A 57,671-nucleotide genomic window follows, 5' to 3' on the forward strand; every position below is an offset into this window, starting at 1 on the left:
GTCCCTCTCCTCGGTCTCGTGGACGAACGAGAAGCTCATGGCCGCAGACCCGGCGGTGACGAACCTCCGCCGCGCCGTCGAGACCTGGCCGGGCGCGTCGGAGGCCGTCGCCATGTCGTGGACGCAGAAGGTCGGCGAGGGTGTCGACGCGTCGACGCTCGACGCGGTGATGATGTGGGTGCGTGCCGAGTCCGGCGACGCCTTCCGTGTGGCGGCCTACGTCCCGACGGGCACGCTCGACGGCTCGGACGCGCTCGCGACCGTCCTCACGACCGAGCTCGGTTCCCCGGTCGCGGGCTAAGCGGCGGCAAGTCCGGCACGCCTCGTCGGCTCAGAGTTCGAGCGTCCCCGCGTCCGTGTCGACGTCGACGCCCGTCACGCGCCCGACGACGTCGAGCACGCCCGTCCCGAACTTCTCGAGCTTGCTCGCGCCGACGCCGCCGACGGTCGCGAGCTCCGGGAGCGAGGTCGGTCGTCGCTGGGCGATCTCGCGGAGCGTCGCGTCGTGGAAGACGACGTACGCGGGGACGCCGAGCTCCTTCGACGTCGCGCCGCGCCATGCACGCAGTTCCTCGAAGAGCTCGGTCGCGGCGGCGTCGAGCCCCTCGGTCACGGCGGCGGCACGAGCTGCACGGCCGCCGCCCGACGCCGAGCGTCGGGAGGCGCGCGGCTCCTCGTGCCGCATGAGGACGGTCCGCTCGCCCGTGAGCACGGCGGCGGACAAGGGCGTGAGCTCGAGCGTCGAGTAGCCGCGCGCATCCACGCCGACGAGCCCCTGCGCAAGCAGCTGGCGCACGACGCCCCGCCACTCGGCCTCCGACACGTCCTCCCCGATGCCGTACGTCGAGAGGGTGCCGTGCCCGAGCTCGCGGACGCGCGGCGTCTCCTTGCCGCGGAGGATGTCGATGATGTGCCCGGCGCCGAAGTGCTGCCCGCGCTCACGCTCGAGCCGCACGACCGTCGAGAGCAGCTTCTGCGCCGCGACGGTGCCATCCCACGTGCGGGGCGGGGTGAGGCACGTGTCGCAGTTGCCGCACGGCTCGGATTCCTCGCCGAAGTACCCGAGGAGCTGGACGCGGCGGCAGCCGACGGTCTCGCACAGCGCGAGCATCGCGTCGAGATGCGCGGAGAGCTGGCGGCGGTGCGTGGCGTCGCCCTCGGAGGAGTCGATCATGCGGCGCTGCTGGACGACGTCCGCGAGGCCGTAGGCGAGCCACGCGGTCGCCGGTGCGCCGTCGCGGCCCGCGCGGCCCGTCTCCTGGTAGTAGCCCTCGACGGACTTCGGCAGGTCGAGGTGCGCGACGAACCTGACGTCGGGCTTGTCGATGCCCATGCCGAATGCGATCGTCGCGACCATGACGAGCCCGTCCTCACGGAGGAACCGCGACTGGTGGCGCGCACGCACCGAGGCGTCGAGACCCGCGTGGTACGGCAGGGCGGGGATGCCACGCTCGACGAGGTGCGCGGCCGTCTGCTCGACGGAGGCCCGCGAGAGGCAGTAGACGATGCCGGCGTCGCCGTCGTGCTCGTTCGTGAGCAGGTCGACAAGCTGGGCGCGCGGGTTGTCCTTGCCGACGATCCGGTAGCGGATGTTCGGCCGGTCGAAGCTCGCGACGAAGTGGCGGGCGCCCGTGAGCTCGAGCCGCTCGGCGATCTCGGTGCGCGTCGCGGACGTCGCCGTCGCGGTGAGCGCGATGCGCGGCACGTCCGGCCAGCGCTCGTGGAGGACGAACAGCCGCAGGTAGTCGGGGCGGAAGTCGTGGCCCCACTGCGAGACGCAGTGGGCCTCGTCGATCGCGAAGAGTGCGATGCGGGCGCGGTCGAGCAGGTCGAGCGTCGAGGGCACGCCGAGCCGCTCGGGGGCGAGGTAGAGAAGGTCGAGCGTGCCGTCGAGCAAGGCGGCCTCGACCTGGCGACGTTCGTCGGGCGTCTGCGTCGAGTTGAGGAACCCGGCGCGGACGCCGAGCGCGGCGAGCGCGTCAACCTGGTCCTGCATGAGCGCGATGAGCGGGGACACGACGACGCCGACGCCGTCCCGCACGAGCGCAGGCACCTGGTAGCAGAGGGACTTGCCGCCGCCCGTCGGCATGAGGACGAGCGCGTCCTCACCGCGCACGAGAGTGTCGATGATCTCCGCCTGGTCACCACGGAACGCGTCGTAGCCCCAGACGCGGCGCAGGACGTCGAGCGGACGAGGATCGAAGGGCGAGGTTGTCGGGGTCACGTCGCCCACCCTAGGCGTGGCGAGGCCGACGCGTGCGTCGTGCACAGGTGAGGACGACAACGCCCCCGTCACGGACCGTGAGGTCCGGGACGGGGGCGCTGCCCGCAACGTGCTCAGACGCGGCGTCGACCGCCACGCAGCCCGAGGTAGATGCTGATGAAGAGGATCGAGAGGACGATCGAGATGATCCAGCGGATCCAGTCGATGCCCCTCGTCTCCTTGACGCCGAGGAGGTCCGACAGCCAGTAGCCTGCGAGCGCTCCGAGCACCCCGAGGATGATCGTCCACAGGACGCCGATGGGCTGCTCGCCCTTCATGAAGAGCCGTGCGAGGGCGCCAATGACCGCGCCGAAGATGATGAGACCGATGAGCTCACCCATGGTGATTCCCCTTCCGTTCCCGTCGCGCACCGTGCGGTGCGAGCTGTCACCACACTGCCACTCCTTGCCGCGGTGCGCATCACGACCGTGGGTGAGGAGACAGCCCGTGCCAAGGTGGACGACACCCGACGTCGTGCGGGACCATGCGAGGGTGCGGTAGCGGTGCCGCGACGACAGGGGTGAGCATGACGCAGGGCACGGAACCCGCACGACGGGACCTGTGGGAGGAGCAGGGGCTCCGACCCGCTCGTCGTCCGGCCCCCCAGGCCGCGGGAGCGTCCCCGCACGACGCGGCCGCTCCCGCGCAGATGCCGCCGCGCGCACCCGTGGCTCCCTCGGCACCGGTCGCCGCTCCAGGCCCGGTTGACGTGCCCGACGACGTCACGACCCGCATCGACGGCGACGTCCTCGACCGCGCGCGCGAGCGCCGTGACCGCCCCGGTCGGCGTGCCGCACGCTGGATCGGCGCCGTGGCTGCCCTCACGCTCGTCGGCGGCGGCGCTTGGACGATCCTCCACGACCGCGACCCGGCCGTCCCTCCCCCGCCCGCGCCGACGTTCGCAGCCGAGGACCTCGCGACGCTCCTCGCGTCCCTCGAGCGCGCGACGACCGACGACGGGCTGCCCGTGCTCGGCGCGATCCCGGACGTCCACGTGAGCGACCCCCGCCGGGCGGACCTCCTGCAGCCCGCTCCCGCGGTCGACGTGTCGCTGGGTTCCGCGCAGGTGCGGTGGACGCTCGGGCCTGCGGAGCTCCTCGGTGACGTCGCGAAGGACGCGGGGGTCAAGGGCTCGGACCTCGACGGGCTCTCGGTCGTGCCCGCGCGCATGTCGGCGAGCGTCGCCGACGCCTCCGCGCCCGAGGCCGTCGTCGTCGTCACGCGAGGTTCCGCTGGCGCCAAGGCGTGGCGGGCGCTGCTCGACGCAGCGGATGCGACGAGCAAGGCCAACCGAGCGGCACTCGTCGTCGGGGTCGACACCGCTCGGGGACGTGCGGCGTGGGTCGCACCGCTCGAGGCCCAGTCGGCCTCCCCGTGCCAGGTCCTCGACGCCGGCACGTTCGTCGCGTGCGAGACGGTGACCGAGGACGGCGAGGGGCTGCAGGAGATCGTCGTGCTCGACGCCGCGACGGGTGCCGTCGACGTTCGCGTCCCGGTGCCCGCCGCGTGCCGGATCACGTCGCTCCTCCAGCACACGGGCGTTCTCTACTGGGCGGGGCTGGCGGACGACCTCGCGTGCCTCGGCTCGGGCTCGACACTTCTCTCCCAATGGTTCGGCCCGGACGCTCCGACGCTCGCGCTCACGCACGACGGCCGCATCCTCGCACGCAACTCGACCCAGTCGCTCGTGCGCAGCACCGATGGCACGTGGCGTTCGTTCTCGGGCGCGGTCGAGCCCGGCCCCGACGGGACCCTCCTGCGGTCCTTCCTCCGCGAGGAGCTCACCGCCCTCGGTCCGCTCGCGCTCCGCGACACACCGCCCGGCGGCAGCACCGCTGTCGCGACGCGCTGGGTGACGTTCGTCTCCGCCGAGGACGGCACGACGATCTCCGCGCTTCCCGGCGCCGCGTGGCGCCGCGACGACCTGCTCACGAGCACGGGCGTGTCGACGCCCGCGATGCTCGAGGGCCGCACGGGCGTCGGCGACTGGGTCGTCTCCGCGTCCGGTGCGCGCGAGCGCCTCGTCCACGCGGGAGCCGCCCGGTTCGGGGAGCAGGTGACGCCCTGGGTCGCCGAGGCCGGGATCGCCGGGACGCCCGCGACGGAGGAGTCTGCTGAGGGCATGTCGCTGCTCATCGTCGGACCGGACGGGCAGCCTGTGGCTGACGTCGCCGATCTCTCGCTGGTCGCCAGGCCGTACGGCGGTGGCCGTGTCGGGCCCGCCCTGGACGACGCAGACACGGAGCCCGTCCCGGGCGTCGACGCGCCGACGCCCGGGCAGAGCGACGGCATGGAGTTCCTCGACCAGGCTGTCTCGGTCGTCGGTGTCGACGGCGCACGACGCACGACCCGCGCCGTCGTGCCGATGGCGTTCAACGACGACGTTCGCGTCTTCCTGCCGCCGGACACGTGGGTCGCGACAGGCGGCGTCGTCGTCCTGCCAGTAGGTCCGACGCTCGTCGGCATCGGCTGACGCTCGACGCGATAGTGAGTGCGCCGCGGCTCAGCCGTCGAGCGCGGCCCGCAGCGTCGCGACGAGCCCGGGGTCGCGCGTCCACCCGCGTGCGCCCGCATGCTGCACGGACGCAGTCGCGACCCGCGTCGCGACCGTGAGGGCGGAGAGCGCCCCGACGAGCACGAGACCCGGGTCGGCAGGTGCACCGGGCAGCGCGAGGGACGTGCGCGGCAGGCGGGCGAGGCCCGCGAGCGCGGCCCCGTGGAGGACGTCGCCCGCACCGAGCGTGTCGACGACCGTGTCGTCGTCGATCTGCTGCACCTCGACCCGTCCCCGCTTGCTGCGACCTCCCGTGCGGACGAGGACGTCGACGGGGCCCGGCCCGCTCGAGCGGGCGACGACAGCAGGACCCAGCGCACCAACGCCCGCGAGGAGCGCGTCGACGTCGTCGTCGTCGAGCGCACCCTGCGGACCGTCGGGCAAGCGCAGGTCCGCGGAGAGCACCGCGACGTCGACGAGCGCGAGCAGCTCGTCGAGGCCGGCCTTCCACGAACCGCCGTCGAGGAGGACGGGCACGCCCGCAGCACGCGCGGCCGCGGCCGCCCCGAGGGCAAGGTCGAGATGGTGGCCGTCGACGAGCACCGCGGCGGTGCCGTCGGGCAGCGTGACGTCCGCCGGGGCCGACGGCGCACGCCCAGCAGCGTTCGTCGAGACGACAGCCCGCTCCCCCGTCCCCTGCGTGACGAGCACCGTCGAGACGGGCAGCGTCCACGCGTCGTCGGCCGCGTCGACGAGCGCGACGCCCTCCGCGGCGAGCTCGGCCCGCACGGGAGCCGCAGGGCCGCCGTCCCCGACGCGCGTGAGCAGCGTCGCGGCGCAGCCGAGGCGCGCCGCGGTGATCGCCGCGTTGAGCGCGGGCCCGCCCGCCGCGACCGCGAGCGAACGTGCCACGACCTTCTCGTCGGGGCCGGGCACGCGGTCGACGACCTGCGTGACGTCGAGCGTCGCGAGACCGCACGCGAGGACCGTCGGGAGTTGCGTCATGCGTCCTTCTCTACCAGAGGTGCACACTGCAGGGGTGGCACCGACGCACTCCGACCCTGGCCTCGCCCGGACCGCGACGACCCTCCCGGAGGTCGACGCGCTCGTCGCGGGCTGCTTCGCGTGCCCACGCCTCGTCGCGTGGCGAGAACGCGTCGCGCGCGACAAGCGCGCCTCGTTCGCCGCCCAGACGTACTGGGGCCGCGGCGTGCCCGGCTTCGGCGACGCACACGCCCGCACCGTCGTCGTCGGGCTCGCGCCCTCCGCCCACGGCGGCAACCGCACCGGACGCATGTTCACGGGCGACCCGTCGGGCGACGTGCTCGTCGCCGCTCTCCACCGCGTCGGGTACGCGAACCAGCCGACGTCCGTGTCCGCCGACGACGGGCTCGAGCTCACGGGCGTGCGCCTCGTCGCGCCCGTGAGGTGCGCACCGCCCGACAACAAGCCCACCCCCGACGAACGGCGCACGTGCGCGCCCTACCTCGCACGCGAGCTCGAGCTCCTCGCGCCCACGCTCCGACACGCCGTCGCGCTCGGCGCGTACGGCTGGCAGGCGCTCCTCGCGACGCTCGCTGAGCAGGGCTGGCACGTGCCGCGGCCCCGGCCGCGGTTCGCGCACGCCGCGACGCTCGACCTCACGCACGACGACGGACGGACGCTCCGCGTCCACGGCTGCTTCCACGTCTCCGCGCGCAACACGTACACGGGGCTGCTCACCCCGGCGATGCTCGACGACGTACTCGCCGCAACCCTCGCGTGACGCGTCAGCGGCGGTACGTCACCGTCTTCGTCCTCGACGAGACCGCCGTGTGCGTCGCAGTCTTCGGTGCGTGCACCCGGTAGAGGACCTTCCCGGCCTTCGACCGCGCGGGGATCGTCACGACAAGACGACCCGTGCGGCTCGTCGAGTACTTCTTCACCGTCCGCACACAGCCCGACGCAAAACGCACCGTGTTGTACGTGACGCCACCACGGACGACCGTGCCCGAGCCGACGTGCGTGTACCTGCCCGAAAGCACGATGCGCCGGTGAGCGGCCGAGCCGAGGTACGTGCTCACGACCTTCGCTGTCGACGGCGTCGGGCGAGCCCAGAGGACGATCTCCGCGTAGCCGCCCGCGCAACCCGCCGCCCGCGTGTCCTTCTTCATCACCGTCATCGACTGGTGCGCGAGTCGTCCTGACGTACCGCGCTTCGCGCGGGTCGTCGACCACTGGCGGGCATCGGTCCGCAGCGCAGGAAGTTCGAGGAACGCGGGCAGCCCCTCCGTCGCGCGGGCGGAGTTTATGCGTGCGACGACCGACGACTCGTACGACGCCGGACGCGCCCCGTCCTTCGCCGCCGCCTGCGCCGACGGTGCAGCGACGAGCGGGACGACAAGCGCCGCCGCGAGCGCGACGACGAGGGACCGGCGACGGAACGTCGAACGCATGCCCGCATGCATCGGCAGGCACACGCGCCGACTTCAACCTCGCAGCGAGAGACGTCGGATGCTCCGGACCGCTTCTCGGACAGGCCGGATGATCACTACAGTGCACGCATGACACGCCTGCGCGCCGAGACGATCCCGCCCGAGCTCGAGCATCTCTTCACCGACGTCGAGATCGGTCGCACGAGCGGCGCCGCCGGCATGTCCGACGGCCTCCCGGCATACCTCGTCGTCTTCCTCGTACTCTTCGGGCTCGCATTCGTCGCCGCGCTCACCGTCATCGTCGTCAGCGGCGTGAGGAACTACCGGCTCGCGAAGGCCCGCGGCTACGACCCCCTCACCATGGAGACCGAGATGGCCGCGCGACTCATGGACTCCCAGCTCATGCAGCCAGCGACGCCGACCGACGCGACGACGGCCCCGTCCGCGATGACCGCTCCCTCCGCGACGACCGAGGAACGCCTCGCCGAGATCGACAGCCTCCACGATCGCGGCGTCATCACCGCCGACGAGCGCGCAGCAGCACGCGCCAAGATCCTCGGAGGCTAGGCCCCCGCTCGGACGCTCCTTTCCTTCTCCCGAGGCGCTGTGGAACAGAAGGTCTCCGGAATATGGGTCACGGGGCACGACCACGCGATCGGCGACCGCTCCTCCGTCGCGGGCCAGACGTTCACGCCACCCCACAGCTTCACCGCCCCCGCGTCGTGCGAGACCGGCACCGTCTGGATGGCCTGCCTCTACCCGACAACACGACATCCCCCAGGCACGCCGAAGGCCCCGTCCATGTGGATGGGGCCTTCGGCATCGGTGGCAGCTGAGGGATTCGAACCCCCGTAGCATGACGCGGCTGATTTACAGTCAGCTCCCTTTGGCCGCTCGGGCAAGCTGCCGATGCGCCGCTGGCGTGGACCAGGTCCGCACCTCGCGAGCGATCACACGATACTAGGGGAAGTGCCCCGAGCGGAAATCGAGCCGTTCGGAGGCGCTCCGACCAGCACGAGAGGGGACGCTGCCACCGCCCATGTGCACGAGCCCCGCACCCACCCCGCACCCTCCTGGTCTCGACCGGACGGGCCTCGCCGCAGGCTTCGGCGCCTACCTCGTGTGGGGGATGTTCCCCGTGTACTTCCACCTCTTCACGCGCACGGGCGCGGTCGAGGTCGTCGCGTACCGCGTCGTGTGGGGTCTTGCCGTCAGCGTGCTGCTCGTCGTGCTCACGCACCGGTGGCGCGCGTTCGTCGCGCTGTGGCGCTCGCCGCGGACGGTCGCGCTGCTCGCTGCGGCATCGCTACTCATCGGAGCGAACTGGTTGCTCTACGTGTGGGGTGTCCTCTCGGGGCACGTCGTCGACGCGTCGCTCGGGTACTACGTCAACCCGCTCGTCACCGTCCTGCTCGCGGTCGTCGTCCTGAGGGAGCGGCTCACGGTCGCTCAGCTGTGGGCGCTCGGCGTGGGCACGGTCGCCGTCGTCGTCGTGTCCGCGGGCGGGCACGGCGTGCCGTGGCTTGCGCTGGCGCTCGCGGTGACGTTCGGGCTCTACGGGCTCGTGAAGAAGCAGGTGGGCGCGGGCGTCGACCCGCTTGCGGGGCTCGCCGTCGAGACGGCGGTGCTCACGCCCGTCGCGCTCGGGTTCCTCCTGTGGCTCGGGCCCACGCCCTCGACGACGTCGGGTCTCGGGTACGGCGCGCTCCTCGTGACGCTCGGTGTCGTCACCGTCGCACCGCTGACGATGTTCGCGACCGCTGCGCAACGCCTGCCGCTCACCGTCGTCGGGCTCCTGCAGTACCTCACGCCGACGGTCCAGCTCGGGCTCGGCGTCCTCCTCTACAACGAGCCGATGAGCCCCGCGCGATGGGCCGGCTTCGCGCTCGTGTGGGTCGCGCTCGCGATCCTCACCGCCGACGCGCTGCGGGCGCTGCGCCGCCCGCGCGACCGCGGGCCGCGCGGCTAGGCTGGGACCAGAAACCCGCCCCCTCTCACGCACAAGGAGAACACCGTGGCCGACTCCTCCATGGACATCGTCAGCAAGGTCGACCGTCAGGAGGTCGACAACGCGCTCAACCAGGCGATCAAGGAGGTCGGGCAGCGCTACGACTTCCGCAACGTCGGCGCCTCGATCGCGTGGTCCGGCGAGAAGATCGTCATGATCGCCAACTCCGAGGAGCGCGTCCTCGCGATCCTTGACGTCTTCCAGACGAAGCTCATCAAGCGCGGCATCTCCCTCAAGGCCATCGACACGGGCGACAAGGGCCCGCAGCTCTCCGGCAAGGAGTACCGCCTTGAGGCGACCCTCAAGGAGGGTCTCGCGGGCGAGAACGCCAAGAAGGTCACGAAGATCATCCGCGAAGAGGGCCCCAAGGGCGTGAAGACGCAAATCACGGGCGACGAGGTCCGTGCGACGTCGAAGTCCCGCGACGACCTCCAGGCCGTGCAGGCGCTCCTCAAGGGCGCCGACCTGGACTTCGCGGTCCAGTTCACGAACTACCGCTGATGGCCGTCCCCGCGTCGACGGTCGCCACGGCGACCGTCCTTGGGGCGGTCGGTGCCCTTCATGTCGCGTGGGCCGCGGGCTCAACGTTCCCGCTCGAGGACCGGGAGGCGTTCTCGGCGACTTTCCTCGGCGTCGACGGTCTCGGCAGCCCCGGTCCCGCGGCGTGCCTCGCAGTCGCGGGTCTCGTGACGACGACGGCGTGCGCAGCGGTCGTCGCCTCGCAAGCGCCCGAGGGATCGCGCGTCGGGCGACTCTCCCGGCGCGGTGCTCGCACCGCCGCGCGAGTGCTCGCGGCGCGAGCGGCTGCCGGCATCGCCGTCTCGGGGTTCGGGCTGCGGGCGACGACCCCTCGCTTCCGGACGCTCGACCTCACGGTCTACTCGCCGCTGTGCGCGGCGCTCGCCGTCGGGCTCGCCCGCAGCGCCCGCACAGCTCGCCCCTTCCGGTGAGAGAGGCCCCGCGCGTCGTCGCGACGGACCTCGACGGGACGCTCCTGCGGTCGGACGGCACCGTCTCGGACCGCACGCGCTCCGTCCTGCGACGTCTCGACGACGCGGGGGTGCGCGTCGTCTTCGTGACGGCGCGGCCGCCGCGCTGGCTGCCCGCGCTCGCCGACCTCGCGGGAGGGCACGGCACGGCCGTCGTCCTCAACGGCGCGGCCGTGTACGAGTTCGCGACGGGCACGCTCGAGCAGGTCCACGGCTTCGAGCGGGCGGCCGCGGCGAGCATCGTCGACGACCTGCGTGCCGCGATCCCCGGGCTGACCTTCGTCCTCGAGCGCATCGACGGCCCCGTCTACGACCCCGGGTTCGTGAGCACGCACCCCGTGCCGGCCGATGCGCGCCGTGTCGACGTCGCGACGACGCTCGTCGCCCACGGCGACCCGTGCGACGCCGGCCCGGGCGCCGTCGTCGGCAAGATCCTCGCGCGGCACGACAGACTCGGGCACGACGAGCTCTACGCACGCGTCGCCGACGTCGTCGGGAACCGGGGGATCCTCGCGTACTCGGGCGCGCACGCCCTCGCCGAGCTGTCCGCGCCCGGCGTGACGAAGGCCGCGGGCCTCGCCCGCTGGTGCGCCGCGCACGACGTCACGCCGGCCGACGTGTGGGCGTTCGGCGACATGCCGAACGACCTGCCGATGCTCACGTGGGCGGGCCACGGCGTCGCGGTCGCCAACGCGCACCCCGAGGTGCTCGCGCACGCGGACGCGCAGACCGCCTCGAACGACGCCGACGGCTTCGCCTCGTACGTCGAGCGGCTCCTCGGGTGACGGACACGCGCCGGCCGCTCCGCGAGGAGCTGCGCGGCGTCCGCCCACCCGCCCTCCTGCTCGTCTCGGGCGCGATCGGCCTGCTCGTCTGGTACTCCGGGCTCACCGGGACGTGGGACGCGGCGCACGCTCCCGCGGTCGTCGACCCTCAGCACGTCGTGCTCGCCGTCACCGCCGGGTTCCTCGCGTGCACGCCGCTCCTCGGCGGCCTGCTGCCCGTGACGACGGCCGTGCTCGCGCTCGTCGCCACGGCGTCGCTCGTCGTCACGGGGCAGGCGTCGGACACGATCCTCGCCGCCCCGTTGCTCGCCTTCGTCCTCATCGCCCTCGACACCGTGCCGCGTCGGCTCGCCCGCACGAAAGCACCGGCGTCGCTCATCCACCCGGGTGACACCCGGCGAGGTCCGGTGCCGCTGCCCAGGCTGCCGCTCGGGACCGTCGCCGCGGAGTACCGGCAGGCCGGCGTGCTCGCCGCCGTCTCGCTCGCCCTCGTCGGCGGCGGCATCGCTTGGACCGTCCACGACGCGGCCCAGGTGCGGGAGCTCCGCACCGACGGCGTCGTCGTCACCGCCGAGATCGTGGACGTCACGCGCGAAGGCCGCCGCAAGATCTCCCCGACCGCGCACCTCGACATGCCCGACGGCACACGGATCCGCCTCGAGCGCGCCGTCGCGTGGAACGGCCTCGAGCTCGAGGTGCGCTGGCTTCCCGGCACGGACCGCGCCGAAGAGACGTCGAACCCCGAACGCCCCACTCGGCCGCTCGGCTTCAGCGGCGCCGGGCTCGCCGCGCTCGTCGGCGCCGGAGCGTTCGTGCGGCGCGCCGTCGTCGCGGGGCGTCGTGCCGACGCCCCGAAGGTCACGTCCCACTGAGACGACGCCGCCGCCCGCTCCTGGGGACGGAGGGGCGCGGCGTGCGCGTTCGGATCGGCTCGTCAGAGCCGCACGTCAGAGCGCCGTGAGGATGCGGGGGCCGTCGTCGGTGAGCGCGATCGTGTGCTCGACGTGCGCGGCGCGCTGCCGCGAGCGGGAGTAGAGCGTCCAGCCGTCGTCGCCGTACGTGTAGCGGCCCGAGCCGCCGTGGATGAACATCGGCTCGAGCGCGAGCACGAGGCCCGCCTTGAGCTCCATGCCCTTGCGGGCGCGGCCCTCGTTGGGGACGAACGGCTCCCCGTGCATCTCGCGGCCGATGCCGTGGCCGCCGTGGTCCTCGAGGTTGCCGACCTTCGCCTTGCGGGCGACCCGGCCGATCGCGGCGGAGATGTCGCCGAGGCGGCCGCCGACCTGGGCGGCGGCGATGCCCGCGTCGAGCGCGGCGCGCGTCGTCGCGATGAGGTCGAGGTCCTCCTGACGGGGGGTGCCGACGACGAAGCTCGTCGCGGAGTCGGCAGCCCAGCCCTTGAGGATCGCGCCGCAGTCGATCGACACGAGGTCGCCGTCGGCGATGCGCAGGTCGTTCGGGATGCCGTGGACGACGGCGTCGTTGACGGACGCGCAGATGACGCCTGGGAACGGGGTGGGCGCCCAGTCGGGGTGGTAGTTGAGGAACGGCGAGGTCGCGCCGGCGCCGAAGATGACGTCCCGGGCGACGGCGTCGAGCTCCTTGAGAGAGGTGCCGACGACGGCGGCCTCCTCGACGGCCTTGAGCGCGCGAGCGACGATCCGGCCGGCCTCGCGCATCTCGTCGATCTCGGCAGGTGTACGCAGCTCGATCATGCGTCCCATCCTACCGACGCCCAGTTCCCCCTCCCTCTCCCTCCCCAGGAGCCCGCGAGATAGCGCGCGTCGGACGAGATAGCGCGCGTCGCGCGCTATCTCGTCCGAAGAGCGCTATCTCGGGGGGGGAGGGGGGACAGGCGCCGTCAGCCGTTCGTCGCCATGCGCTGGAGGCGCTCGATGCGCTCGTCCATCGGCGGGTGCGTCGCGAAGAGACGCGCCGCACCACCCTTGAACGGGTTGGCGATCATGAGGTGCGAGACGTTCTCGAGGTTCTGCGTCGGCGGCAGCGGCGCCGCTTGCGTCCCCCGCTCGAGCTTGCGCAACGCGGACGCGAGTGCGAGCGGGTCGCGCGTGAGGCGCGCGCCGTCCTCGTCGGCGTCGAACTCCCGCGTCCGCGAGATCGCCATCTGCACGAGGGCCGCCGCGAACGGCGCGAGCAGCGCAAGGGCGATGCCCGCGATCGGGTTGACGTTCCGCCTGTCGTCGCCGCCCCCGCCGAAGAACATGAGGAACTGCGCGAGCGACGTGACGACGCCCGCGACCGCCGCCGCCATCGACGAGGTGAGGATGTCGCGGTTGTAGACGTGCATGAGCTCGTGCCCGAGGACGCCGCGCAGCTCGCGCTCGTCGAGGAGCGCGAGGATGCCCTCCGTGCAGCACACCGCCGCGTTCTGCGGGTTGCGGCCCGTCGCGAACGCGTTGGGCGCGGCCGTCGGCGAGACGTAAAGGCGTGGCATCGGCTGCCGCGCCTCCATGGAGAGCTCGCGCACGATCCGGTACATGGCGGGCTGCTCGAGCTCGCTCACCGGGTAGGCGTGCATCGAGCGGATCGCGATCTTGTCGGAGTTCCAGTACGACACCGCGGTCGAGACGACGCCGATGCCCGCGAACACCCAGAGCATCGTCGGGCTGTGACGGAAGAAGAGTGCCCACAGGCCGAGGAGCACCGCCCACAGGACGCCGAAGAGCATCGCCGTCTTGAGACCGTTGAAGTGCTTGTGCATGTGCCGCTCCCGTGCGACGCCGTCGGGTGGTGGAGCCCCCGAGCTGCCGACGTCGCTCTACGAGGTCCAACGAGAACGCTCGGCGGGTCGTTCCAGAGACACGCAGCACACGACCCGCTCCCCGACGGAGTGACGGATCCCGCCCGTTGAACGGGCGGGATCCGTCAATCCGTCGGGAAGGGTGGCGCGGGCCGTCAGTCCGCCGGGAGGTCGACCGACGGCGGCAGGTAGCGCGCCTTGAAGGCCGCGCCCGCGACGAGCTGCTGCGTCCGCGCCCACGCCGCCTCGTCGACCGACGCCGGCCGCACGGCACCCTCCGGCCGGCCTGCACCGGCCGCGAGCGCACGCAGCGCCGCGTCGAGCACCGGGTACGGCGGGAGCGAGTCGGAGTCCTCCTGCCCGTCGGCAAGCTCGGCCGACGGCGGCCGCGACACCGTGAACGCGGGAATGACCTCGCTCTCCCGGTTGATCCACGCCGCAAGCTCCTGGACCTCGGTCTTGTAGAGCCGCCCGAGCGGCGCGACCGCGCCGATCCCGTCGCCGTAGAGCGTGAAGTAGCCCGTCCGCACCTCGGAGAGGTTGCCGGTGTTGAGAACGATGCCGCCCGTCGCGTTGGCGATCGCCATGAGCGTCGTGCCCCGCAGGCGCGCCTGGATGTTCTGCTCCGCGACGCTCGTCGCCCCGTCGACGAAGCCGGGCCAGGCGGGCGGGCCCGCCATGCCGTCCTGCACCGCGGACCGCAGCACGCCGTACGGCTCGTCGATCGAGATGACGTGGTGGTCGGTGCCGAGGTTGCGGCCGAGCGCCGCCGCGTCGTCGCGTGACGCCTGCGACGAGAAGCGCGTCGGCAGGAACGCCGTGAGGACGTTCTCGCCGCGCATCGCGCGCGCTGCGGCGACGGCGACAACAGCGCCGTCGAGCCCGCCGGAGACGCCGACGACGACGCGACCGACGCGTGCGTCCGACGCCGCGCGGGCGATGCCGTCCGCCATGGCGTCGAGGACGCCCTCCCAGTCACGTGAGCTCATCGCTCGTCCTCCTCGTCAGCAGTGGGTCGCAGGATCGCGGGGTGGAGGACGGTCGCGTCCCCCGTCTCGTAGAGCGCACCGACCCGGCCTCCCTCGAACCGGCTCGCGCCGCGCACATCGAGGCTGCGGACGAAGCCGGGGGTCGAGAGCACCTTGCGCGCGAAGTTCGACGGGTGCAGGCGGGTGCCCCACACGCACTCGTAGACGCGGCGCAGGTCGCCGAGCGTGAAGGGCTGCTCGACGAAGGCTGCGGCGAGCGTCGTGTACTCGATCTTCGAGCGGGCCCGCTCGACGGCGTCCGCGAGGATCTGGTCGTGGTCGAACGCGAGCGTCACCTCGCCGGCCTCGATGTCCCGCACCGCGAAGAAGCGCGCACGGGCGGCGTCGTCGCCCGCGACGGGAGCGGGCAGGTCCGGGAGGAACGCGAGGTACGCGGTCGAGACGACCCGCATCCGCGGGTCGCGACCGGGGGCGGAGTACGTGCGCAGCTGCTCGAGGTGGTAGCTCGAGATCTCGAGGCCCGTCTCCTCGACGAGCTCGCGGCGCGCGGTCTCCTCGCCGGGCTCGTCGATGTCGACGAACCCGCCGGGCAGCGCCCAGCAGCCCGCGTAGGGCTCGTTGCCGCGCTCGACGAGGAGCACGGAGAGCTCGCCGCCGCGGATCGTGAGGACGACGATGTCGCTCGTCACGGCGAACGGCGGGTAGGCCGACGGGTCGTACCCGGCGGGGGCGACGGCGTCAGACAAGGCGCACCTCCTTCTCGCGGAGCAGGTCGAGCGCGACCTTCGTCGTGCCGGGCGCGACGCCCGCGGTGAGGTCGACGAGGACGGTCGTCGCAAGACCCGTGGCGTGCGCGTCGAGCGCGGTCGCGCGCACGCAGTGGTCCGTCGCGATGCCGACGACGTCGACCTCCTCGACGCCCGCGGCGCCGAGGACCTCGGCGAGGGGCCGTCCGGCGTCGTCGACGCCCTCGAAGCCCGAGTACGCGGCCTCGTACTCACCCTTGCGGACGCCCACGACGGGCATGTCCGTCGCGGCGAGCGCGGCGGCGACAGCCGGGTGGAGCTCGGCGCCGGCGGTGCCGGCCTCACAGTGGACGGGCCACGTGTCGAGGTAGTCGGGGGACGCGGACCAGTGCGTGCCCGGGTCGACGTGCCAGTCCTGCGTCGTGACGACGAGGTCGTAGCCGCCCTCGCCGATCTTGGCGGCGACGCCGCGGGCGACGTCGTTGCCGCCGGTGACGCCGAGGGCGCCGCCCTCGCAGAAGTCGTTCTGGACGTCGACGACGATGAGTGCGCGTGCCATCTTCAGCTCCTTGCCGTGAGGTAGGGGGTGCCCGCGACGACGTCGAGGGCGCTCGGGGGCAGCTCGGCGAGCGCTGCCCGATGGTGGGCGCGGACCTCGTCGAGCGTCGGCAGGTCGGCGATCTTGCCGTCGCGGACGTAGGTGACCTGGAGGTCACGGGTCGTCGTGCCTGCGGGGTGCGTCGCGCTCGTGCCCGCGGCGCGGGGGACGGCGAGCTCGGCGACAGCGACGCCGTGCGCGTCGAGGACGCGCGTCGCGTCCTTGAAGCCGCCGACGGACGCCTTGTCGGCGGACTTCTTCGCGACGGGTCGCATCTGGCCGTCGGGACCCTCGATCTCGACGAGCTTGTAGACCATCGAGGCGGTCGGGGCGCCGGAGCCGGTGACGACGCGCGTGCCGATGCCGTAGCCGTCGATGGGGGCGCCCTGCGAGACGAGGTCGTCGATGACGTACTCGTCGAGGTCGCTCGAGACGACGATCTTCGTGCTCGTCGCGCCGAGCTCGTCGAGCAGCGCGCGGGCGCGCGTCGTCTCGACGTAAAGGTCGCCCGAGTCGATGCGGATGCCGCCGAGGCTCGTGCCGCCAGCCGCGACGGCGTTGCGAATGCCGGTGGGGATGTCGTACGTGTCGACGAGGAGCGTCGTGCCGGCACCGAGCGAGGCGACCTGCGCGGCGAAGGCCTCGGGCTCGGAGTCGTGCGCGAGCGTGAACGCGTGCGCGGCGGTGCCCGTCGTCGGGATGCCGTAGCGGTAGCCCGCCTCGAGGTTCGAGGTTGCGCCGAACCCGGCGACGTACGTCGCGCGGGCCGCGACGACCGCGGCTTCGTCGCCCGTGCGGCGTGAGCCCATCTCGATGATGCTGGCGCCTGCCGCGGCGGTGACCATGCGGGACGCGGCCGACGCGACCGCCGAGTCGTGGTTGAGGATCGAGAGCAGGAGCGTCTCGAGGAGCACCGCCTCGCCGAACGTGCCCTCGACGGTGACGATGGGCGACTGCGGGAAGAAGAGCTCCCCTTCGCGGTAGGCGTGGATCGATCCGGTGAACCGGTAGGCGGCGAGGTAGTCGAGCGTCGGGGTGTCGACGACGGCGTTGTCGCGGAGGAACGCGATCTGGGCGTCGTCGAACCGGAAGTCGGCGACGGCCTCGAGGGCGCGGCCGATGCCGGCGACGACGCCGTAGCGGCGGCCCGTGGGGAGCCGGCGGGTGAAGAGCTCGAAGACCGCGCGCCGGTGGGCGACGCCTGAGGCGAGGGCCGCCTGGAGCATCGTCAGCTCGTAGTGGTCCGTCTTGAGGGACGGGGTGTTGCTGTGCCGGGAGTGGCCTTGTCGCATCTCGACCTCCTTCATACTCACATTGAGCATCATGCCCGGGGGTGGGACACAGCGCAACCCCCATCTCACACCCGATGCCCCGTCGGCGCCCCGCGACTCGTCCTGCCCAAGCACGACGGAGGCAGACCGACAGCGTCCCGAAGCGCGGGACGTCAGAAAGACGAAACGGCCCGTCGTGCTCCTGCACGCTAGGGAACGTGCAGGAACACGACGGGCCGCTCGTCGGAAAGGGCCGCTCAGGCCCTCGAGTTCACGCCTTTGGCGATCGCGATCATCTCCTCGCGGGGCACGACCTTGATCCGCTCGCGACCCGCGGCGACGCCGAGCGCCAGCTCGTGCGCCTCGAGGTTGAGGAAGTCGTCCCACACGACGAGGTCGACGCCGCGCTCGGCGAGCGTCGCGACGATGTCCTCGGGCGCGCCCTTGGGCGCGCGCGGCAGGGAGTCGACGTCCTCGACGAGGTGGCGGATCGTCTCCGACGCGTCCGACTTCGTGTGGCCGATGAGGCCGACAGGCCCACGCTTGATCCAGCCGGTCGCGTACACGCCGGGGACGTGCTCGCCGTCCGCGCCGAGGACCCGACCCTCAGCGTTGGGGATGACCCCGCGGCGGTCGTCGAACGGCACGTCCGAGAGCTCGGTGCCAAAGTAGCCGATCGCACGGTAGACAGCCTGGACGGGCCAGTCGTGGAACTCGCCCGTGCCCTTGACGGTGCCGTCGCCCTGGAGTGCGGTGCGCTCGGTGCGCAGCCCGACGACCTTGCCGTCCTCACCGAGGATCTCCGCGGGCGAGTGGAGGAAGTGCAGGTGCAGGCGACGCGACGCGGAGTGCGTCGACGGGTCGACAAGCGCCCAGTCGGTGAGCGTCTTGACGACCTGCTTCGTCTGGTTCGACGACTCGATCGCGGCCATCGAGCCCTCGTCGAACTCGTAGTCCTCGGGGTATACGACGATGTCGACGTCCGGCACGTGACCGAGCTCGCGGAGCTCGAGCGGCGAGAACTTCGCCTGCGCAGGACCGCGGCGCGCGAAGACGTGCACGTCGGTGACGGGCGAGGCCTTGAGGCCCTCGACGACGTTGTCGGGGATCTCCGTGACGAGGAGGTCCGCGACGTGCTTCGAGAGGATGCGCGCGACGTCGAGCGCGACGTTGCCGGCGCCGAGCACCGCGACCTCACGGGCCTCGAGGGGCCACGTGCGCGGGACGTCGGGGTGACCGTCGTACCAGGAGACGAAGTCGGCGGCGCCGTAGGAGCCGTCGAGCTCGACGCCCGGGATGCTCAGCGGGGCGTCCTTGATGGAGCCCGTCGAGAAGATCACGGCGTCGTAGTGCTCGCGCAGGTCGTCGAGCGAGAGGTCCGTGCCGAAGTTGACGTTCGCGAGCAGGCGGATGTCGCCACGCTCGAGGACCTTGTGGAGGGCACCCATGATCATCTTGATGCGCGGGTGGTCCGGCGCGACGCCGTAGCGCACGAGGCCGAACGGCGCGGGCAGGCGCTCGATGAGGTCGATCGAGACGTCGATGCCAGCCTTCGAGAGGATGTCGGAGGCGTAGATGCCGGCAGGACCGGCGCCGACGATCGCGACGCGCAGGGGGCGGGAGGTGTTCACGGATGCAGGCCTTTTCGGTGCTGGTGGATACCCGGTGGTGTGGAGCGAGTGTGGCCCGGGCTGCGGGCGTCGTCACGTGGATGGCGCCGGATGACCGCATGGCGGACACCCGGCCGTCCGCACGACGCGCGCGGGACGACCACCGTTCAGGTTAGTCGTGCCCGGGCGCGCGGGGTGGGGCTGGTGAGGACTCTCACAGGATCCCTACCTGCGGGGTGGCGCTCCAACACGGTCGGGAGCGTCGTCGAGGTCGGACTGGGCGACGAGGTCGGCGAGCGCGTCGTAAGGGTCCGGGAGCTCCGCGTCGACGACGTGGTCCTCGATCTGCGCGACCTGGGGTCGCGAGAGGATCGCGAGCGAGACGACGACGGCGGCGGCCATGAGGGCGACGCCGATCCAGGACGTCACGACGACGGAGCCCGCGAACGCGCTGTGCGCGGAGTCGAGGAGCGCCTGGCCGCGGGACGGGTCGAGCTGCGCGGCGACACCGGTCGCACCGCCGAGGGTCTCGCGCGCCGCCTCCTGCTGCGCGGAGGTGAGCCCGCCCGGCAGGACGATGTTGCGGTGGTAGCCCGCGGACATGATGCCGCCGAGGATCGCGGTGCCGAGGACGGCGCCGAGCTCGTACGCGGTCTCGGAGATCGCGGACGCGGCTCCCGCGCGGCCCGCGGGGGCCGAGGAGAGGATGAGGTCGTTCGAGACCGTCTCGGCCGCGCCGGCGCCGACGGAGAGGATGACGAACGCGGTGATGACGGGCCACAGCGTGCCCGCTCCCCCGGCGACGGCGACGATCCCGTAGCCGACGGCGGCGAACGCCATGCAAGCAGCGATGATGCGCCCCGGTGCGACGCGCGCGACGACCTTGACGACGAGGAGGCCCGCGACGATCGTCGCGAGCAGCCCGGGCAGGAGCGCGAGGCCGGCCTCGACGGGGCGGAGCCCGACGACGAGCTGGAGGTCCTGCGAGACGAAGTAGAGGAACCCGGTGATCGCGACGACGGAGAGCAGGTTGACGAGGACGCCGCCGCCGAACGCCGGGGAGGCGAAGAGTCGGACGTCGAGCATCGGCACGTCCCTCGTCAGCTGGCGGCGCACGAAGGCGCCGCCAGCTGCGAGGCCGACCGCGAACGCTGCGAGCGCGAGGCCGGTGAGCCCGTTCTTCGCGACCTCCTTGACGCCGACGACCACCGGGGTGATGGCTGCGACGGACAGGAGGATCGAGACGATGTCGAAGGGTCCGGGGCGCGGGTCGCGCGACTCGGGGACGACGAAGGGCGCGGTGGCGAGCATGAGCATGAGGACGGGGACGCTCATGAGGAACACCGAGCCCCACCAGGCGTGCTCGAGGAGGAACCCGCCGACGATGGGTCCGAGGGCGGCTCCGCCGGAGAACGCCGCGGCCCAGATCGCGATCGCGAGCCGCAGCTCGGAGCGGTCGGTGAAGATGTTGCGGATGAGAGACATCGTCGAGGGCATGAGCATGGCGCCGAAGAGGCCCATGGCTGCGCGGCCGGCGATGAGCCACTCGGCGCTCGGCGCGTAGGCGGCGAGCGCCGAGACGACCGCGAAGCCGGTCGAGCCGAGAAGAAGCATGCGCCGGCGACCGAGGCGGTCGGCGAGCGAGCCCATGGGGACGAGCAGCGCGGCGAGGACGAGCGGGTAGACGTCGACGATCCACAGGAGCTGGGTCCCGGACGGGGTGAGGGCCTCGGAGATCTGTGGGAGGGCGAAGCTCAGGACCGTGTTGTCCACCGAGACGAGCAGCACGGGCAGGAGCAGGACGGCGAGGGCCGCCCACCGGCGTCGGCGGCTCGGGGGACCGTCGACGCCGGGAGCGTCCGGGGCGGGCTGCAGCCCAGGGAAGCTGCGTCGCTCCCGGTCGACCGCGCGCCTGTCAGGGGTGCGGCGCGCGGCGTTCGTGGGGGTCTGGCGGTGCGTAGCGGCGTCCTCGTGGTCGCCGCCGTTGCGGGTGGTCACTGCGTTCCTCTCGTGGCGCGGGTGACGGGCGTCGGACGACGCCGCTCTCTTCAACCGTCCAGACGGTATAGAAACCAACTCCTGACCTTAACCGTCCAGCCGGTATAGTTGCAAGGTGGCATCGAGCACACGGCCCGCCGACGCGGACCCTCCCGGGATCCGACCCGCCGTCACGACGGCGGCACGCCGCCATGCCGTGAGCCACGCCCGCGCAGGGGCCACCCGAGACCGGATCCTCGACGCGTTCGCCCGGACCCTTGTCGAGCAGGGTGAGCGCGCGGCGACCCTCGACGCCGTGGCAGCCGCCGCCCAGGTCTCCAAGGGCGGGCTCCTCTACCACTTCGGGTCGAAGATGGCGCTCGTCGACGGCCTCCTCGCCCGCATGGTCGAGCTTGCGCTCGCCGACGTCGCGGTCATGCGCGCAGCCCCTGAGGGCGCGGTCGCCTACCTCATCCGCACCTCGGCGATCTCGGACACCCCGTTCGACCTCGACTACCTCGCCGCGACGAGGCTCGCCGAGGGCCCGTTCCCCCAGGCACGTGTCGCACTCACCAAGGCGCACGAGGCGTGGCTCGCCGCGACCGTCGAGGCCGTCGGCGACCCCGTGCTCGCCCGTGCGATCGTCCTCGTCTCCGACGGTCTCTACCTCGAGGCCGCGACCCGCCGCGGCCCCCGCACGCCCGCACCGACGCCGGACGGACCCCAGGAACGGCCGACGAGCCCGGCCGGAGCGGCCGAGCTCGTCGCGCTTCTCGAGTCCGTCATCGCCTCGCGACGCGCCTGACCTTCGACCCGGCGCTCTCCCGGCGCTGGGCCCTGCGCTGCGACCGTCGCGCGGACCTCGCCTCGCGCCTGCGCGCCTTGGCGGCACGCAGCGACGTGCGCGAGAGCTGCCCGCGCAGCCGCTGGCGACGCGTTCCGTGCTGCGCAAGAGCCGCCAGGAACTCGTCCGTCTGCTCCCACGTGTCGTCCGCGAGCGTCGCGTCCGGGTCGCCTGGTCCGAAGACCGCAGCGTCGGCCCGGGTCGCGACGCCTCGCGCCGAGACCGGCGGGAACGTCGCCTCGATGAGGCGTGCCGTCTCCGAGCGGGTCGCGCCGGGCGCGGGCGTCGCGGCACGGTCACGCACCGCGTCGAGGACCTCGTCCCACGCCCCCGTGACACGCACCATCGGGTCGCGTGCGCGGCGTCGGCGCCGCCGGCGTCGCGCCTTGGCGGCGACGATGAGCAGGGGTGGCAGCACGAGGAGGAGGATCGGCACGCCGATCGCGAGCGTCATGACGACGACGGACGTCCAGTCGGTGACGATCTCCTCGACGTCCTCGCGCGCGTCGACGTCGACGTTCTCGACGTCCTCCTCGGGCTCGGCGACGGGGTCCTCGAGGCTGGGCGGCGGCTGGACCACCTCTGGCTGCGGGTCCGGCTCGGCCTCTTCCGGGTCGTTCGACGGCGTGCGCGAGGTGTCGGGCGTCGGGAAGTACGGCACCCAGCCGTGTCCCTTGTAGGCGATCTCGACCCAGGCGACGACGTCCCCGCCCGTGAGCGTCACGGGTCGCGTGACGTCGGTGCCCTCGGCGGGCCGGAAGCCCATGACAACGCGCGCGGGAAGCCCGAGGTTGCGCGCCATGAGCGCCATCGCGGACGCGTACTGCTCGTCGTCACCGATCATTCGGTCCTCGGTGAGCAGCATGTCGATGCGGGACACGCCGTGCCCTGCGAGCGACGGGTGGTCGCCCGCAGCGGTGATGCCGTGGGAGAAGTACCCCTGCTCGGAGAGCGTCGCGGCGAGGGCGCGTGCGAGGAGCGCAGGGCTCGTCGCGTTGCGGGCGATGTCCGCGGCCTTCTGAGCGGCCGAGTCAGGGATCTGCTCGAGCTCGGCCTGCTGGACGTCGGCGATCTCCGCGTCGGCAAGCTGTTCGTCCGAGAGGGTGGGTGGCACGACGACCTCGGCGGTCCAGCGGTCGCCCTCGCGCAGCCCGCCGGGGAGCACCGCGGCGCCCGTCGCGTCGTTGAACCGGAACGCGAGCTGCTGCTCGCGCGAGCGCCGCCCCTCGAACGCCAGGCGTGAGGTCTGGCCGACGGTCGGCAGCCACACCCCGCGCAGCCCGTCGATCGTCACGTCGATGCTCGCCGGCGTTCCCGCCGCACGCACGGGGATGGACTCGCCGACCCGACGGAACGCTCCCGAGCCGCCGCGCGCACCCGTCGAGTCGACGTTCCACACGACGCCGTCGAACGTGTCCATCGTCGCGAGGCGCACGAGCGCCCCCTCGGGAAGTCCTGCGACGGTGACGAGCGGGGCCTCGCGCAGGTCCTTGTGGAACGTCCTGAAGCCCGTGAGCGGGCTCACCTGGTCGCGCAGGTCGAACGGCGGCACGATCTGCGTGCGGAGGATCGTGCGGGGCGCGTCGCCCGCGACGAGCGGTGCGCCGACGATGCCGCCGCCGCCGATGGCCACGACGGCCATGACGGCGAGCGTCGCGAGACGGCGCGGGTGCCAGCGGCGCGTGCGCCACGCGAGCCACGGCACGGTGAGCGCGGCGATGCCGATGCCGACCACGGTCGCGAGCGGGGCTTCGACGGTGCCGAGGAGGATCGCACCGACGAGCAGTGCGAGGGGTGTCGTCACGGCGACGGCCAGGCCAATCCGTTCCCGGCGTCGCGCACCCGCGGTCGCGTCGGAGCGGCTGCGGCGACGATCGGTCGCGTCGACGGTCGCGGCCCACGCGGCGAGGACGGTGCCGCCGAGCGCCATGACGAAGGGCGGGACGAGCACGGACCCCAGTGTGCCGAGGGGCGGCTCGAGCGTGAGCACCTCCTTCCACGACGTCACCAGACCTTCGAGAAGGGTGCGGAACGTCGTGAGCGTCGGGACGACGCGGGCGACGGTCGTCGTCGGCGCGGCGAACGCCCCTCCGGCGAGGAGGTAAGCGACGGCGGTCGCACCGAGCACGACGATCCCGCCGGCGTGCCGGGCGCGCCCGACGAGGACGATGACGGCGCCGAGGAACGCTCCGGCGAGGAGCGTCGGCAGGACCGCGGCGACCCCGTAAGCGGGGACGAGCGCGAGGGTCGCGAGGAGGACGGCGAGCGCGGAGACGACGGTGCTCGTCGTCCGCCGCAGGGCGGGACGCTGGCCGGTGCCGCCGAGGTCGATCGTCCGGACGTCGTGGCTCATGCGGCCACCAGCCGTCGCATGAGCCGCGGCAGGTCCTTCGCGGAGCCGAGCGTCGCGACCGTGAGGAGGTTGCGGGTCTGCAGCGTGAGCTCGTGGTCTTCGCCGACCGACACGATGACGGTGCGGACTCCGGCGGGCACGTGCGCGGCCCGCGCGCGCAGCTCAGGGGCGTCGAGGCTCGAGCCCGTGACGATGAGAGCGAGGGACGCGTGCGGCACGGTGCGAGCGATCTCCTGGGTCACGGGTGCTTCGTCGGGCTCGCCGTCGCGTAGTTCGATGCCTGCGCAGTCGTCGAGGAACGACGGGGGCGTCGTCGAGCGCAGGGTGCGTGTCGCGGTGAGCGCGGTGACCTCGAGCTCCTCGCGGAGCGCCTGCTGCCCGATCGACGCGTAGACGGTGACGGCGAGCTCGAACTCGTCCTCGTCGCGGTAGTCGGCGAGCGTGTCGACGAGCCCGAGCGCGGTGTGGGTGCGGCGGGTGTCCTCGAACTGTCGGACCATGAGACGCCCGAGGCGCGCGGAGGACCGCCAGTGGATCGACCGGCGATCGTCACCGGGCACGTACTCGCGCAGTGCGTGGAACGACATGTCGTGGTCGGAGACGACGCGGGTCGCCTCGCCTTCGAGGTCCCGCAGGACGCCCGTGCGGGCGGTGCCGAGTGACACCGTGTGGGGGTGGACGTAGAGGTGCTCGGGTTCGGTCCACATGACCTGCCGACGGACGAGGCCGAGCGCGTCGCCGCGCACGGACCGGACAGGTCCGACGGTGAGGACGGACCGGCGCGCACCCGCGACCGCGAAGACCTCCTCGAACTCGGCCTCGGAGGCGAGCGAGGGAAGGTCGACGTCTGCCTGCCCTGCGCCGACGGGCAGGACGATGCGGGCGGGCAGGGTGCGTGCCCGGCCGACGTTCGTCACCTGGAGGCGGCCGACGGCCCGCTCGCCGACGACGATGCGGTGGTCGGCGAGGTCGAGCTCGACCCGGTACGTGGACCGTCCGAGCGTGAGGATGATCGAGATGAGGAGGAGCGCGGCGAGCGTCGCTCCCCCGACGACGAGCTCGTCCCAGCCGAAGTGCCGTCCGAGGAGGAGCCCGCCGAGGGCGCCGACGAGCACGATCCAGCCGAGGGGGCTGATATGACGGCCGATCCATGCGCTGGCCCGGCTCAGGGGCCCGGCGGCGCGCCGGGCCCGGACGCCGAGGTCGCGGGCGTGGGCGCCTGCGGCGCGCACGCCCGACCGGGTGCGCGCTCCTGCGGCGCGCAGGTCGCGTCGAGCCATGTCAGCCGACCCGCTCCACGGGCGGTGCGGTCGTCGCGAGCACGTCCTGGATGATCTCGGGCGCGGTGACGCCCGCGAACTCGGACTCGACATCGAGGACGAGCCGGTGCGCGAGCACGGGCTCGGCAAGGTCCTTGACGTCGTCGGGGACCACGAACGCACGACCCTGGGCAGCAGCCCACACCTTGGCGCAGCGCACGAGCGCGAGGCAGCCACGCACGGACACGCCGAGTCGCGTGCGCGTGTCGGTGCGCGTCGCCTCGGCGAGCCGCGAGATGTAGTCGAGGACGGCGTCGTCGACGTGGACGTCGGCCGCCATGTCAGCCATGTCGGCGACCGCGTCGGTCGTGATGCGGGGGCGCAGCCCGGCCGTGCGGTCGCGCGTCGCGGAACCCGCGAGGATCTGGACGGTCGACGCGTGGTCGGGGTAGCCCAGGGATGTCTTGATGAGGAATCGGTCGAGCTGCGCCTCGGGGAGCCGGTACGTGCCTGCCTGCTCGATGGGGTTCTGGGTCGCGATGACCATGAACGGGCGGCCGACGGCGTGGGGCTCGCCGTCGACGGTGACCCGTGACTCCTCCATGACCTCGAGGAGCGCGGACTGCGTCTTGGGCGACGCACGGTTGATCTCGTCGGCGAGGACGATCGACGCGAAGATCGGCCCGCGGTGGAACTCGAAGCGGTTCTGCCCCTGGTCGTAGACCGAGACACCCGTGACGTCCGACGGCAGGAGGTCAGGCGTGAACTGGATGCGATTGTGCGTGCCTTGAACCGTCGCGGCGAGCGAGCGCGCGAGCGACGTCTTGCCCGTGCCGGGCGCGTCCTCGAGGAGAAGGTGCCCCTCGGCGAGCAGCGCCGTGAACGCGAGGCGGACCGTGTGCTGCTTGCCGAGGACGGCCTGCGAGACGTTGTCGACAAGAGTCTCGAAGGTCTCACGGAACCAACCGGCCTGCTCGGGGGTGATCACAGTGCGTTCTCCTCAGGAGGTCCGTGCCGCAGGTGCGGCGTCATGCGGGTCGTGCGTGGGCGAGCGGTGCAGGTGCGGCGTCAGGCGCCGGCTTCGGCTCCGTCGGCGGGTTCGTCGGTCGGCTGGTCGGTAGGCTCCGTCGGCGTCGGGTCGGGCGTCGGTGGCGGAAGAACCTCGAACGTCGTCTCGCCCCACGCAGTCGCCTTGAGGTCCTTGTCGAACGGCCGCTTCCCGACGATGCGCACCTTGACGTTGTAGTTCCCAGGGTCGAGGTTCTCCCACGTCTGCTGCAGCGTCTCGACATCGGTGATCTTCACGATGGTGTCCTCGGTGCACGTCGCACCAAGGCACACCTCGTAGCGGTCGAACTTCCATGGGGGGCCCACGGACGGCTTCGTCCACGAGACGCCGTAGGTGCCGGACGGCAGCCCTGTGAGGAGGTTGACGGTCGGGGCTCCCGGCTCGCCGATCTGCGGGATCCTCACGTCGGCTGTGGTGACGGCATCATTCTGGTCGGCCTTCGACACGACCGCCTTCACGACCACCTGGTCGTTGTGGCTCAACCACTCGGTCGCGGCGCTTGCGAGTGTGACGGACTTGCCGATGTCGAGCTGTCCTTCCGACACGACCGAGCCGTTGACGGTCAACGTGTAGCTCGTCGACGCGCTGCCGCCACCGATCTCGTCCCGACCCGGGGCGGTGACGACGACCTCGTACTTTCCGGCGCTCGCGTTCTTTACGTCGATCGTCGCAGGCTTGGCTGCAGTGAAGACCTCGACCCCGGGGATGGATGCCGGGTCCGAGCAGACCGGGCTCGAACCCGCCTCAGGCACCGTGCACGCGCGCACGACGATCGTGGGCGACGTCGTCCCGCCGTCGAGCCCACCGACCGTGAACTCCCTCGACGTCACCTTCGTGGTCTTGTCGCCGACCTTCACCTCGTAGTGGTCAAGCGAGATACCGGCGCCGCCCAGGTTGTCAGGGGGAGTCCACCGATAGGTCGCCTGACCGTCAGCGAACGGACGGAACGTCGATGGTGTGGCCGGGCTCCCTGAGACCGCGCTCGGCGCCGCCCACGTCCGCACGGTCGTGCGGCCGGGTGCGCCCTCGCCAGCCTTGTTCGTCGCGACGACCTTCACCGTGTAGGTGACGCCGTTGCGCACGCCCTCGAGGCGCACGCTGGTCTCGCCGGTCGTCGTCCTGGTGATCGTGTTGCCGCCACCCTCAGGGGTCGCGGTGACCGCGTAGCTCTTGATCGCTCCGCCGTTGTCCGGCGCCTTGTCCCACGAGACGTTGACGACACCGTTGCCGATCTTGCTGTCGTTGCTGCGCGTCGCCGTCACGACCGGCGCCCCCGGAACCCCCGCGGGCACCTCGGTCGTGATCGGCGACCACGGCCCTTCCTGGTCACGGCTCGAGACCGCGCGCACGCGCACCGAGTACGACTCGCCGTTGCGCAGGCCCGTGAACGTCCGGGTGAGTGCCGTCTCGTCGACGACGCCCGGTGCGCCCGTGCCACGCAGCTCGATGCGGTACTTCGCGATGGGTGACCCTTCGGTCGCCGGCTGGTTCCACGACACCGTGAGCTCGCCGTCGCCGAACTTCGCCTGCGGCGCCCCGGGCGCCTCGGGCAGCGTGTCAGGCGTCGCCGGCCCCACCGGGGCCGAGAGCTCCGACGCGCCGATCTCGTTGACGGCCTGCACGCGGAACGTGTAGTCCGTGCCGTTCTTCAGCTCGGTCATCGTGCAGCTCGTCGACGCGCAGGACCTCTCCTTGCCCGTCTGGTCGACGACGACGTAACCCGTGATGGGCGCACCGTTCGCGGCGGGCGCGAGCCACGAGAGCTCGACGGTCCTGTTCCCGACCGCACCGACCGTGAGACCCGTCGGGACGTCGGGTGCCGCGCGGACGTTGAGGACGATCTGACCGCCGACCTCACGCGCCGGGTCGTCCGTCTCGTCGCGGACCGCGAAGCGCACCGTGAGCCGACCGACAAGGTTCGCAGGTGGGGTGACCGTGACGCTCGACGCACTGATCGACACCGGCACGGACACGCCGCCCGTCTCGTTCGCCGCGGACACGACACGCAGCGGACGATCGAACGGGTTGAACGCGCCCTCGAGCACGTTGAAGGTCACCGCCTCGCCAGCCGCCACGTTGCGCTCGATGTCCGAGACGCGCGCCAGCTGCCTGTCGGACGCGAGGACACGGAAGTCGATCTGCGCGGGCAGGCTCTGCCCCTCGCCGTAACCGATGGCGAGGCTCACGGTGCCGACCGCTCCCCGCGTCGCGCCCGGCGCGGCCGCGAGCGTCAGCACCGAGCCGGAGAGCGTCGCCGTCACACCTGACGAACCGTTCGGCGCCTGGACGATCGAGTAGGTGTACCTGTTCTGCTCGGGCGTCATGCCCTCCGGACCGACCGTCACACGCGTGAGGTCGAGCGAGATGGGCGCGCCACCCTGGGCGACCTCGATGAGCCGCGGTTGGAACGTCGGCGGAACCGTCGCAGTCGCGAAGACGGTGATCGGCAGCGAGATCGTCGCCGTGCGCGTCCCGAGCATCCCGACGGGCCCGTCGACGACGTCGAACGTGATCGACGCCGGTCCGCCCTGGAAGGCCTTGTCGGAGACGTACCGGAGCGTCGTCTCGTCGACGATGAGGCTCGAGCCGTCGCTGCGCGTCGCCGTCACCGACTGCTCCGACGCGATGCGCGCCGTCTTGCCCGGCCCCACCTGAACGAACTCCGCGATATCGATGAGCAGTTCCTCGCCCGCTCCCACCCGCAGGTCGCGCGCCTTGGGACGCTTGACCGGCGGGAAGTCGCCGAGCGCAGGCACGGTGACGAACGCGTACGCGTGCGCCCCCTCGGCCTCCGGCCGCGTGTTCGTGAGGAGGAACGGCACGGTGCGGGCCGTCGGGCCGAGCGTCACCTCGACCTTGCCGTCGACCACGCGCGCCTGGTCCGCGTGGGACGCCGGCACCGACAGCGCAAGGTCCGACAGCGGACCTGACGGATTGACCGCGACTGCGAGCACGTCGACCTTCACCGACGTCTTCTCGATCGTCTCCGTCGCGGGCACGACGACGTCGTTCGCGATCGGCGGCAGGATCCGGGCGTCCGTCGAGACGACGATCGCGAGCGTCGCCGTCGCCCACGCCCCGAACTCGTTCGAGACGCGGTACGGCACGTTGTACGTGCCCGGCTTCTCCGGGGCCACAGCGACGATGCGCCGGCCCTCGATGCCGAGCTCCGTGATGCCGTCGACCGGCTCGAGCGGTGACGTGAGCGTCAGCTCACCACCCGACGGGTCGACGTCGTTGAGGAGGACGCGCACCTCGACGCGCTCGCCCGGCCGCACGCGCACCTCGTCGTCGCGCGCGACGATCGCCGGGGGGTCCGCGGGCGCCTTCGCGATGCCGACACGCACCGTCGCGACAGCACGCTGGCCCACCCAGTCCTCGACCGCGTACGTGAAGGTGTCCGTGCCCGACGAGTCCGGGAACGCCTCGTACTCGAGGTAGTCCGCGCCGGACGAGACGACGACACCCTTCGTCGGCGCGGATGCCTGCCCGAGCAGCTGCACGCCGTCACCGTCGTCGTCAATGCCGATGAGCGGGATGATCACACGGACGCGCTGGCCCGCGAACACCCGGGCCTCGACGTCCTGCGGACGCGGCGGTGCCTTCGTCGCCGGGTCCGACGCCCGGACGTTGATCGTCACGCGCGCCGCGGCCTCGTTGCCGTGCGGGTCGACGACGGCGAAACGGGCCGTCACCGTCGACGGCGACGACGGCGCCTGGAAACGCAGGACGTCCCCCGAGACGAACATGAGGCCGTCAGACGGCTCCTCGACGAGCGTGCCGCGCAGCGACACCTTGTCACCGTCCGGGTCGGACGCGCTCTCGAGCACCGGGATCGTCACGACACCGCCCGTGCGGACGGTGACCTCGACGTCCCGCGCGACCGGGGCGCGGTCCTTCGACTCCGCAGCCCTCGGAATGACGAGGATCTCCCCCGTCGACTCCGCGATGCCGTTCGAGACCGTGTACCGGACCTTCTCCGGGCCCTCAAGCCGGCGCGTCGCCGTGATGCGCAGCAGCTCGTGACCGAGCACGCCGAGCCGCAGCGCCGACCCCTCCTCGGCGCGGACCGACGTGAGCACGAGCACGAGCCCGTTGGGGTCGGTGTCGTTGGCCGTCGGCGAGATCGTCACCTCACCGCCGTTCGGCAGCATCGCACGGTCGCTCACCGCGACCGGCGGCAGGACCGACTCCGGACGTTCGACGACCTCGATGCGCGCGAGGCCGCGCGTCGTCTGGGAACCGGCCGACACCGTGAACGGCACGTAGTACGAGCCTGCAGCCGGGGCGGAGAACATGAACGTGCCCGTCGAGAGGTCCGGCGTCACCTCGACACCTTCGACCGCGTCGACCGCCGTGAGCGTCACCGGGGCCACCGTCGTCGGCCTGACCGCCGCGAGGACGTCGACCTGCACAGGCTCGCCGACGAACGTCTCGGCGAGCAGCGGGTCGAGCTGCGGTGCGAGCGTGCCCGCCGCACGCACGTCGACGAGGACCTCGCCCTCGACCGGCTCCGTCGTGCCGTCCGTGACGCGCACGGAGACGCGGTGCCGACCGAGACGGTCACCCGCCTGGAAGCGCAGCAGCCCGTCCTGGCGCGACGTCACCTGGGCGCCCTCGCCCGTGCTCGCGCCGACGAGCCTGAGGTCGTCGCCGTCAGGGTCAAGGAACGAGGAAAGGACGTCGACCTCGGTGGCGGCGCGGGCCTCGACCTGCGCGACCGGCACGCGGACCTGGGTCGGTGCGCCGTCGTCGCCGTCGGGCGTCACCCGGATCCGCACGGTCGACGCAGGCGGTGTGCCCCGTCGGCGGCCGTCGGACACCGTGTAGTTGAGCGTGTACGTGCCGCTCGCGCCCGGCTTGACGACGACCTGCAGCGATCGGCCGCCGGCGATCGCCTGGATGTGGCCGACCTCTTCGGGGAGGGGGTCGATCGACGCGACGGTGAGGACACCGCACTCAGTGTTGACGTCGTTGTCGAGCACGGGGAGCACGGTCGTACGGCCTGCTCGGACCCCGAACTCGTCAGGTTCCGGCATCGGCTCGGACTCCTCGTCGCGGCACGTGTCGACCGCGTCGTCCTTCTCCTGGTCCTGCGCGTCCGAGTCCTTCTCCGTCTCCGCCTCGGTGCGGTCCTCGATGTCCTGCCAGTTCGGCGTGAGCATCTGCGGAACGTCCTCGGGGAGCCACATCATGCCGCCGACGACGTCGTTGAGGACGACGATCCCGCGGTTGACGCGGAACCGCAGCTGGGTCGAGGGCGTCATGCCCTCGAGGCTCTCCACCTGGTCCTCCTGGCCCGCGCACCTGCGCAGGTAGCTCGCCGTCGGCGTCGACCAGGCACCGTACTCGCAGCCGCGCGCGACGACGGGCGCCGCAGCCGCACCGGTCGCGCCGGGCGCGACGAGCTCGACGTCGCCGCCCGACGACGGGATGCGCACAAGGTTCGTGGTTGTCGCGACGAGGACCGCGTCGTGCGCCGGCCCCGTGAGCTGGAGAATAGGGTCCGCACCCGCCGCCGAGACGTCGCTCGACCAGCCGTCGCCGTAGAGCGTCGTGCCCGCGAGGACGACGAGCTGGTCACCGACAGCCGCAGCCTGGACCGGCTGCGCGATGCCGCCGACCATCGCGTCGACGCCGCCCGGCGGGTTCGGTGCGGCAGCGAGCGCGGCCGTCACGGCCTCACCCGCGTCCTTCATCGTGCCGTCCTCCGCGAACGTCAGCGCCTCGTCCTGGAGATCACCCCGGTGCACGGCGCCCGTCGCGGGGTCGAGGGCCACGACGTCGCCCGTGTCGGTCGCGACCGCGACCGCCCCCGCTCCGAGCGTGAGCGTCGCCGACTCCGGCTCGAGCGAGAGCGCGCCGAGGTCCGTGGTGCGTCCTGCCCACACGTGCCCGTCGGCCGACGTCACCGCGTACGAGCCGCCCGCGACCGAGACACGTTCCGTACCGCCGACCTCGATCGCGCTCGTGAGCGCGACCGCCGCCGGGTCGACGAGCGTGAGCGCGCCTGGCTCGACGAGCACGACGTCACGCCCGGACTGCAGCACCTCGAAGACGTTGCCGCCCTGCGCCACGAGTCCGCCGTCGAGCTCCTTGACCTGCGAGCTGTACCGCGCGAGCTTCTGCTGGTTGCGGTACGTCAGCCACACGCCTCCGTCGTTGAGTTCGACCTGCTCGACGGTGACGCCCGGGTTGACGAGCGCGAGCGTCGCGAGGACCGCGGGCACGAGGCCCACGGCCGAGTACGTCGCCCACCGGCGCCGCGGGGAGAGACCCGCGGCCTTGTCGAGCTGCCGTGCGCGTCGCGTCGTCGTCATGGGAAACACCCTTCGAGCGGTGTCGTCGACAGCTGGCCGTTGGCCCGCACGATCGAGACTTCGATGCACACGGAGTCCGTGCCCTCGGGCAGCGGGACGTCGACGTACGGCACCTCGACTCGCTCACGACGCTCGGAGTCCTCGAGACCCCAGAGGTAGCCGTCGCCGTCCTGCGCCGCGGGGTTCACCCACGTGAAGCGGACCGTGCCCGTGCCGATCTCCGTCGCCTGCAGCGTCGTCGGCGAGGGCACCCGGCCGGACGTGATCGTCGTCGGCTCCGGGCTCGGCTCGGCCGTCGGCGTCGTCACGGAAGGGCGTGGCTCGTCCGCGTCGCGTCCGAACGCGAGATAGCCAGCCCCGACGAGCACCCCGGCGAGCACGACCACCGAGGCCGCGACCGCGACCGTTCGGCCGGTGCCCCCGGACCGCGTCGGAGGCACGGACGGCGCGCTCGGCCCCGGAACCGGCGGTGGTGCGGGCAGGACGTAGCCGGGGGTCGGTGCCGGAAGGTGCGCGGGCACGGGGGCGCCGTGCGACGTCGCGTAAGCCGCGCCGAACGGTGCAGCCAGCGCGGGCACGGCCGGCTGCACCGGCTCCGGCGTCGGCACAGGCGCCGGTGCTGGCTCCTGTGCCGACGGGTCGATCGTGACGATCGGCCGGGCGCGCGTCGCCTCAGCACTCACCTCGGCCGACGTGTTCTGCACGCGCGGGACCGCGCGCTCCGTCGGGTCGAGGACGTCGATCTGCGTGGCCGTGAGACCGAGCGACCGCTCGATCTGCTGGAGCGCGTGCGCGAACCCGACCGCCGTCGGGTACCGCCGGACCGGGTCCTTGCTCATCGACCGTGCGAGGACCGCCTGGAGCGACGTCGGCACGTCGTCGCGGTCGATGTTCGGCAGGGGCGACCGCTCGATGCGGTAGATGAGGTCAGCGGCACCGTTGGGCTGCCCCGCGATCTCGAACGGCGAACGGCCCGCGAGCATCGAGTAGACCGTCGCGCCGAGCGAGTAGACGTCGGCCCGCGTGTCGCCGTGCGGCTCCGACTGCAGGAGCTCGGGAGGCGACCATGGGATCGACATGCCCGTCCCCGCGGCGCCCGCGCCGCCCGTCGCCGCCGCGATGCCAAAGTCGGTGAGCGCGGGATACCCGAAGTCGGTCGTGAGGATGTTCGCCGGCTTGATGTCACGGTGGAGGATACCGAGGCGGTGCGCGGACTCGACCGCGGACGCGAGACGGATCCCGGTACGCAGCGTCTCCTGCACCGTGATGCGCTCCGTGCGGTAGCGGGCACCGATGCCGGGCCGCGAGCAGTACTCCATGACGAGGTACGGACGGCCGTCGGCCGAGATATCGGCGTGGTGGATTGTGACGATCGACGGGTGGTGCGAGAGCTGGGCCATGAGGTTGGCCTCGGTCGAGAACCGGACGCGCGTCTCGTCGTCGAGCGAGCTCGCGAGGAGCACCTTGACCGCGACCGAGCGCGACGGAAGGTCCTGGCGGTACTCGAAGACGTCCGCGAAACCCCCGAGGCCGAGCAGCTTGACGTACTCGTAGCCGGGGATGTGCGGGGGAACTGCGGGTTCTCGACGTGCTCTCATCGGTCGCGCACCACCGAGAAGGTGACGCCGTCGCCGATGTCGACGGTCGCGCCCAGCACGAGGAGCGTCGGCACACCTGGTGCGAGCCGCACGGCGGCGCTGCCCGCGCCGTGGACGACGACGCCGTTGGTCGAGTGAAGGTCCGTGAGGAAGACCCGGTCCCCGTCGTCCTGCACCTGCACGTGCGTCCGTGAGATGTCGTGGTGCGGGCTCGGCACGGTGACGAGACGCGGCAGCGACCTGTTCGGGACCCTGCTGACGACAGGCGCACGCCCGATGAGCACGGTGCGCTCGAGCGTCACGACGAGGCCCGAGGACATCACGAGCTTTGCGGTGCCGCGCTCCGCGGGCACCGCGAAGGGACCGGGCACGCGGTCTCCGGTCCACGTCGGCAGGTTCTTGCGGATCTCGACGAGGTCCGAGCTCATGACCGTCAGCCCGTCGTGATCCGCGGCCGCGTCGACGCGCGTGCTCGCCGCGACCGGGCCGAGGGGTGCGGGTGGCGGCGGGAGCACAGGGTGCGCCGCCGGCCGCGGCAACGTTCCGGATGCGTCCGGGAGCGGGACCGGCGGGTGCGGCGCGAGGTGACCGTCGGCGTCGGCCGGTGCCGTGGCGGATCCGGTCCCTGCCGAGCGCTCGGCCTCCGCCGCGAGGGCGTCGACCTCAGCACGGAGCGAGTGATCGACCCCGAGGATCGTCATGGCGTCGAGGTGGTCCTCGTCGAGCGAGTAGTCGTGCTGCTCCTCAGACGACGCTGCCGGAGATGCGTCGGCGGGCGCTCCGGGGTGCGCGGGCGCTGCGGGGTGCGCGGCTGCTGCGGCGAGGGCGTCGACCTGCGCCCTGAGCTCGGCAGTCACCTGGAGCACGGTGTCACCGTCGTCGTCGAGGTCGTCGGGGAGGTCCACGACGTGCGCGTCGGCCGAGGGTGCTGCGGCCGACGACGGCTCTTCCGCGGCGGGTGACAGGCCCGCACGGAGGACGAGACCGAGCTCGACGGCAGCCGAGGGCACGACCGCGGCGAGAACGGGAAGCGCGTCGGCACCGAGACGTGTCGCGCCGACGGCCTCGAGGACGAGTCCGTCGACGTCGCGGAGATGGTGCTCCTGCCAGCGATCGGGTTCGCCGCGGCGCACGTCGTCGCCGCGGGCCGTGCGCGCGCTGAGCACAACGTCACCGAGGAGCACTGCCTGCACCGCGCCGCCGACGACCGACAGCGCGCCGCACGCCCGCACCTCGTCGGCCACGACACGGCGGACGTCGACGACGTCCCCCCCGTCGCGCAACGTATCCCACACCGCGTCGAGGAGCCCGGCAGGGGTACGCGGCGGGAGCATGACGGCGACGCCGTCGACGACGACCGCGAACCAGTCGCCGGGAACCGACCGAGGAACGATCATGCCGCACCCCCGGGTGCCGGCGGGGGCGGAGGGACGGGACCCCGTGCAGGAGTTGGCACGGGTGCGGGGGCGCGGGGTGGGACCGGAGCCGTGGCGGGTGCCACGACGGCCGGCTGCAGCGCGCTGCGGGGCCCCGTCTCGCCGGGGAGCTCCTCTTTCCAGCGGGTGCCGCCCGCTGCATGCCGCTGCTCACGGATGCGCTCGAGCGAGCCCCGCGTGACGGTTGCGTCGTCGATCGGCAGGTCTGCCCGCGTCGAGGCGACGTCGACGACGACGACCGTGACGTTGTCCCGGCCGCCCGCCTCAACCGCTGCCCCGACGAGCCAGTCCGCAGCCTGCTGAGGGTCGTCGAGCGTCGTGAGCGCCTGGAGGATCGTCGGATCGTCGAGCTCGCTCGTCAGCCCGTCCGAGCAGAGCATGAGCCTGTCGTGCGCCGCGACCGGGAGGAGCCAGTAGTCAGGGTCCGGCTCCGAGCCCGTCCCGACAGCTCTGGTGATGACGTGCCGTTCAGGATGGATCCGCGCGTCCGCCACGGTGATCTCGCCCGTGTCGATGAGCTCCTGGACGACCGAGTGGTCGACGCTCACCTGCTCGAGGGAGCCGTCCGAGACCCGGTAGACGCGCGAGTCCCCGATGTTGAAGATCAGCCAGTACTCGGCGCCATCGACCTCCGTGACGGCGACCCCGGCGACCGTTGTCCCGCCGAGGCGTGCTCCGAGCGTCTCGCGCATGCGGACGCCCGCGTTCGCAAACGCGTCGTGGACGGCGTCCGGCGTCGCCGTGTCGTGACCGACGAGCGCCGAGAACGCGTCGACGACGATGCGGCTCGCGACGTTGCCGGCGTCGTGACCACCCATCCCGTCAGCGACGAGGAAGACGGGAGGGCACGCCAGGAGCGAGTCCTCGTTGAGCGAGCGGACGCGACCGCGGTCAGTCGCCGATCCCCAGAGAGTGTGCACGTGTGTCCTCAGGCGCCGCGGAACTCGAACGAGATGGAGTAGTCGCCGAACGTCACGCTCGATCCTTCGGGGAGCCGGACGACCTGGTTCTCGGCGCAGATGATCTGTTGACCGTCCGCGAGCGTGACGACAGTGCCGTTCGTCGAGGCTCGGTCGGCAGCCCACACGCCCTCGTCGTCGACGCCGATCATCACGTGGGTCTTCGACACGGACCGCCCAGGGTCAGACACGCGGACGAGCTCACCGACCTCCTCGCCGTCGCCGGCCGCGGGGTTGCGCCCGACGAGCACCGTGCCCGTGATCGTCAGCTCACGACCGTCGGAGATGCGCAGGAGCGCGGACGCCGGGATCGCGCCGTCGTCGACGGCGGGGACCTCCGTGGTCCGGGGCCGCAGGCGCGTGAGCTCAAGGTCCTCGTCGAGGACCAGCCCACCGGAGGGCAGCTGGTCCGACACCGTGGGCACGGCCGGGGCCGTGGCGAGGGCCGGGGACGCGTCCGCGCGGACGCTGCCGGGGACGCTCGTGATGAGCGTCGCGCCGCCGGCAGGTGCCGGCTGTGCGGCGGCAGGCGCGGGTGCAGGTACAGCCACGGGTGCCGGGGGTCCGGCAACCGGAGGCGTCGGGCCGGGCACCACGGGCGCAGGCGGGAAACCCTGATCCGGCGCAGGCGGCAAGGGCTGACCCGGCGCAGGCGGCAAACCCTGACCCGGCGCAGGCGGCAAACCCTGACCCGGCGCAGGCGGGAAACCCTGATCCGGCGCAGGCGGCAAGGGCTGACCCGGCGCAGGCGGCAAAGGCTGACCCGGCGCAGGCGGCAAAGGCTGACCCGGCGCAGGCGGCAAACCCTGACCCGGCGCAGGCGGGAAACCCTGACGCGGCGCAGGCGGCAAACCCTGACCCGGCGCAGGCGGCAAAGGCTGACCCGGCGCAGGCGGCAACGGCTGACCCGGCGCAGGCGGATACCCATGACCCGGCGCAGGCGGCAAAGGCTGACCCGGCACAGGCGGATACCCCTGGACGGACGGCACAGGTCCACCAGGCCCGGGCACGGGCGCGCCGACGCCCGGCGCCGGCACGGAGACAGGCGGCGCCGGATACCCCGGCGCCGGTGGCACCGACGCAGAACCGAAGCCGGGAAGCGGCGGGGCAGGCTGCGGGACCGAGCCCGCGCGGCCTGCTGCGGACGCCGCAGGACGGGCCGCCGCCGGCCTGGTAGACGACGGTGCTCGGCCCGGCAGCCCGTCGACGACGTTCGCGTTGACCATCTTGTCGTGCCAGCCTGCCCGGCGCCCGGAGGAGTCGAGGAAGATTGAGATGATGCCGAGGAACACCACGCCGGTGAGAAGCCCGAACATCAGCTCCCGGAGGAAGGCACGACCGATGCCGAGGGGGGCGCCGGTCGACGCGTCGACGAGCGAGATCCCCATGAGCCGCTTGCCGAGCGACCACCCCTTGGAGCCCAGCAGCCAGAGCTGCACGAGGCCGACGACGAGCGAGATGCCGCTGCCGACGGAGAGACCGCGGAGCGCGTCCCCGATCATGTCGATCGACGTCGGTGCCGTGTCAGACTCGGCCGACATCGTCGCAAGGGCCTCGAAGTACGCGGGGAGGAACGGCAGCATCGGGATCGATGCGATGAGCGAGTCGACGAGACGCGCACCGAGTCGCTTGCCGAGCGCCGCAGGTACGCCGACGGCACCTCCGGACGCTCCCATAGGGTAGCTGCTCACCGTTGACGTCACTCTCCCTGTCGTGCCACGAGACCCCCGATCGACCGGCGATGCGACGGCGGGGTCTTGCTCCATTCACCTCGCACGAATCGGCCGTGCGGTGCAAGGGTACACGCGCCCCGCGCCCCGCGCCCGGCGCCCAGCGCCCAGCGCCCAGGCACGAGCAGACCGTCGAACTGATGACGTCCCAGGTCGGGACTCCTGCCGAAACCTCGTCAGCTGGCCCGGTCGACCATCGCGTCCGCGAACGAGACGAGGGTGTCCTTGACACGGCCGTCCGCGAGGGAACCGATCTCAGCAACCGCGTCCCTCGCCCACCGGGCCGCAAGCGCGCGCGTCGCGTCGACGACGTCGTGCTCGCGCAGCCGCTCGACCGCGTCCGCGAGCACCGTGTCGTCCGAGAGGTCGGAGTCGAGCAGAGCGACGAGCTCCGCGTCCGCCGCGGACCCCTCCCCTGCGGCGACGCGACGCCGCAGCAGGATCGTCGGCATCGTCGGCACCTTCTCGCGCAGGTCCGTGCCCGGGGTCTTGCCCGTGAGGTCACCCGTGCTCGTGAGATCGATGACGTCGTCGGCGAGCTGGAACGCGACACCCAACCGCTCGCCGTACGCGGCGACCATCTGCGCGACCTCATCGGAGCAGCCCGCGAAGCGCGCACCGAAGAGCGCCGACGTCGCAAGGAGCGACGCCGTCTTGTCGGCGAGCACACCGATGTAGTGCTCGACCGCGTCGTCCGTCTCGCGCGGGCCGATCGACTCACGCATCTGGCCGAGGCACAGGCGCTCGAACGTCGCCGCCTGAATCTTCACGGCCTCCGTGCCGAGCCCTGCGACGAGCCGCGAGGCGCGCGCGAAGAGGAGGTCACCGGTGAGGATCGCGACCGAGTTGCCCCACACCTCGTGCGCCGACGGCGCACCACGGCGCAGCGGCGCCGAGTCCATGACGTCGTCGTGGTAGAGCGTCGCGAGGTGCGTGAGCTCGACGACAACCGCCGCGTCCACGACCTCGGGACGTGAGCCGTCGCCCAGCTCCGCGCACAGGAGCGCGAGGAGCGGGCGCAGCCGCTTCCCGCCCGCGTTGACAAGGTGTCGCGAGGCGTCGTCCGCGAGCTGGTCCGTCTGCGTGACGGACTCGCGCAGCACCGACTCGACGGTCTCGAGGCGGTCGGCGAGCAGCTGGGCCAGCTCGGCGTCGGGCACGGGCAGCCCGACGCCGGCGGTCGGCGTCGTCGGGGTGGTCACGGGAGGAAGTTCACCGTCTTCTCGAGCAGGTCCAGGACGGGTCCGGGCAGGACCCCGAGAAGAAGAGTACCCACCATCGTCACGGCGATCGCCACGCGCGAGCCGACCGAGCCCTTGAGGACGGTGACGCCCCCGCTCGTCCGCCGCAGCTGGTCCGAGAGCCGCAGCCCCACGCCAGCCTCGGGCTCGCCCGCGAGCGGCGTGCCCACGGGCGCGTCCGACGTTGCGCCGAGCGCGCCGACAGCGACGACCTCGCGCGCCGGCTCCGGCTCGGCGTCGTCCGCCGCCGGGTCGACGAAGAACATGAGGACGATGATGCGGACGTAGAAGAACACCGCGATCGCCGAGCACAGCACCGCGAGGACCGCGAGCCACCACAGCCCGCCGTCGACCGCGACCTTGAACGCCGTGAACTTCCCGATGAAGCCGGCCGTGAGCGGGATCCCCGCGAACGACAGCAGAAAGACGGAGAACGCAACCGCGAGGAACGGGCTGCGACGGCCGAGGCCCGCCCACTGCGACAGGTGCGTCGCCTCGCCGAGCGTCACCGCGTCCGCGCCACGACCCTGCGACTCGCGCACGAGCCGCACGACAGCGAACGCGCCGACGGTCGCCAGGCCGTACGCGAGCAGGTAGAAGATCACCGCGCTGTTCATCGGGAACACGAAGGTCTGTCCGTCGTAGGGCAAAACGCCCGCGACAGCGACGAGCACGAAGCCCGCGTGAGCGATCGACGAGTACGCAAGAAGACGCTTGACGTCGTGCTGGACGACGCCGAGGACCGAGCCAAGCAGCATCGACGCGATCGCGACGATGACGATCGTCACCTGGATCTCCTCGTGGAGATCGAGGCCGATGAACGGGGCGAACCACACGACGATGCGGATGACCGCGCCGAAGGCCGCAGCCTTCGTGCACGCGGCCATGAAGCCCGTGATCGACGTGGGTGCCCCCTGGTAGACGTCGGGCGTCCACTGGTGGAACGGCACCGCACCGACCTTGAAGAGCACGCCGACGAGCAGCATGACGACACCCATGACGAGCAGCGGGCGCCCGCCGACGAGGGCCTCGGGCACCTGGACGGCGTGACCGTTCGTGATCGCCCAGAGGTTGATCGTGCCGGCGTAGCCGTAGACGAGCGCCATGCCCATGAGGAAGAACGCCGACGAGAACGCGCCGAGGAGGAAGTACTTGAGCGACGCCTCCTGCGAGAGCAGACGACGGTGGCGGGCCATGCCCGACATGACGTAAAGCGGCAGCGAGAGGATCTCGAGCGCGATGAACATCGTCAGCAGGTTGCCCGCGGCCGGGAAGAGCACCATGCCGCCGACGGCAAAGAGGAAGAGCGGGTAGATCTCCGTTTGCTGCAGACCCTTGGTGCGCGCGAGCTCCTCGTAGTCCGAGCCCGGGATCGCGGCGGCCGTCGGAGCGAAGTCGTCCGCACCGCGTGAACGGTCGGCGACGACGAGCAGCGCGAGCGCTGCGACGACGAGGATGACCGTCTGCAGCGCGAGCGTGAAGTACGAGACCATGAGCGACCCGTTGACGAGCGCGATCGCGTTGAACTCCGTCGGAGCGAGCTGGTCGACCCACAGCCACACGTTCCACCCGGCCGCGCCGAGCAGCGCGACGAGCGCGAGCGTCAGCTGCGTCGACCGACGGGCCCGCGGGGTCACGAAGGCTTCGACGAGCACGCCGACGACGGCCGCGCCGAGCACGAGCAGGTACGGCGCGAGCCACGTCCACCAGATCTCGGGCTGGACGAACTGCGGTGCAGCAGCGATGAGCGGGGTCATGACGCGCTCCCCTCGAGGGCGATGGTCGAGACGGTGACGTCGGCGGGAGCCTCAACGAGGTCGAGCGCCGGACGCGGGTAGAAGCCGAGGACGAGGAGCGCCGCGACGAGCGGGGCGACGACCCACTTCTCACGGCCCACCATGTCGGGGAGGCCCGTGAGGTGCTCCTGCTCGGGGCCCGTGAACATCCGCTGGTAGGTGAGCAGGATGTAGAGCGCGGCGAGGACGACGACGACCGCCGAGACGATGACCGCTGCGGGGTACGCGCCGAACGCGCCGATGAGCACCATGATCTCGCCGACGAACGGCGCGAGACCCGGGAGGGACAGCGTCGCGAGGCCACCGAGGAGGAAGACGCCCGCGATGATCGGCGTGGTCCGCTGAAGACCGCCGAAGTCCGCGATGCGCTGCGACCGCTGGGGGTGCCGCGCGATGACCATGCCCGCCGTGAGGAAAAGCAGGCCCGTCGCGAGACCGTGGCCGAGCATGTAGAACGACGCACCGGCGATCGACGTCTGCGAGAACGCGAAGATACCGAGGATCATTACGCCGAAGTGCGACACCGAGGTGTACGCGATGAGGCGCATGAGGTCCTTCTGCCCGAGAGCGAGCAGGGCGCCGTAGATGACGGAGACGACCGCGAGGACGATGATCGTCGGCGCCGCCCACGCCGAGGCGCTCGGGAAGAGCGGGATACACAGCGTGAGCATCCCGAACGTGCCGACCTTGTCGAGCACGCCGACGAGCAGCGTCGACGTGCCGGCGGGCGCTTGCTGCGCCGCGTCGGGCAGCCACGTGTGGACCGGGAACATCGGCGCCTTGATCGCGAACGCGAGGAAGAAGCCGACGAAGAGCAGCCGCTCGACGTTCGTCGTGAGCGCGAGGCCCGTGAGGTTCGCCGTGAGGAAGCCCTCCGCGCCGCCGGGTCCCTGGAGGAACAGCGCGATGACCGCGACGAGCATGACGAGCCCGCCCGCGAGCGAGAAGAGGAGGAACTTCACCGCGGCGCCGCGACGCTGCGGTCCGCCGAACGCACCGATCATGAAGTAGATCGGGATGAGCATTGCCTCGAACACCACGTAGAAGAGGAAGACGTCGCGCGCCGCGAAGATCAGCGTCATGAACGCGGCGGTGAGGAGGACGAGCGCGAGGTAATGGCGCAGCCGCTCGACGTCGTCGCCCTGCTCGCGCCACGCCGCGAGGATGACGATCGGCACGAGGCCGACGCCGAGCGCGACGAGCGCGAGCCCCAGGCCGTCGACGCCCACGGCGTACGACGTGCCGATCTGCGGGATCCACGCGTACTGCTCGTAGAGCTGGTGAACACCCGCCCTCGACGTGTCGAACTGCGTGAACGCCCCGACGAGGAGGCCGACGTTGACGAGCGAGACGCCGAGGGCGATCTCGCGGACGCGACCGCGCGCGCCACGGGGCAGGCACCACAGTGCGACGGCGCCGAGCGCGGCGACGACGACGAGGGCCGTGAGCCACGGGAACGAGGCCGTGAGGTTCTCGGGCACGAGGGATTCCATTCGTTCAGGTCCTTCCTCAGCCCTGCACGGCCAGGACGACGACGGCGATCACGACGATGCCGAGTGCCATCATGGCGGCGTAGGAGCGGACAAAACCGTTCTGCAGGCCGCGCAGCGCGCGACCCAGGCCCGAGCTCGTGCGACCGAGGCCGGAGAACGCGCCGTCGACGAGCGTCGCGTCGCCGAAGACGAGCGAGCGGGTGAGGTACTGACCGGGGCGCATGACGAGCCCCTCGTTGACGTCGTCCTGGTAGAGGTCACGTCGGGCCGCACGCGTGAGCAGCGAGCCGCGGGGCGCCACGACCGGGACGGTCGAGGCCGCGTACTGCCGCCACGCGAGGAAGGCACCGAGCAGGACGAGGACGATCGTCGCCGCCATGATGACCGGGACGGGGATGACCGGGGCGTGGTGCTCGACGTGCCCCGTGACGGGCTCGAGCCACGTGACGAAGCCGTCGCCGATCGCCAGAACGCCGCCGAGCGCGACCGAGCCGACCGCGAGGACGATCATCGGGAGAGTCATGAGGATCGGCGACTCGTGCGGGTGCTGGTCCGGCCCCGTGCCCTCGGCCTCCGACGTCCACCGCTGCTTGCCGTGGAACGTCATGAAGAAGAGGCGCGACATGTAGAACGCCGTGATGCCGGCGCCGAGAAGCGCGACCGTGCCGAAGACCCACGGCTGCCAGCCCTCGCCGACGAACGCGGACTCGATGATCTTGTCCTTCGACCAGAAGCCGGAGAACGGCGGGATGCCGAGGATCGCGAGCCAGCCTGCGCCGAACGTCAGCCACGTGATCTTCATGTACCGCGAGAGGCCGCCGAAGCGACGCATGTCGACCTGGTCGTTCATGCCGTGCATGACCGACCCGGCACCGAGGAACATCCCCGCCTTGAAGAAGCCGTGCGTGAAGAGGTGGAAGATCGCGAACGCGTACCCGATCGGGCCGAGGCCCGCGGCGAGCATCATGTAACCGATCTGGGACATCGTCGACGCTGCGAGGGTCTTCTTGATGTCGTCCTTCGCGCAGCCGACGATCGCTCCGAAGAGGAGGGTGATCGCACCGACGATCGCGACGACGAGGAGCGCCGTGGGCGCACCGTCGAAGATCGGGCCCGAGCGGACGATGAGGTACACGCCCGCCGTGACCATCGTCGCGGCGTGGATGAGCGCGGAGACGGGCGTCGGGCCTGCCATCGCGTCGCCGAGCCACGCCTGGAGCGGGAACTGCGCCGACTTGCCGCACGCCGCGAGGAGCAGCATGAGGCCGATCGCCGTGAGCTTGCCCTCCGACGCGTCCGCGGAGCCTGCGAGGACGGTCGTGAAGTCGAGGCCACCGAACGTCGAGAACATGAGGCCGAGCGCGATGATCATGCCGACGTCCGCGACCCGGTTCATGACGAACGCCTTCTTGGCGGCCGTCGCGTACGCGGGGACGTGGTTCCAGAAGCCGATGAGCAGGTACGACGCGAGGCCCACGCCCTCCCAGCCGACGAACAGCAGGAGGTAGGAGTCCGCGAGGACGAGCAGGAGCATCGACGCGACGAAGAGGTTGAGGTACGCGAAGAAACGTCGCCGCGCGGGGTCGTTCTCCATGTACGCCACCGAGTAGAGATGGATGAGCGAGCCCACGAAGGTCACGAGGAGCACGAAGGTCAGCGACAGCGGGTCGAGCCGCAGCCCAGCGACGACGTCGAGCTCGGACGTCGAGATCCACGAGAAGAGGTCGACCTCGCGCACACGCTCACCCGCGGGCGAGCCGAGCAGGTCGACGAGGATCCCGGCGCCGACGACGAACGTCAGCGTCGAGGCGAGCAGACCGAGCCAGTGACCCCAGCGGTCGGCGCTGCGCCCGAGGAGCAGCAGGATTCCGGCGCTCACGAGGGGCGCTGCGACGAGCAGCCACGCGTTCTCCTGCCAGAAGCCTGCAGCGGCCATGGCGGGGGTGACCTCGGTCGCGACGGGAAGCATGGAAAGCATCAGCGCCTCAGCCCTTCAGCAGGTTGACGTCGTCGACCGAGGCCGACTTCCGGGTACGGAAGATCGCCACGATGATCGCGAGGCCGACGACGACCTCCGCGGCGGCGACGACCATGACGAAGAACGCGATGACCTGTCCGGAGAGGTCGCCGTGGATGCGGGCGAACGTCACGAAGGCCAGGTTGGCGGCGTTGAGCATGAGCTCGACGCCCATGAACGCGATGATCGCGCTGCGGCGCAGCATGACGGTCGTCGCGCCGATCGCGAAGAGGATCATCGCGAGGTACAGGTAGTTGCCGACCTCCATCAGGCTTCTCCCTCCGTGGTCGCAGCGTCGGTGTCGTCGTTCCGGCCGCCGCGCTCGGCGGCCGTGTCGGTGCCGTGGTCACCCGTGAGCTCCGCTGCGGCACGGGTCGCGACGAGCGTCGTCACGTCGGTATCGAGCGGCTGCTCCTGCCCGCGGATCCGCAGGACGCGCGAGACGGACGCCTCGATGGGGTTGCCCTCAGGATCGAGCGCGGGGACGTCCATCGCGTTGTGACGCGCGTAGACGCCAGGGGCCGGCAGGTTGACCGGGTGGTGGCCCGCGAGCATGCGCGCCGCGGCGCGCTCGGGCTGGCCGATCTTCGGCGTGAGCCGGCGCCGGTGCGTGAGCACGAGGGCCGCGAGAGCGGCCGTGACGAGGAGCGTCGCGACGATCTCGAGGTCGAGCACGAAGTCGCTCATGAGGACGCGGGCGAGGCCCGCAGGGTTCGTCTCCGAGTTCGCGTCGTCGAGCCCGATCGTCGCGGGGAGCGCGGCACGGGCCGTCACCGTGACGAGCAGCGTGCCGAGGCCGACGCCCATGAGGATGCCGATCCAGCGCTGCCCCTTGATCGTCTCGACCGCGGACGTCGACGCGTCGACGCCCACGAGCATGAGGACGAAGACGAAGAGCATCATGACGGCGCCGGTGTAGACGACCACCTGGACGATCCCGAGGAACTCGGCCTGCTGCATGACGTACACCATGGCGAGGCACACCATGACGAAGATCATCGAGAGCGCCGCGTACACCGCCTTGCGCGCGAACACGAGCCCGAGCGCCCCGAGCACCATGGCGGGGGCGAGCACCCAGAAGAGCACCGCCTCCCCGGTCGAGGTCATCATCGGTTTCCTCCGTTCGCGTCAGGAGCGGCCACGGTGGCCTTCGCAGCCGCGTCGAGCGACGCGTCGTCGGGCCGGCGCTCGCGCACCCAGTCGACCTGCGCCTGCGTCGGACCCGTGATCTCGCCGCGGTAGTACTCGAGATCGTCCGTGCCCTCGACCATGGGGTGCGGGCCGGCGAGCATGCCCTCGCGCAGCGGCGCGAGCAGGTCGTCCTTCTCGAAGATCATGCCCTCGCGGGTCGGGCCCGCGAGCTCGTAGTCGTTCGTCATCGTGAGCGCCCGCGTCGGGCACGCCTCGATGCACAGACCGCAGAAGATGCAGCGCAAGTAGTTGATCTGGTAGACGCGTCCGTAGCGCTCGCCGGGCGAGACGTGCGCGCCCTCGGGGAGGTCAGCGTTGTCACCGCCCTCGACGTAGATCGCGTCCGCGGGGCACGCCCACGCGCACAGCTCGCAGCCGATGCACTTCTCGAGACCGTCGGGGTACCGGTTGAGCTGGTGACGGCCGTGGTAGCGCGGCTTCGTCGGCACCTTCTCGAACGGGTACTGCTCCGTGACGACGGGGCGGAACAGGTTCGCGAACGTCACGCCGAAGCCGGCGACGGGCGCCAGCATCTCGGCGATCGGCCCGGGCTTCTTCGGGTTCTCAGTCACCGGAGGTCCCTTCCGTCTTCGTGGTGGTATCGGGCTCGGCCTCGACCTCGAGGACCGCGGTCGCGGCCGCTGCGGCGGCCGCGGCGCGCCGGGCGGCACGAGGCGACGGGGGCAGTTGCTGGCCGGGGAGCGGCGGGACGGGGAACCCGCCCGCGAACGCGTCGAACGGCTCGGCCTCGGTCTTCTTCGCGACCTCGGGCTCCGCCTTCGTCGCGAACGACGAGACGACGAGGCCAAGGATCGCGATGACGAACAGTGCGAGCGACGCGTAGATGAAGAACTGACGGTCGATCTCGCCGAACTCGACGACGCCCTGGTAGATCGCGACGATGACGAGCCACGTGAGCGCGACGGGGATGAGGATCTTCCAGCCGAGCTTCATGAACTGGTCGTAGCGGAAGCGCAGGAGCGTGCCGCGGACCCACACGAAGATGAACATGAAGAACCAGACCTTGGCGAGGAACCAGAGGATCGGCCACCAGCCCTGGTTGAACATGCCGTCGTTGATCGCGGACAGCGGCCACGGGGCACGCCACCCGCCGAAGAACAGCGTCGTCGCGACCGCCGAGACGTTGAGCATGTTGATGTACTCCGCGAGGAAGAACCACGCGAACTTCATCGACGAGTACTCGGTCATGTAGCCCGAGACGAGCTCGCCCTCGGCCTCGGGGAGGTCGAACGGCAGTCGGTTCGTCTCACCGATCATCGAGATGACGTAGAGGATGAACGCGGGCAGCAGCGGCAGCGCGTACCAGAAGCGCTCCTGCTGGTTGACGATCTCCGATGTCGACATCGAGCCCGCGAGCAGGAACACCGAGACGAGCGAGAGGCCCATCGCGAGCTCGTAGGAGATGATCTGCGCCGTCGAGCGGACACCGCCGAGCAGCGGGTACGTCGAGCCCGACGACCAGCCGCCGAGGACGATGCCGTACACGCCGAGGGCCGCGCACGCGAGGATGTAAAGCACCGCCACCGGGAAGTCAGTGAGCTGCGCGGGCGTCGTGAAGTCCGTGAACGGGATCCGGACCTCGGGCCCGAAGGGGATGACCGCGTAGATGAGCAGCGAGCTGAAGACGGAGATCATCGGCGCGAGGATATAGACGACCTTGTCGGCCATCTTCACCGTGATGTCCTCCTTCATGAGGAGCTTCATCGCGTCGGCGACAGCCTGGAGCAGACCAAGCGGACCGTGAACGTTCGGGCCGATGCGTACCTGCATGCGGGCCACGAGCCGGCGCTCGAACCACAGCGCCATGAGGACGCTCGTCAGCAGGAAGACGATGATGAGCACCGCCTTGACGAGGTACACCCAGATGTTGTCGTTACTGAAGTTCGCGGCGATGCCGGGCACCGCCGGCGTCTCCGTCGCGACCGTCGCAGCGAGGGCGAGGGCGCCCATCATGCCTCCTCGGTGGTGATGACGGTGCCCGCGGTGATCTGCACAACCGCACCGGGCAGGACGCCGAGAGCCGCGCGGACCGCGGAGCCGGGCGAGTTGGTCGGCAGCCAGACGACGTGGTCGGGCATGTCCGTGACGACGGCAGGCAGCTCGATGCGCCCGGCTTCTGTCGACACGCGCAGCACGCCGCCGTCGGCGACGCCGGCGGCCTCGGCCGTCGCGGCCGAGAGCCGGGCGACGGCCTTGCGGGCGGTTCCGGCGAGGAACGGCTCGCCGTCCTGGCCGCGGCCCGCGTCGAGCTGGAGGTGCCAGCTCGCGAGGACCGCCGTGCCGGGGGCGACCGCGGCGGGGGCGACAGCCTCCGCCGCGGGTGCGGCGATGCGCTCACCGTCCCAGGCGCCGAGCTGGTCGATCTCCTTGCGCAGGACGTTGCCGTCACGCGCGCCGAGGTCGGTGCCGAGGTGGCGCGCGAGCTCGTCGAGCACGCGGTGGTCGGGCAGCGCGTGCGACTCGAGCGCCTGACGGAACGCGCGGACGCGGCCCTCCCAGTTGAGGTACGTGCCGGACTTCTCGGCCGGCGGTGCGACCGGCAGGACGACGTCCGCGAGGTCGGTGACCTCACTCGCACGGACCTCGAGGCTCACGACGACGTCAGCCGCCTCGAGCGCGGCGCGCGCCGCGACGGGGTCCGTGAGGTCGCCAAGCTCGACGCCGCCGACGACGACGCCGCGCAGCTCACGCGCGGCGAGCGCCGCGAGGATGCCGTCGGTGTCACGGCCGGGGGCTGTCGGAAGCTCCGTGACGCCCCACGCGGCGGCGATGTCGACGCGCGCGGCGGCGTCGCCTGCCGGGCGGCCGCCCGGCAGGAGTCCGGGCAGCGTGCCCATCTCGACACCGGCGCGCTCGCCGATGCGACGCGGGATCCAGGCGAGGCGCGCACCCGTCGCGGCCGTGAGCCGCAGGACCGCGGAGAGCGACCCGGGGACCGACGCGAGACGCTCGCCCACGAGGACGAGAGCACCCTCGGCGCCGAGCGCCTCGCGCAGCGGGGCGAGCGACGGCTCGTCCGTGCCCGTCGCGAGCGCGTCGACGACCTCAGACTCGAGGCCCGGGGCCGTCGGGACGAGCGTCCCGTCGAGCCGCTCGAGGCCGCGCGTCGCGAACGGTGCGAGCGACCAGACGCGCGTGCGGCGCGCCTGCGTGCCCTTGCGGAGGCGGAGGAAGACGATGCCGCCCTCCTCCTCGGGCTCGAACCCGACGAGCAGGACCGCGGGCGCCTTCTCGAGGTCGCCGAGCGTCACGTCGATGCCCTGGCCCGCGACCGCGTGGCCGAGGAAGGACTCCTCCTCCGCGGACGCGGGGCGTGCACGGTGGTCGATGTCGTTCGTGCCGAGCGCGGTGCGTGCGAGCTTGCCGTACGCGTACGCGTCCTCAATGGTGAGGCGGCCGCCCGGCAGGACGCCGACGCCGCCGGCGTCGCGCGCCGCGGCGAGCGCGGTGCCCGCGACCTCGAGGGCCTCGGCCCACGAGGCCGTGCGGAGCTCGCCGCGCGTGCCGTCCTCGGCGCGGTCCCGCACGAGCGGGTGCGTGAGGCGGTCCGGAGCCGTCTGCCAGTGGAACGCGAAGCGGTCCTTGTCGGAGATCCACTCCTCGTTGACCACCGGGTCGTCGCCCGCGAGGCGACGCATGACCGTGCCACGGCGGTGGTCGATGCGGATGGCCGAGCCGTTGGCGTCGTGCTCAGCGACGGCCTCCGTCGAGACGAGGTCGAACGGACGCGACCGGAAGCGGTACGCCGCCGAGGTCAGAGCACCCACCGGGCAGATCTGCACGGTGTTGCCCGACCAGTACGAGGCAAACGCACGGCCCGACTCGTCCTCGGCAGCGGGGCCGACCGTCGCGTCGCCGAGCGGCGCGAAACCGAGAACGTCCTCGTCGAACCGGCCGATCTGCTGGCTCGCGCCGCGCTTCTGCAGGTCGATGAACTGGTCGCCCGCGATCTCCTTGCTGAAGCGCGTGCAGCGCTGGCACAGGATGCAGCGCTCACGGTCGAGGAGGATCTGCGTCGAGATCTTCAGCGGCTTCGCGAACGTCCGCTTGACGTCCGTGAAGCGCGACGTTGCACGCCCATCGGACAGCGCCTGGTTCTGCAGGGGGCACTCGCCGCCCTTGTCGCACGTCGGGCAGTCGAGCGGGTGGTTGATGAGCAGGAGCTCCATGACGCCGTGCTGCGCCTTCGCCGCGACCGCAGAGGTCTTCTGCGTGTGCACAACCATGCCGGGCGAGACCTCCATCGCGCACGACGGCTGCGGCTTCGGCATCGGGCGAACGTTGCCCTCACGGTCCGGCATCGCCACGTCGACGAGGCACTGACGGCACGCGCCCACGGGCTTGAGCAGCGGATGGTCGCAGAAGCGCGGGATCGCGATCCCGATCTCCTCCGCCGCACGGATGATGAGCGTGCCCTTCGGCACGGCGGTCTCGATCCCGTCGATCGTCACCGTGACGAGGTTCGGGTCGACGGCGACCGGCGTCTGCGAGTCGGTCGTGGTGGTCATGCGTGCACCGCCCCTGCTGCGGCGCCGGCGGACCGGCGCGGGGTGTAGTCGAACAGCGCGGACCGCTCCGGCGGGAACAGCTCGCTCGCGGGCTGCGTCATGCCGGCCTCGAACTCCTCGCGGAACAGCTGAACCGCGGAGGTGATCGAGGAGGTCGCGCCGTCGCCGAGCGCGCAGAACGCGCGCCCGAGGATGTTGTCGCAGATGTCGACGAGCTTCTCGATGTCGCCCGCCTCCCCCTTGCCGTGCTCGAGCCGGTGGAGGATCTGCTTGAGCCAGTACGTGCCCTCGCGGCACGGCGTGCACTTGCCGCAGGACTCGTGCGCGTAGAAGTCTGTCCAGCGCGACACGGCGCGGACGACGGACGTCGTCTCGTCGAAGATCTGCAGCGCACGCGTGCCGAGCATCGAGCCCGCCGCGCCGACCGACTCGTAATCGAGCGGCACGTCGAGGTGATCCGCGGTGAAAATCGGGGTCGACGAGCCGCCGGGCGTCCAGAACTTCAGCTCGTGGCCCTTGCGGATGCCGCCGGCCATCTCGAGGAGCTCGCGCAGCGTGATGCCGAGCGGGGCCTCGTACTGACCGGGCCGCGTGACGTGGCCCGAGAGCGAGAAGATGCCGTGGCCCGTCGAGCGCTCGGTGCCCATCGACGTGAACCAGTCGGCGCCGCCGCGGACGATCGCCGGGACCGACGCGATCGACTCGACGTTGTTGACGACCGTCGGACGCGCGTAGAGGCCCGCGACCGCGGGGAACGGCGGCTTGAGGCGCGGCTGGCCGCGGCGCCCCTCGAGGGAGTCGAGGAGGGCAGTCTCCTCGCCGCAGATGTACGCGCCGGCGCCGGCGTGGACCGTGACGTCGAGGTCGAAGCCGGAACCGTGGATGTTCTTGCCGAGGTGACCGGCCGCGTACGCGTCCGCGACCGCCTTGAGCAGGCGTCGGTAGACGTGGACGACCTCGCCGCGGATGTAGATGAACGCGTGGTGGCTGCCGATCGCGTAGCTCGTGATGGCGACGCCCTCGACGAGCAGGTGCGGGTCCGCCATCATGAGCGGGATGTCCTTGCACGTGCCCGGCTCGGACTCGTCGGCGTTGACGACGAGGTAGCGCGGCCCGCCGTCGGGCGCGGGCAGGAAGCCCCACTTCATGCCCGTCGGGAAGCCTGCGCCACCCCGGCCGCGGAGGCCGGAGTCCTTGACGAGCTGCACGAGGTCGGCCTGTGACTGGCCGAGAGCCTTCTTGAGGCCCTCGTAGCCGCCCGCCTTCTCGTAGCTCTCGAGCTTCCAAGGGGTCTCGTCGCCCCAGGAGCGCGTGAGGATCGGGGTGAGGGAGGTCATCGCTTCTCCTCGGTCTCGACGTCGGCGTCGGACCCTGCGGGCCGGTCCGCGCTCGAGTGCTCCTCGCCCACGCCGGGTGCGGCGTCGGCCGAGGCTGCGGCCGACGCCGCCGCCTCACGCTCTGCAGCGTCGTACGACGGTGCTGTCCAGCCGTGCTCGCGGGCGATCTTGAGCCCGACGAGGCTCGCGCCGCCTGCGGCGACGCCCTCGTCCGCGCGACCGTCGTCGAACCCGGCGAGCACACGGGACATCTCCTTGAAGGAGACGACCTTCTCGGGGCCGCGCGTCGGGGTGACGTCCTCGCCCGCGATGAGTCGGTCGACGACCTCAAGCGCGGAGTCCGCGGTCTGGTTGTCGAAGAACTCCCAGTTGATCATCATGACGGGCGCGAAGTCGCACGCGGCGTTGCACTCGACGCGCTCGAGCGTGATGCGGCCGTCCTCGGTCGTCTCGTCATGGCCCACGCCGAGACGCTCCGAGAGCCGCTCGAAGATCTCGTCGCCGCCCATGATCGCGCACAGGGTGTTCGTGCAGACGCCCACCGTGTACTCGCCGTTGGGGCGGCGCTTGTACTGCGTGTAGAACGTCGCGACAGCCGAGACGGACGCCGTCGTGAGGCCGAGCGTCTCGGCACAGAACTCGATGCCGTGGCGCGAGACGTACCCGTCCTCCGACTGCACGAGGTGCAGCAGCGGCAGGAGCGCCGAGCGCGCCTGCGGGTAACGGGAGACGATGTCCGCCGCGTCGGCGTCGAGGCGCGCACGCACCTCGGGGACGTATCCGGTCGTGGTCATCGGTCCACTCCTCCGAGCACCGGGTCGAGCGAGGCCACGGCGACGACGACGTCCGCGAGCTGTCCGCCCTCGCACATCATCGAGACGGCCTGCAGGTTGTTGAACGACGGGTCCCGGAAGTGGGCCCGGTAGGGACGCGTGCCCCCGTCGGAGACGAGGTGGACGCCGAGCTCGCCACGCGGCGCCTCGACCGTCTGCCACACCTGCCCGGCCGGGACCCGGAAGCCCTCGGTGACGAGCTTGAAGTGGTGGATGAGCGCCTCCATGGAGGTGCCCATGATCTCCTTGATGTGGTCGAGCGAGTTGCCCTGCCCGTCCGTGCCGATCGCCATCTGCGCGGGCCACGCGATCTTCTTGTCGGCGACCATGACGGGGCCGGAGCCCTTCTCGAGGCGGTCGAGCACCTGGTCGACGATCTTCAGCGACTCGTAGCACTCGGCCACACGGACGACGACGCGGTCGTACGCGTCCGCGCCCTGCGCGACGGGCACGTCGAAGTCGTACGTCTCGTAGCCGCAGTACGGGTCCGACTTGCGGACGTCGTACGGCAGGCCCGCCGAGCGCAGGACGGGGCCCGTCATGCCGAGCGCCATGCACGCCGAGAGGTTGAGGTGCCCGACACCCACGAGACGCAGCTTGAAGATGGGGTTCTCCATCATGAGCTTCTCGAGCTGGCCGAGGTAGTGACGCACCTTGACCATCGCGGCGCGCGCGTCGGCGACGAAGCCGGGCGGGAGGTCCTGCGGGACGCCGCCGGGGCGGACGAAGCCGTGGTTCATGCGCAGACCCGTGACGGCCTCGAAGAGCCGGAGGATCTCCTCGCGGGCCGTGAACGACGTCGTCATGATCGTCGTCGCGCCCATCTCGTTGCCACCCGTGCCGAGCGCGATGAGGTGCGAGGAGATGCGGTTGAGCTCCATGAGGAGCACGCGGATCTGGGAGGCGCGCTCAGGGATGTCGTCGGTGATGCCGAGCAGCTTCTCGACGCCGAGGCAGAAGGCGACCTCCTGGAAGAACGGCGAGAGGTAGTCCATGCGGGTGCAGTACGTGACGCCCTGCGTCCACGTCCTGAACTCCATGTTCTTCTCGATGCCCGTGTGGAGGTAGCCGATGCCGGCGCGGGCCTCCGTGACGGTCTCGCCGTCGATCTCGAGCATGAGGCGGAGCACGCCGTGGGTCGACGGGTGCTGCGGCCCCATGTTGACGACAATGCGCTCCTCGCCGAGGCGTGCAGCCTCCTCGGCGATCGACGACCAGTCGCCGTCGCCGTAGGCCTCGAACGACGGGATGTCCTGGTCGTCGGACGGCTTGCCTGCGTCGCGCGTCGCGTGCGGGGTGGCGGTGCTCATGAGTAGGACCTCCGCGTGTCCGGCGAGGGGATGGTGGCGCCCTTGTACTCGACGGGGATGCCGCCGAGCGGGTAGTCCTTGCGCTGCGGGTGGCCCGGCCAGTCGTCGGGCATCTGGATACGCGCGAGCGCGGGGTGCCCGTCGAAGACGATGCCGAAGAAGTCCCACGTCTCGCGCTCGTGCCAGTCGTGCGTCGGGTAGATCGCGACAGTCGACGGGATGTGCGGGTCCGCGTCCGGTGCCGCGACCTCGAGGCGCACGCGACGGCCGTGAGTCACGGACGTGAGGTGGTAGACGGCGCGCAGCTCGCGGCCCGTCGCCTCGGGGTAGTGCACGCCGGAGACGCCGAGCGACAGCTCGAAGCGCAGGTCCTGGTCGTCGCGCAGCGCACGGCACACGGCCACGAGGTGCTCGCGCGCGACCTCGATCGTCAGCTCGTCGCGGTCGACGACGACGGCCGTGACGGCCTTCGCGCCGAGACCGGGCTGGGTCTCCTCGAGGACCTCGAGCAGGACGTCAACGACCTCGTCGAAGTACCCGCCGTACGGGCGCGCGGACGAGCCGGGCATCGCGATCTGACGCACGAGCCCACCGAAGCCGGACGTGTCACCAGGGCCGTGGACACCCCACATGCCGGTGCGGACCTCGACGACGTCGGGACCGCGCAGGTCACCCGAGGGCACCGCGCCGACGGAACCGCCGGGCGTGATGTGGTCGACCGCGTCGGCGGCCGGTGTGGTCTCGTCGCTCATCGCAGGAGCCCCTTCATCTGGTGCGTCGGCGTCGCCTCGAGCGCGGCGGCCTCGACGGCCTTGACGACCTCGCGGCGGTGCGTGAGGAGCGGCTCCTTCTGCATCTGCCGCTGCAGCTCGTTAATCGCGTTGATGAGCATCTCCGGGCGCGGCGGGCAGCCGGGCAGGTAGATGTCGACGGGCACGACGTGGTCGACGCCCTGGACGATCGCGTAGTTGTTGAACATGCCGCCCGACGACGCGCACACGCCCATCGAGAGGACCCACTTGGGCTCGGCCATCTGGTCGTAGACCTGACGGACGATCGGGGCCATCTTCTGGGAGACGCGGCCGGCAACAATCATGAGGTCGGCCTGGCGCGGCGAGGCACGGAAGACCTCCATGCCGTACCGCGCGAGGTCGAAGCGGGACGCGCCCGCTGCCATCATCTCGATCGCGCAGCACGCGAGGCCGAACGTCACGGGCCAGATCGACGACTTGCGGGCCCAGCCCGCGAACTCCTCGACGGTCGTGAGGAGGAAGCCCGAGGGGGCGGTCTCGTTGCTCATCTGCAGTCCTTCTTCCGCGTCAGCCCGGTCAGTCCCACTCGAACCCGCCGCGACGCCACTCATAGATGAACGGCACCGTGATCATGGCGATGAACGCGAGGATGGCGACGAGCCCGAACACCGCGAGGGTGCGGAACTCGACCGCCCAGGGGTAGAGGAACACGACCTCGATGTCGAAGATGATGAACGTCATCGCGACGAGGTAGTACTTGATGGGGAACCGACCGCCGCCGACGGCGTTGGGGGTCGGCTCGATGCCGCACTCGTACGCCTCGAGCTTGGCCTTGTTGTAGCGCTTGGGGCCGATGATCGCGCTCGCAGCGACGCCTCCGAGGGCGAGCACGGCGGCGACCCCCATGAGGAACAGCAGGGGCACGTAGGGGTTGCTCATCGCGTCGCTCTCCTTGTCGGGAGGTCGGTGCGGACCGTCGGTCCGGGGTCGGTCGTCGACGCCGCGCGGAGGTGCGCGGGTCGGGCGTGGGAGGGGCGTCCGGGCATGCCGGAAGCGTCGCGCAGGCCGCGGTGCGCGGCTGCCAGGGACGTCGTCGTCGCTGCGAGGGGTGTCATGCTGCTGGCCCCATCCGGGTGAGTCCCGCGATGACGCGGTCCATGAGGTCCCCGCCGCGCGGCTCATAGCCGTCGGAGAGCAGCTTCATGACGAACTTCATGAGCAGCGGCCGCGGCAGCCCGTACTTCGTGCAGAGGTGCATGATGTGCGGGTTCTCGATGAGCTTCACGAAGTACGTGCCGAGCCGGTAGTAGCCGCCGATGTCGTCCTTCATCACCTGCGCGTACCGCTGCAGCGCGCGCTCGCGCGCGGAGTCCGTCGGGCGCGTGAGGGCCTGGGCGACGGTGTCCGAGGCGACGCGTGCGGCCTGCATCGCATACGCGATGCCCTCGCCGTTGAAGGGCGAGACCATGCCGCCGGCGTCGCCGAGGAGCATGAGGCCGCGGTCGTAGAGCGGCGAGCGGTTGAAGGCCATGGGGAGCGCGGCGCCGCGCACGGAGCCGCGCTGCGACTCCTCGGTGAAGCCCCACTCGGCCGGGACGTTGGCCATCCAGCGCTGGAAGAGGTCCTTGTAATCAACCTTCGTCGCGGCGGCGCTCGAGGAGACGGAGCCGAGGCCGACGTTGACCGTGCCGTCGCCGAGCGCGAAGATCCAGCCGTAGCCAGGCATGAGGTTCGACTCGCCGGGCCGGCCGTCCCACAGCTCGAGGTGCGACTCCATCCACGCGTCGTCGTGACGCGGGGACTCGAAGTACGTGCGGACCGCAACACCCATGGGGCGGTCGTTGCGCTTGGCGATGCCCATCGACGTCGCGAGCCTCGAGGAGACGCCGTCGGCCGCCATGACGACGGGCGCACGGAACGTGCGCTCCTCCCCCGTCCGGCGCCCGTCCGCGTCGAGGACGCGCGCGGTGACGCCGGCGATACGGCCCGTGCGCTCGTCGAGGAGCGGCTCGGTAACGCTCATGCCCTCGAGGATCGTCGCGCCCGACGTCCGCGCGTGCTCGACGAGCAGATGGTCGAACAACATGCGAGACCGGGCGAGGCCGTACGACGGGTAGGACGAGAGCTCGGGCCACGGGATCTCGATGCGGTGGCCGCCGCCGACGACGCGGAGGCCGACGTTGCGGATCCAGCCGTCGGACTCATCGATGCTCACGCCCGCACGGACGAGCTCGGCGACCGCGCGAGGCGTGAGGCCGTCGCCGCAGATCTTGTCGCGCGGGAATCGCGCCTTGTCGACGACGACGACGTCAAGCCCGACGGACGCGAGGTAGTGCGCGGCAGTTGCCCCTGCAGGACCGGCACCGACGACGACGACGTCTGCGTCGTCGGAGTGGTTCGTCGCCATCGCTGAATCCTTGTGGTGCGTGTCGGGAGGGGTGCTGCCCGGGTCGTGCAGACCTTGTGCACGAAGGCACAAGCGCCCTCGTCATCCTAGTCTCACGGCAGGGGGATGTCTGCCAAGGTAAGCCTCACCCCGTCAGCAAACACCAGGACCTAGGGCCTACGCCACCGGCGGGTGCCGGGAGAATGCGGGCGTCCAGGTCAGACGTCCGCCGGGCGCGTCGCGCGGTGCAGCGCGACGATGCCGCCCGACACGTTGCGATACGCGACCTTCCGCCACCCCGCCTCCTGCATGA

48 protein-coding genes and 1 tRNA gene (2 of these 49 cut by a window edge) are annotated in these 57,671 nt (G+C 71.6%); 10 read left to right on the top strand and 39 right to left on the bottom strand.

Features of this window, described 5'->3' with window-relative positions; genetic code table 11:
* A protein-coding gene (locus C1729_RS07615; RefSeq protein WP_129590694.1) for a hypothetical protein crosses the window boundary here: on the top strand, positions 1-301 show its 3' portion. 386 nt of this gene lie to the left of the window's left edge; only the last 301 of its 687 coding nucleotides appear in the window; the start codon falls outside the window, past its left edge; its stop codon occupies positions 299-301.
* Between the two features lie 30 nt (positions 302-331).
* Here C1729_RS07615 and recQ read toward each other — a convergent pair whose 3' ends face one another.
* Positions 332-2,233, bottom strand: coding sequence for a DNA helicase RecQ (recQ, locus tag C1729_RS07620; protein WP_422917645.1), 1,902 nt, complete (start codon positions 2,231-2,233; stop codon positions 332-334).
* Positions 2,234-2,337: 104 nt separating this feature from the next.
* Positions 2,338-2,604 (bottom strand): GlsB/YeaQ/YmgE family stress response membrane protein, encoded by a 267-nt coding sequence (locus C1729_RS07625; protein WP_102509416.1) that lies wholly within the window; start codon positions 2,602-2,604, stop codon positions 2,338-2,340.
* A 185-nt stretch (positions 2,605-2,789) separates the two neighbouring features.
* On the opposite strand from C1729_RS07625, the gene C1729_RS07630 reads away from it, so the two are divergent.
* On the top strand, positions 2,790-4,736 hold the full coding sequence (locus C1729_RS07630; protein ID WP_102509417.1) for a hypothetical protein: 1,947 nt from the start codon (positions 2,790-2,792) through the stop codon (positions 4,734-4,736).
* A 30-nt stretch (positions 4,737-4,766) separates the two neighbouring features.
* Here the strand turns inward: C1729_RS07630 and C1729_RS07635 are convergent, their stop codons facing one another.
* The gene (locus C1729_RS07635) at positions 4,767-5,762 is read right to left on the bottom strand and encodes a PfkB family carbohydrate kinase (RefSeq protein WP_102509418.1); all 996 of its coding nucleotides are present in this window, start codon (positions 5,760-5,762) and stop codon (positions 4,767-4,769) included.
* Between C1729_RS07635 and C1729_RS07640 the strand changes: the two genes are divergently transcribed.
* On the top strand, positions 5,761-6,522 hold the full coding sequence (locus C1729_RS07640; RefSeq protein ID WP_102509419.1) for a uracil-DNA glycosylase: 762 nt from the start codon (positions 5,761-5,763) through the stop codon (positions 6,520-6,522). The genes C1729_RS07635 and C1729_RS07640 overlap by 2 nt on opposite strands.
* 4 nt (positions 6,523-6,526) lie before the next feature.
* Here C1729_RS07640 and C1729_RS07645 read toward each other — a convergent pair whose 3' ends face one another.
* A complete protein-coding gene (locus C1729_RS07645; RefSeq protein ID WP_165375452.1) occupies positions 6,527-7,192 on the bottom strand; it encodes a CAP domain-containing protein in 666 nt (221 codons plus the stop codon).
* A 108-nt stretch (positions 7,193-7,300) separates the two neighbouring features.
* Here C1729_RS07645 and C1729_RS07650 point away from each other — a divergent pair, with 108 nt between their 5' ends.
* Positions 7,301-7,738 (top strand): SHOCT domain-containing protein, encoded by a 438-nt coding sequence (locus C1729_RS07650; protein WP_102509421.1) that lies wholly within the window; start codon positions 7,301-7,303, stop codon positions 7,736-7,738.
* Positions 7,739-7,997: 259 nt separating this feature from the next.
* On the opposite strand, the gene C1729_RS07655 is transcribed toward C1729_RS07650, so the two are convergent.
* Positions 7,998-8,079 (bottom strand) — tRNA-Tyr (locus tag C1729_RS07655).
* Between the two features lie 131 nt (positions 8,080-8,210).
* Between C1729_RS07655 and rarD the strand changes: the two genes are divergently transcribed.
* The 5 genes from rarD to C1729_RS07680 are packed head-to-tail and all read left to right on the top strand — an operon-like array spanning position 8,211 to position 11,825.
* Positions 8,211-9,140 (top strand): EamA family transporter RarD, encoded by a 930-nt coding sequence (gene rarD / locus C1729_RS07660; protein ID WP_102509422.1) that lies wholly within the window; start codon positions 8,211-8,213, stop codon positions 9,138-9,140.
* Positions 9,141-9,185: 45 nt separating this feature from the next.
* Positions 9,186-9,680: a YajQ family cyclic di-GMP-binding protein gene (locus tag C1729_RS07665; protein WP_207204575.1), complete on the top strand. Its 495-nt coding sequence runs from the start codon at positions 9,186-9,188 to the stop codon at positions 9,678-9,680.
* A complete protein-coding gene (locus C1729_RS07670) occupies positions 9,680-10,129 on the top strand; it encodes a DUF3995 domain-containing protein (protein WP_102509424.1) in 450 nt (149 codons plus the stop codon). Before C1729_RS07665 ends, C1729_RS07670 begins: the two co-directional genes overlap by 1 nt.
* Complete coding sequence (locus C1729_RS07675) at positions 10,126-10,953, top strand: HAD family hydrolase (protein WP_102510579.1); 828 nt, start codon at positions 10,126-10,128, stop codon at positions 10,951-10,953. The genes C1729_RS07670 and C1729_RS07675 overlap by 4 nt, the downstream gene beginning before the upstream one ends.
* Complete coding sequence (locus C1729_RS07680) at positions 10,950-11,825, top strand: hypothetical protein (RefSeq protein ID WP_102509425.1); 876 nt, start codon at positions 10,950-10,952, stop codon at positions 11,823-11,825. Before C1729_RS07675 ends, C1729_RS07680 begins: the two co-directional genes overlap by 4 nt.
* A gap of 75 nt (positions 11,826-11,900) precedes the next feature.
* On the opposite strand, the gene map is transcribed toward C1729_RS07680, so the two are convergent.
* The 8 genes from map to C1729_RS07720 form a co-directional block, all read right to left on the bottom strand.
* Complete coding sequence (gene map / locus C1729_RS07685; protein WP_102509426.1) at positions 11,901-12,668, bottom strand: type I methionyl aminopeptidase; 768 nt, start codon at positions 12,666-12,668, stop codon at positions 11,901-11,903.
* Positions 12,669-12,814: 146 nt separating this feature from the next.
* Positions 12,815-13,675: a zinc metalloprotease HtpX gene (gene htpX / locus C1729_RS07690; protein ID WP_102509427.1), complete on the bottom strand. Its 861-nt coding sequence runs from the start codon at positions 13,673-13,675 to the stop codon at positions 12,815-12,817.
* A gap of 194 nt (positions 13,676-13,869) precedes the next feature.
* Positions 13,870-14,703: an NAD(+) synthase gene (gene nadE, locus C1729_RS07695; RefSeq protein ID WP_102509428.1), complete on the bottom strand. Its 834-nt coding sequence runs from the start codon at positions 14,701-14,703 to the stop codon at positions 13,870-13,872.
* On the bottom strand, positions 14,700-15,449 hold the full coding sequence (locus C1729_RS07700) for an NUDIX hydrolase (protein WP_102509429.1): 750 nt from the start codon (positions 15,447-15,449) through the stop codon (positions 14,700-14,702). Before C1729_RS07700 ends, nadE begins: the two co-directional genes overlap by 4 nt.
* A complete protein-coding gene (locus tag C1729_RS07705; protein ID WP_102509430.1) occupies positions 15,442-16,008 on the bottom strand; it encodes an isochorismatase family protein in 567 nt (188 codons plus the stop codon). Before C1729_RS07705 ends, C1729_RS07700 begins: the two co-directional genes overlap by 8 nt.
* Positions 16,009-16,010: 2 nt before the next feature.
* The gene (locus C1729_RS07710; protein WP_242493880.1) at positions 16,011-17,354 is read right to left on the bottom strand and encodes a nicotinate phosphoribosyltransferase; all 1,344 of its coding nucleotides are present in this window, start codon (positions 17,352-17,354) and stop codon (positions 16,011-16,013) included.
* A 221-nt stretch (positions 17,355-17,575) separates the two neighbouring features.
* Entirely contained in the window at positions 17,576-18,949 is a 1,374-nt protein-coding gene (locus C1729_RS07715; protein ID WP_102509431.1) for an FAD-dependent oxidoreductase, read from the bottom strand.
* A 204-nt stretch (positions 18,950-19,153) separates the two neighbouring features.
* The gene (locus C1729_RS07720) at positions 19,154-20,803 is read right to left on the bottom strand and encodes an MFS transporter (protein WP_102510581.1); all 1,650 of its coding nucleotides are present in this window, start codon (positions 20,801-20,803) and stop codon (positions 19,154-19,156) included.
* 238 nt (positions 20,804-21,041) lie between these two features.
* Here C1729_RS07720 and C1729_RS07725 point away from each other — a divergent pair, with 238 nt between their 5' ends.
* Complete coding sequence (locus C1729_RS07725; protein ID WP_242493755.1) at positions 21,042-21,710, top strand: TetR/AcrR family transcriptional regulator; 669 nt, start codon at positions 21,042-21,044, stop codon at positions 21,708-21,710.
* Here the strand turns inward: C1729_RS07725 and C1729_RS07730 are convergent.
* The 26 genes from C1729_RS07730 to C1729_RS07855 all read right to left on the bottom strand — a co-directional run.
* Positions 21,688-24,102 carry a transglutaminase TgpA family protein gene (locus tag C1729_RS07730; RefSeq protein WP_102509432.1) on the bottom strand — a complete coding sequence of 805 codons (2,415 nt, stop codon included), beginning with the start codon at positions 24,100-24,102 and terminating at the stop codon, positions 21,688-21,690. The genes C1729_RS07725 and C1729_RS07730 overlap by 23 nt on opposite strands.
* A complete protein-coding gene (locus C1729_RS07735) occupies positions 24,099-25,382 on the bottom strand; it encodes a DUF58 domain-containing protein (protein ID WP_102509433.1) in 1,284 nt (427 codons plus the stop codon). The genes C1729_RS07730 and C1729_RS07735 overlap by 4 nt, the downstream gene beginning before the upstream one ends.
* A 1-nt stretch (position 25,383) precedes the next feature.
* Positions 25,384-26,346: an AAA family ATPase gene (locus tag C1729_RS07740; protein WP_102510583.1), complete on the bottom strand. Its 963-nt coding sequence runs from the start codon at positions 26,344-26,346 to the stop codon at positions 25,384-25,386.
* Between the two features lie 83 nt (positions 26,347-26,429).
* Positions 26,430-32,750, bottom strand: coding sequence for an Ig-like domain-containing protein (locus C1729_RS07745; protein ID WP_102509434.1), 6,321 nt, complete (start codon positions 32,748-32,750; stop codon positions 26,430-26,432).
* Complete coding sequence (locus C1729_RS07750; protein WP_102509435.1) at positions 32,747-34,348, bottom strand: serine/threonine protein kinase; 1,602 nt, start codon at positions 34,346-34,348, stop codon at positions 32,747-32,749. The genes C1729_RS07745 and C1729_RS07750 overlap by 4 nt, the downstream gene beginning before the upstream one ends.
* On the bottom strand, positions 34,345-35,745 hold the full coding sequence (locus tag C1729_RS07755) for an FHA domain-containing protein (protein WP_102509436.1): 1,401 nt from the start codon (positions 35,743-35,745) through the stop codon (positions 34,345-34,347). Before C1729_RS07755 ends, C1729_RS07750 begins: the two co-directional genes overlap by 4 nt.
* Positions 35,742-36,704, bottom strand: coding sequence for a PP2C family protein-serine/threonine phosphatase (locus tag C1729_RS07760; RefSeq protein WP_102509437.1), 963 nt, complete (start codon positions 36,702-36,704; stop codon positions 35,742-35,744). The genes C1729_RS07755 and C1729_RS07760 overlap by 4 nt, the downstream gene beginning before the upstream one ends.
* Before the next feature lie 8 nt (positions 36,705-36,712).
* Entirely contained in the window at positions 36,713-38,434 is a 1,722-nt protein-coding gene (locus tag C1729_RS07765; protein WP_165375453.1) for an RDD family protein, read from the bottom strand.
* A gap of 215 nt (positions 38,435-38,649) precedes the next feature.
* Positions 38,650-39,675 (bottom strand): polyprenyl synthetase family protein, encoded by a 1,026-nt coding sequence (locus C1729_RS07770; protein ID WP_102509439.1) that lies wholly within the window; start codon positions 39,673-39,675, stop codon positions 38,650-38,652.
* The gene (gene nuoN / locus C1729_RS07775; protein ID WP_102509440.1) at positions 39,672-41,471 is read right to left on the bottom strand and encodes an NADH-quinone oxidoreductase subunit NuoN; all 1,800 of its coding nucleotides are present in this window, start codon (positions 41,469-41,471) and stop codon (positions 39,672-39,674) included. Before nuoN ends, C1729_RS07770 begins: the two co-directional genes overlap by 4 nt.
* Entirely contained in the window at positions 41,468-43,003 is a 1,536-nt protein-coding gene (locus C1729_RS07780) for an NADH-quinone oxidoreductase subunit M (protein WP_102509441.1), read from the bottom strand. Before C1729_RS07780 ends, nuoN begins: the two co-directional genes overlap by 4 nt.
* A gap of 16 nt (positions 43,004-43,019) precedes the next feature.
* Positions 43,020-44,939 (bottom strand): NADH-quinone oxidoreductase subunit L, encoded by a 1,920-nt coding sequence (gene nuoL, locus C1729_RS07785; protein WP_242493881.1) that lies wholly within the window; start codon positions 44,937-44,939, stop codon positions 43,020-43,022.
* Between the two features lie 49 nt (positions 44,940-44,988).
* Positions 44,989-45,288 carry an NADH-quinone oxidoreductase subunit NuoK gene (gene nuoK, locus C1729_RS07790; RefSeq protein ID WP_102509442.1) on the bottom strand — a complete coding sequence of 100 codons (300 nt, stop codon included), beginning with the start codon at positions 45,286-45,288 and terminating at the stop codon, positions 44,989-44,991.
* A complete protein-coding gene (locus tag C1729_RS07795; protein WP_340637944.1) occupies positions 45,288-46,130 on the bottom strand; it encodes an NADH-quinone oxidoreductase subunit J in 843 nt (280 codons plus the stop codon). Before C1729_RS07795 ends, nuoK begins: the two co-directional genes overlap by 1 nt.
* Entirely contained in the window at positions 46,127-46,744 is a 618-nt protein-coding gene (gene nuoI, locus C1729_RS07800) for an NADH-quinone oxidoreductase subunit NuoI (RefSeq protein ID WP_102510585.1), read from the bottom strand. Before nuoI ends, C1729_RS07795 begins: the two co-directional genes overlap by 4 nt.
* A gap of 31 nt (positions 46,745-46,775) precedes the next feature.
* Positions 46,776-48,182, bottom strand: coding sequence for an NADH-quinone oxidoreductase subunit NuoH (nuoH, locus tag C1729_RS07805; protein WP_102509444.1), 1,407 nt, complete (start codon positions 48,180-48,182; stop codon positions 46,776-46,778).
* Positions 48,182-50,740, bottom strand: coding sequence for an NADH-quinone oxidoreductase subunit G (locus tag C1729_RS07810; RefSeq protein WP_102509445.1), 2,559 nt, complete (start codon positions 50,738-50,740; stop codon positions 48,182-48,184). Before C1729_RS07810 ends, nuoH begins: the two co-directional genes overlap by 1 nt.
* Positions 50,737-52,077 carry an NADH-quinone oxidoreductase subunit NuoF gene (nuoF, locus tag C1729_RS07815; protein WP_102509446.1) on the bottom strand — a complete coding sequence of 447 codons (1,341 nt, stop codon included), beginning with the start codon at positions 52,075-52,077 and terminating at the stop codon, positions 50,737-50,739. Before nuoF ends, C1729_RS07810 begins: the two co-directional genes overlap by 4 nt.
* Positions 52,074-52,871: an NADH-quinone oxidoreductase subunit NuoE gene (gene nuoE, locus C1729_RS07820; protein ID WP_102509447.1), complete on the bottom strand. Its 798-nt coding sequence runs from the start codon at positions 52,869-52,871 to the stop codon at positions 52,074-52,076. Before nuoE ends, nuoF begins: the two co-directional genes overlap by 4 nt.
* Positions 52,868-54,220 carry an NADH-quinone oxidoreductase subunit D gene (locus C1729_RS07825; RefSeq protein ID WP_102509448.1) on the bottom strand — a complete coding sequence of 451 codons (1,353 nt, stop codon included), beginning with the start codon at positions 54,218-54,220 and terminating at the stop codon, positions 52,868-52,870. The genes nuoE and C1729_RS07825 overlap by 4 nt, the downstream gene beginning before the upstream one ends.
* On the bottom strand, positions 54,217-54,972 hold the full coding sequence (locus tag C1729_RS07830; protein ID WP_102509449.1) for an NADH-quinone oxidoreductase subunit C: 756 nt from the start codon (positions 54,970-54,972) through the stop codon (positions 54,217-54,219). The genes C1729_RS07825 and C1729_RS07830 overlap by 4 nt, the downstream gene beginning before the upstream one ends.
* A complete protein-coding gene (locus tag C1729_RS07835; protein ID WP_102509450.1) occupies positions 54,969-55,520 on the bottom strand; it encodes an NADH-quinone oxidoreductase subunit B in 552 nt (183 codons plus the stop codon). Before C1729_RS07835 ends, C1729_RS07830 begins: the two co-directional genes overlap by 4 nt.
* A gap of 28 nt (positions 55,521-55,548) precedes the next feature.
* On the bottom strand, positions 55,549-55,911 hold the full coding sequence (locus C1729_RS07840) for an NADH-quinone oxidoreductase subunit A (RefSeq protein WP_102509451.1): 363 nt from the start codon (positions 55,909-55,911) through the stop codon (positions 55,549-55,551).
* Positions 55,908-56,087 (bottom strand): hypothetical protein, encoded by a 180-nt coding sequence (locus C1729_RS07845; RefSeq protein ID WP_102509452.1) that lies wholly within the window; start codon positions 56,085-56,087, stop codon positions 55,908-55,910. Before C1729_RS07845 ends, C1729_RS07840 begins: the two co-directional genes overlap by 4 nt.
* Positions 56,084-57,379: a geranylgeranyl reductase family protein gene (locus C1729_RS07850; RefSeq protein ID WP_102509453.1), complete on the bottom strand. Its 1,296-nt coding sequence runs from the start codon at positions 57,377-57,379 to the stop codon at positions 56,084-56,086. The genes C1729_RS07845 and C1729_RS07850 overlap by 4 nt, the downstream gene beginning before the upstream one ends.
* A gap of 197 nt (positions 57,380-57,576) precedes the next feature.
* Positions 57,577-57,671, bottom strand: the end of a protein-coding gene (locus tag C1729_RS07855) for a demethylmenaquinone methyltransferase (protein WP_102509454.1). Its footprint extends 607 nt past the window's final position; only the last 95 of its 702 coding nucleotides appear in the window; the start codon falls outside the window, past its right edge — the gene reads right to left on this strand; its stop codon occupies positions 57,577-57,579.

The sequence above is a fragment of the Sanguibacter massiliensis genome, assembly GCF_900240335.1.
Classification (GTDB): domain Bacteria; phylum Actinomycetota; class Actinomycetes; order Actinomycetales; family Cellulomonadaceae; genus Flavimobilis; species Flavimobilis massiliensis.

Bases quoted from the DNA above. Each gene is read 5' to 3' on its own strand.
- C1729_RS07625 (WP_102509416.1), bottom strand. From the start codon at position 2,604: ATGGGTGAGCTCATCGGTCTCATCATCTTCGGCGCGGTCATTGGCGCC.
- C1729_RS07630 (WP_102509417.1), top strand. From the start codon at position 2,790: ATGACGCAGGGCACGGAACCCGCACGACGGGACCTGTGGGAGGAGCAG.
- C1729_RS07640 (WP_102509419.1), top strand. From the start codon at position 5,761: ATGCGTCCTTCTCTACCAGAGGTGCACACTGCAGGGGTGGCACCGACG.
- C1729_RS07635 (WP_102509418.1), bottom strand. From the start codon at position 5,762: ATGACGCAACTCCCGACGGTCCTCGCGTGCGGTCTCGCGACGCTCGAC.
- C1729_RS07645 (WP_165375452.1), bottom strand. From the start codon at position 7,192: ATGCGTTCGACGTTCCGTCGCCGGTCCCTCGTCGTCGCGCTCGCGGCG.
- C1729_RS07650 (WP_102509421.1), top strand. From the start codon at position 7,301: ATGACACGCCTGCGCGCCGAGACGATCCCGCCCGAGCTCGAGCATCTC.
- rarD (WP_102509422.1), top strand. From the start codon at position 8,211: ATGTGCACGAGCCCCGCACCCACCCCGCACCCTCCTGGTCTCGACCGG.
- C1729_RS07670 (WP_102509424.1), top strand. From the start codon at position 9,680: ATGGCCGTCCCCGCGTCGACGGTCGCCACGGCGACCGTCCTTGGGGCG.
- map (WP_102509426.1), bottom strand. From the start codon at position 12,668: ATGATCGAGCTGCGTACACCTGCCGAGATCGACGAGATGCGCGAGGCC.
- htpX (WP_102509427.1), bottom strand. From the start codon at position 13,675: ATGCACAAGCACTTCAACGGTCTCAAGACGGCGATGCTCTTCGGCGTC.
- nadE (WP_102509428.1), bottom strand. From the start codon at position 14,703: ATGAGCTCACGTGACTGGGAGGGCGTCCTCGACGCCATGGCGGACGGC.
- C1729_RS07705 (WP_102509430.1), bottom strand. From the start codon at position 16,008: ATGGCACGCGCACTCATCGTCGTCGACGTCCAGAACGACTTCTGCGAG.
- C1729_RS07710 (WP_242493880.1), bottom strand. From the start codon at position 17,354: ATGAAGGAGGTCGAGATGCGACAAGGCCACTCCCGGCACAGCAACACC.
- C1729_RS07730 (WP_102509432.1), bottom strand. From the start codon at position 24,102: ATGAGCCACGACGTCCGGACGATCGACCTCGGCGGCACCGGCCAGCGT.
- C1729_RS07735 (WP_102509433.1), bottom strand. From the start codon at position 25,382: ATGGCTCGACGCGACCTGCGCGCCGCAGGAGCGCGCACCCGGTCGGGC.
- C1729_RS07745 (WP_102509434.1), bottom strand. From the start codon at position 32,750: ATGACGACGACGCGACGCGCACGGCAGCTCGACAAGGCCGCGGGTCTC.
- C1729_RS07750 (WP_102509435.1), bottom strand. From the start codon at position 34,348: ATGAGAGCACGTCGAGAACCCGCAGTTCCCCCGCACATCCCCGGCTAC.
- C1729_RS07755 (WP_102509436.1), bottom strand. From the start codon at position 35,745: ATGATCGTTCCTCGGTCGGTTCCCGGCGACTGGTTCGCGGTCGTCGTC.
- nuoN (WP_102509440.1), bottom strand. From the start codon at position 41,471: ATGACCCCGCTCATCGCTGCTGCACCGCAGTTCGTCCAGCCCGAGATC.
- C1729_RS07780 (WP_102509441.1), bottom strand. From the start codon at position 43,003: ATGGAATCCCTCGTGCCCGAGAACCTCACGGCCTCGTTCCCGTGGCTC.
- nuoL (WP_242493881.1), bottom strand. From the start codon at position 44,939: ATGGCCGCTGCAGGCTTCTGGCAGGAGAACGCGTGGCTGCTCGTCGCA.
- nuoK (WP_102509442.1), bottom strand. From the start codon at position 45,288: ATGGAGGTCGGCAACTACCTGTACCTCGCGATGATCCTCTTCGCGATC.
- C1729_RS07795 (WP_340637944.1), bottom strand. From the start codon at position 46,130: ATGATGACCTCGACCGGGGAGGCGGTGCTCTTCTGGGTGCTCGCCCCC.
- nuoI (WP_102510585.1), bottom strand. From the start codon at position 46,744: ATGCTGGCGCCCGTCGCCGGCTTCGGCGTGACGTTCGCGAACCTGTTC.
- nuoH (WP_102509444.1), bottom strand. From the start codon at position 48,182: ATGGGCGCCCTCGCCCTCGCTGCGACGGTCGCGACGGAGACGCCGGCG.
- C1729_RS07810 (WP_102509445.1), bottom strand. From the start codon at position 50,740: ATGACCACCACGACCGACTCGCAGACGCCGGTCGCCGTCGACCCGAAC.
- nuoF (WP_102509446.1), bottom strand. From the start codon at position 52,077: ATGACCTCCCTCACCCCGATCCTCACGCGCTCCTGGGGCGACGAGACC.
- nuoE (WP_102509447.1), bottom strand. From the start codon at position 52,871: ATGACCACGACCGGATACGTCCCCGAGGTGCGTGCGCGCCTCGACGCC.
- C1729_RS07825 (WP_102509448.1), bottom strand. From the start codon at position 54,220: ATGAGCACCGCCACCCCGCACGCGACGCGCGACGCAGGCAAGCCGTCC.
- C1729_RS07830 (WP_102509449.1), bottom strand. From the start codon at position 54,972: ATGAGCGACGAGACCACACCGGCCGCCGACGCGGTCGACCACATCACG.
- C1729_RS07835 (WP_102509450.1), bottom strand. From the start codon at position 55,520: ATGAGCAACGAGACCGCCCCCTCGGGCTTCCTCCTCACGACCGTCGAG.
- C1729_RS07840 (WP_102509451.1), bottom strand. From the start codon at position 55,911: ATGAGCAACCCCTACGTGCCCCTGCTGTTCCTCATGGGGGTCGCCGCC.
- C1729_RS07845 (WP_102509452.1), bottom strand. From the start codon at position 56,087: ATGACACCCCTCGCAGCGACGACGACGTCCCTGGCAGCCGCGCACCGC.
- C1729_RS07850 (WP_102509453.1), bottom strand. From the start codon at position 57,379: ATGGCGACGAACCACTCCGACGACGCAGACGTCGTCGTCGTCGGTGCC.